Below are 41,981 nucleotides of genomic sequence, written 5' to 3'. Positions count from 1 at the left end.
TATTAGAAACAATAATCAACTAATTTGGGATGATTTAAAAATACAAATCACAAAAAACAACAAATATATAATTGTTGTTGATGATGCTAATAAACTCAAAAGTAATTTAACATCAATTATAAATTTTAAAAATGAATTCAATTCTGGTGACATTAAAATTATAATGACTGTTAGAAATTATTTGAAACAAGAAATTGAATATCAGCTCAAAGAAAATGGTTTAATTGAATTAGCAAATTTTGAGAAATCTGAATTAGCAAAAATCTTGCAATCCCCTGAATTTAATATTAATGATTATTATACTGATAGAATACATTCAATTTCAAAAGGAAATCCAAGAATTGCCCTAATGGGAGCCATCGCTGGATTAAATAAAGAAATCGAAAAACTTACTAAAGCATCATTAATATTAGAAGAATATTTTTCTTCTGCTAATAATAGTATAAAAGACGATTTAGTTTTATTAAAGACTGCTGGAATACTAACACTATTTAGATCTATTGATATTTCTAATTCAGGTGTTATCAATGAAATTTCAAATCATTTTGACATTAACAAAAATGAATTAGTAGAAAAATTAAGCTTACTAGTAAAAAATGAAATTGCTGACGAATACAAAAACACGTATAAAATTGCTGACCAAATTCTTGGAGAATATATTTTCTATTTGATTTTCATTAAAGAGCAACATATTTCATTTAAACAACTATTGAATTTACACTTTGATGACCGCAAAATTTCATTGATGTCTCTTTTAAATCCAATAATTAGCAATTATGGTTTTCATGAAATAAAAGATTTGATATTGTATGATGTTAACCAAAAATGGAATTCTATTCAAGAAGACCGAGATAAATCAATAAAATTTTTAGAAAGCTTTTGGTTTTATTTAGAAACAGAAACAATAGTATTTATAAACAAAATTATAAGTTCAGAAACGGATTTTGAAATAGATACTCTCAAGTTTGAAATTTACAAAGACAATTCTATTGAATCGTATGATGATAAAATAATCAATCTTTTAGTAAATTTCCAAAACCTACCGGATAAGTTTGAAGTGGCTTTGACTTTATTATTAAAGTACGGACTATCAAGTCAACTGCTCTTTACAAAAGTACTAAAAGTTTTTACACAATCATTTACCTATAAAAGGTTTAGCTATGAATATGGTTATAAAATTCAAATAAAACTTTTTGAGTTTTTATATTCAAAGGTTAATGAAAATAGTGTTTTTTATTCTAAAATTATTCTCTTTATAGCGAATAAATATTTAATTGATAGTTACGAGTGTAATTATAGTGGAAACGGAAGACAATTCTACTTTAATCAAGAATATATTGTACTAACTGTAGAACAAAATAATTTTAGAACTAAACTTTTTAAGTTCATTTTTGAGTGTTATAAAAATGCCGAATTAAAAAATAGTGTATATGACTTCTTTGATAAACATAGGTATTCACATCGCCATCAAAATGAAAAAAGAATAATCAATTTTGATAAAAAAATAATACTTCCGTTTTTTGAAGAAAATTTCAATAGTGGAGAATTTAGAGAATCTTCAATTGTACATAATTATATAAGGAAACTTGGTTATTTAAAAATTAAGGTGAAAAAAGAAGTGAAAAATCTTATTAGTTCGAAAGAATTCAAATTATGGTTATTGTTAGATGAAAAATTTGAAAGAAATGAAAAGATAATTAATAATTTTTCAGATTATACTTTTGATGATTATATAGATTTAATGCAGTCCGTGAATGTAATTTTCGAGAATAAGAGTGGGAATTATTCTTGTTTTGAGACAATAACTAGTCCCGTTTCGGACATACTTAAAAATCTCGCTAAGAAAGATTTTAATCTATTTATTAAGGTATTGGAAAATGTGTTTGTGTATGAATATTCAAAAAATTTATATTTTAGAGTAATAATATCAAACATAAATTTTGATAAAGATAAAGTCGAAAAATTAAAATTAGTATTTAAAAACAGTACATATAGTGATATTAATTTAATGGAACTATTTACAAGAATTCCAAAAGAATATTTAGAAATAGAGGACTATAATTCAATTGTGGATATAATACAAAAAGATGATTTCAAAAATATTTGGTTTATAGATCATCTTATAAAAAGGATTTCTGATTTAGAATTGAATGTTGAAATTGAAATTGAGAAGTTACTCGATATAATAATTCTAAAAACTGAATTAAATGATAATCTGTTTATGTATGGTGATTTTTTCGAAATCGTTAATGACCAGTATCAATCATCTTTCATAAGAAACTTAAAAAAACTTGAAAAGATTTATTTGTATTTAGATAATGCAGGAAGGCATTTTGATTATGATTTGAAAGTATTAAAGATGATTTTATCACAAAACCCAAATTTTATAATTGATTTATTGAAATATAATTTTGATGATAAAGACTATTTATCTAGAAGAGATTTTAATGAAAATGATTTCCAGAAACTGTGGGATTTGGACAATTATGAAATTGTTTTTAAAAATATGATTAATTATTTAGTGAATTTTAAAAGTATTTTTCTTCATCGCGCTTCAGAATTTTCAAGTGCATTTAGAAGGGATAGCCAAAAAGAAATTGATTTTTTGCATAATCAATTGTTGAATACTGAAAACAAAAAAATGATTGAATTAATATTCAATATTATTACAAGCATATACAGAGATAAAATGTTAGATTTTCTCAAAATAATTTTAGATAAAGGTTGTGATGCAGAACTTTTCAAAAGACTCGATTTTTATACTTCTGCTGGAATTACAATGGGTAGTAGGTTACCAAATATGCAATTTGAATTATCTCAATTAGAAAAAGTAAGAGATTTTCTTGTAGAACAAAATAACATAAACTACTACGAATTTATAGAAATCATTAATCGAAATATTATGTATTCTAAAATGAGTATTGAAAGCGAAAGAAAAAGTGAATTTGTTAGTGAATGGGATTAATTGTAGGTTTGTTAAATAGATTAAACCCATAAAGTAAAAACATAAGACATTCTCAATTATGAAAATCCAATATTGTTCTGACCTACATCTCGAATTCCCTGATAACAAACAATACATTCTGGATAATCCAATTGAGTCAATTGCTGACATACTTATTTTAGCTGGAGACATTGTACCTTTTAAAATAATGGAAGACCATCAAGATTTCTTCAACTACATTTCAAGAAATTTCGAAACGACTTTTTGGATACCAGGAAATCACGAGTATTACTATGACAGGATTGATAATGATGTAGTTTTAGATACAAAAATTAGGGAGAATATCTTTTTAGTAAACAATTGCATTAAAGAAGTTCCCGGAGTTAATTTGATTTTTTCAACATTATGGTCAAATATTTCTCAAGTCAAGCATTGGACAATTCAACAAGCAATATCCGATTTTAAAGTAATCAAGTATAATGATCGATTATTCAATGTTGATGATTACAACCTGCTACACCAAGAGAGTCTCGAATTTATACAAAAAGCATTTGCAATAAAATCAGATAATAAAACAATTGTTGTAACACACCACGCGCCAACTTTCGTAAATTATCCAGAAAAATATGCTAATAGTAAAATCAATGAGGCCTTTGCAACCAACCTAACAGACTTAATTGAAGAGAACGATATTGATTATTGGATTTATGGCCATCATCATTCTAACGTTGGTAATTTCCAAATCGGAAATACTAAATTAGTAACTAACCAATTGGGATATATAAAGTACAATGAGAATATTGGTTTCAATTCCAAAACTTATCTTAAAGTATAAATAAGTTTATTTTTATACATAGTTCAATGCATTATATACATTAATAAATTGATATTTAACATAATAAACCTATATTTGCACAATAAACCTATCTAGTTTATTATAACAATTATTAGTTTATTATGGAAAAATTAAAAGAATATATCCATCAAATACTAGGGAAAGACCTTGAAATAAAAGAGTTATCAAAAGAGTACACTAATAAATTACCGTTCCTTTTCAGGAACAATTTTAATTTTTATGTAACTCATTTACATAATCACGAATTAATTTTAGTAAAGGTAAATAAAGAAGATGCTTTTAATGCTGCACAATTAAGACAACAAGTGATAGCAATCCAAAAGGTATTAGACAAAAGAATTATTATTGTTACCGAAGACATCACGGCTATAAATCGAAAAAGACTTATTGACCAAAAAATTAGTTTCATCGTTCCCGGAAAACAAATGTTTCTCGCAGAATTACTTATAGATATTCAAGATTTCAATAAGGAGAAAGCATATCAAAAAGAATTTCTGTTGCTACCTTCCGCTCAATTAATTTTGCTATATCAAATACTGCACAGAGAAGATAATTTAAGTCAATATACCTTCAAAGAATTAGCAGAAAAATTCCAGTACACTCAAATGGGGATAACAAAAGCGATAGAAAATTTAAAACGATTAGCTATTGTTGAGGTTGTTGGAACCAAAGAAAAAAATATTGTATTCGAAACTGATATCCCAAAACTTTGGAAAAGCATTGAAAAACATATTATAAATCCAGTGCTAAAAACAGTTTATGTAGATGAAAAACCATCAATAAAAATGTATTGTTCTAACGCTACGGCATTGGAAGAATATAGCGATATGAACCCAAGTAGATTGGATTACTTTGCCATAGAAAAAAACAAATTCTATGAGTTGGAAAAAACAACCCCATTAGTAAATATGAATAATGAAAGCGGAAACTACGCTTTAGAAGTTTGGAAATACAATCCAGAATTAATCACAAAAGGAATAACAAAGAAAAATAATGTAGATCCATTATCTCTATACATAAGTTTGAAAGATGGATTTATTGACGAAAGAACGGATATGGCATTAGACCAAATAATAGAAAAATACATATGGTAAGAGGTTTAGAAATATTTAGACAACATTTTAAAGATTTCACAGATAATTATATCATCATAGGAGGAACTGCTTGTGACATCATCATTGACAGTGTTGGTTTAACGCCGAGAGCAACAAAAGACATTGATATTATTTTAGTAATCGAAGCATTAAGTCCGAAATTTGTAGCACATTTTTGGGAATTTGTAAAACAAGGAAATTACGAAGTCAAAGAAAAAAGTGAAGAAGACCGCAAATACTATCGTTTCCTAAAACCACAAGTAGAAGAATTTCCTTTTCAAATTGAATTATTTTCAAGAATACCCGATTTGTTAGATTTGGATGAAGGCACACATTTAACTCCAATTCCAGTTGATACAGAAATTCCGAGTTTATCAGCGATATTAATGGATGATGATTATTACAATTTTACCATCCAACACAGCCAATTAGATAACGGAATACATTTGGCAAATACAGAAGCTTTGATAGGTTTAAAAGCGAAAGCATTTCTAGACTATAAAACCCGAAAAGAAAACGGAGAAAAAATTGATGAAAAGCAATTGCGTAAGCATAAAATGGATGTTTTCAGATTGTTATTATTACTAACTCCCGAAGATAGTTTTATCATTGCAGATAGCATTAAATCGGACATAATAATTTTTGCAGAAACCGTAAAGGATGACTTACCTGATAAACAAATTTTTAAAGAAATGGGGGCAGGAAATATTGATGTAAAAGAGTTATTTGGGGTGTTAGTTAGGGCTTTTGATATTTAATAAAATAAACGAAGTAAAATAAAAGCATTTATCAAAAATGCATATAAAGAATTTCAGACGCATTGAAAACTTAACAGTCAATTTAATGACAAAATAAATATTAACATAGTAGAAAATGGAAGTTGCAAGTCAGCACAAAAGATTTGTTAAGTTCAAAAAATAACATTTTAGACATATCAATAATGCGAATCGTTTTAAATAATAGCACTAGAAATAATTGTGAAAATATTATTGAAGGTTGTATTGCGTTCTGTATAATTACTGTTTGTTCATATTGTTCACGTTATATTTATGTTCACGAAAACGTGAACGCTTGATATTCGTGAACAGGTACATAATTATTTAGCTGTATGAACAACATTTGTACAACTATTTATTTTATACTGATTATGAAATTCTTCTATTGTTAAATTTCCAAGAGCGGAATGTCTTCTACAGCTATTATAGAAATTTTGGATGTAGTCAATGATTGATTTTTTTGCTTTTTTTATCGTCGTGTACTTGTTTTGATAAATTAATTCTGTTTTTAATGTCTTGAAAAAACTCTCAGCGACTGCATTGTCATAGCAGTTGCCTTTTCTGCTCATGCTTTGGACTATCTGCTCTCTTTTTGTCAATAAGTAAACAAAGTCTTTGCAGGCATATTGGATTCCTCGGTCTGAATGAAATATCAATTTCTGGTCACGAACTAAAGGACGATTGATCAGGGCTTGTTTGAATGCGGGAATTGTGGTGTCGCTTGTTTTCATGGTTTTGCTTAACGACCAACCTATTACTTTGCGGTCGAATAGATCCATGACAGCGGTAAGGTATGTCCAGCCTTCTTTAGTCTGGATATAGGTGATGTCCGATACCCATACCTGGTTTTGGTTGCTCACCTTGAAATCCTGGTTTAACAGATTCTCTACTGCAGAATATTTGGGAGAAGAAATTGTGGTTCTTTTAAATTTTAGTTTTGGAATCTTTTGTAAATGATTCTCCAGCATTATCTTTCCAACAAAAGACCGGGATGCTTTTATGCCCAATGTTGACAATTCTTTGGTGATTCTAACGCTTCCATACCTGCCCAGGCTCCAATGGTAAATTCTTGAAATCTCCGATGTTACAAAAACTCTGCGTTCCGCTCTGCTGGTAAGTAGACCTTTTAGCCATTTATAGTAACAGCTAGGATCAACTTTGAAAATTTTGCACATCTTGACAATGGGAAACATGTCTGTGTTGTCTTTGATAAATTGATATTGTGCCCGTCTTTTCTGCAAAAGATGCCCAGCACCTTTTTCCAGAATATCGCGCTCCAGCTTGATATTCTTGATTTCCTTTTTTAACCTTAATAATTCCTTTCGGTTTGTGTATGAATCAGATGTTTTTTGCAGGGCAAGTTTTCCATCCTTGTAAAGCTTTTTCCAATGATTCAGGCTGTGTTTACTGATGCCGAGCTCTTGGGCTACTCGAAGCACGCTCCCGTACTCTCTGCTGATGGTGACGGCACAAATTTTAAATTCCAATGGCCAGCGTTTTCTTGTTTCCTGCATTTTTTCAAATTTAGATGCTGTTCAATTTATTGAAGAGTATTGTCTCCTAAATTATCTAACTCAAAGCTTGCAGAAAAATTCTAAAAAAACAGCCTTAAGTTTTTGTGGTAAAAAAGGTATCCACTCCAATAACAAAATGCCACAATACTGCCACATAAATTTGGAGCACTTTTGAAAATTTTGATAGTTACAGGAAAAATAAAAAAGCCTGCAAATTCAAAAAATTGCAGGCTTTTAAGGGATTTCGAGACATTTTGTGCGTTTTTGACAACTTTGAAAAGTTGGCTTTAAACGGTCCCAGTGGAATCGCCGGGAATCGAACCCGGGTCCAAACAAGCAACTAAAGAGCTTTCTACACGCTTATTTCCTGAATAGATTTTCGACTTGGAGTTGGGTCAGGAACAACCGCTCTTTGCTTAGCTTCTTTAATTTCGAAATCCACCCGAAGCTTGTGGAAATCTAGGTTTAAATTTACGATTCACCTTAATCGACCGCTATAAACCAAAGCTTTCGAGATGAATCCTGCTTTCCTACCTGGTAGGACGAGGCTAATCTTACTATAATTCAGATTATGCAGCAAGAGCGTAGTTTCCTTCGCCGTGTAAAATGTTTGAGACCTTTTATTTACGAGAATTATCCCAGTTCTCGGCGTGCTTACTTTTCAATTCGACTTGCTGTCAAAACCAGTCGACCCCATGTTTTTTTGAATTTTGAATATTTCAAATCAAAATTCGAATAATGTTTGGCAAAAGTACTAGTTATATAATTGAAATAAAAATAAAATCGTATAACCTTTTGTTAAGTGTAAAATAAAAAATGGACAAACAAATTTTGTAAAGAAACTTTTCTGCGCTATATTCTACAATTTAAGGCTTTTAATCTAAAATATAATTTAGTCTTGTAAGTAAAAAAAGGTAGTTTGCCAAATTAATGAGTAAAAGGAAAATGAGTTAAAAACGTCCTTTGTAAAACTAAGTAGCTTTGCCTTAATGAACTAACAATTTTTCTAGATTTTATTCAAATTGAAACTGACATCACTTGTATGTTTAACAGTAGATTTGATAAAATGCGGTTATTTGTATAATTAAGCGCTTTTTCGTAATATTACTATACAAATTATTTTATGAGAAAGATTAAGTACAAGAAAGGAAAACGATTACAGCCATATAGTTTAGAGTACACCGGTTTACATAAAGATAAGGAAATTGAAATGCAGTTGTTTGTTTATGACGATTGTATGGTAAATGAATATGAGAATGGTACTATCAATCATTTGGAAAAACATATCGATTTGACAAAAATAAATTGGTTAAATATCCACGGATTGAATGACATTGATTTGCTTAAAGAAGTAGCGAGCCATTTTAAAATTGATAATTTTATGTTGGCTGATATTTTGAATACCTCCAAAAGAACTAAACTTGAAGAAGAAAAGGACGTTTTGTTTTTTAATATAAAATCGATGCTTCCTGCCGAAAACTCAGATGATATTAGGGTAGAGCAGATAAGTTTTTTGTTGAAAAAAGGAATCCTAATTTCTTTTCAGGAAAAAAGGAGTGATTTTTTTACCCACATACGTGAACGTATTCGAACCAATTCAGGAATTGTTCGCACCAAGAATGCAGACTATTTATTGTATATTCTGTTGGATGCGATTATTGGTAACTTTTACATAACTCTTGAAAATGAGGAGGACAAAATAGAAGATTTAATTAATATGACCAAAAATAGCACCGACCCTATTATTTTGGAAAAAATTGAAAAACACAGAGATAATTTTAATTTCTTGAAGCGTTCTATCATTCCGCTTCGTGATTCTTTATATGATATAAAAAGTATACAAGAAGATGATGTGTTTAATGAAATAGAGTCGGAAAATTTCAGCTTTTTTACCCGTTTGCATCAAAAATGTTTAGAACTTTTGGAACAAATTGAATCGGATATGGGGTCTTTGGAAAGTGCATCCAATTTCTTTTTTGCGGCACAAACTCATAAGATGAATGAGATCATGAAAACACTGACTATTATTTCGGTGATATTCATTCCGCTTACTTTTATTGTTGGGGTTTATGGAATGAATTTTGACAATATGCCCGAGTTGAGATATCACAATGGCTATTATCTTGTTGTAGGTTTTATGTTTTTGGTTGGCATTGGGATGATTTTTTATTTTAAAAGACGAAGATGGTTTTGATTATGTTAACAAATTGTAGTTTATTATTTAAACCTGATTTTGGTCATATTTAGAAGGAAATTAAAGATATAATTTTGCATAAAGCGTTTAAATGGATTAAATTTTAAAAGTAAGAATATGAAAAAAGCTATATATATCGCAACGATTGAGGAGAATTGCGGTAAGACGATAATTACCTTGGGGTTATTGAGAATGCTGTTGGGAAAGACTGCAAAAGTGGGTTATTTCAGGCCTGTGATTGAAGATTATGAAGAGGGAAAAAAGGATACTCATATCGAGATGGTTATTTCGTATTTTGACTTAGATATTCAATATGAAGATGCTTATGCTATTACAAAAAGCAAGTTAATCAAGAAAAAAAACAATGGAAAATTAGGCGAAGTTGTTGATTTGATTATTGAAAAATACAAAAAACTGGAAGACCGTTTTGATTTTATTTTGGTTGAAGGAACGAGTTTTACGGGAGAAGGTACGGTTATTGAACTGGATATGAATGTGCTGATTGCCAAGAATCTTGGGATTCCTACGATTATTGTTGGTTCTGGAGAAGACAAAACGCTTGAGGAACTAATAGATAATTTAAGTCTAGCTTATAATTCATTTAAAGTAAAAGAAGTTGAAGTACTGGCAATAATTGCCAATAAAGTACAACCTGAAAATTTAGAATTAGTAACAACAGGATTGCAGAAAAATATGCCGGAATCTGTTCTTATCAATTCGATTCCATTAATTAGCAGTTTGAACAATCCAACAATACATGAAATTGTAGAGGCTTTGGGTGCCAAAATATTATTTGGACATGAATATTTAAACAATCAAATTGGTAGTTATAGTATCGGTGCCATGCAATTGTGTAACTATTTACTGCATCTTAAGGAAAATGGCCTTATTATCACTCCAGGAGATAGAGCTGATATTATTCTTGGGGCGTTACAGGCAAATGAATCCGCAAATTATCCATCGGTTTCCGGGATTGTTTTGACTGGTAATATCATTCCAGAAGACAGTATTTTGAAATTAATAGAAGGACTTTCTTCCATAGTTCCAATCCTTACAGTAGAAGGAGGTACTTACCATATTGCCAATCAGATTGGAAATATTAAGTCAAAAATATATGCCGATAATATTCAAAAAATTGAAACCTCGATAAATACGTTTGACAAATACGTTGATTTGGATGTGTTAATTGACAAATTTAATGCATTTAAAGCAGAGGGAATGACTCCTAAAATGTTTCAATACAATATGGTAAAAAGAGCCAAAGCTCATAGAAAACATATTGTTTTGCCGGAAGGAAGTGATGAAAGGATTATTATTGCGGCCTCTCGTTTACTAGCGATGGATGTTGTCGATATTTCTATTATTGGAAATAAAAAACAAATAGAAAGTAAAGTAGCCGAATTAGGTTTAGATTTTGATTTTTCTAAAGTGCCAATCATCAATCCGATAGAATCTGAAAATTATGATGATTATGTAAATACCTATTATGAGTTGCGAAAAGCCAAAAATGTAACTCTTGGAATGGCAAGAGACTTAATGGAAGACGTTTCTTATTTTGGGACTATGATGGTGTACAAAGGACATGCAGACGGTATGGTTTCGGGTGCTGCGCATACAACGCAACACACTATTTTACCTGCTTTACAGTTCATTAAAACTAAACCGAACTCCTCAGTGGTGTCCTCAGTATTCTTCATGTGTTTGGAAGACCGTGTTTCTGTTTTCGGGGATTGTGCTATCAATCCGAATCCGACTGCGGAGCAATTGGCAGAAATTGCCATTTCATCTGCGGATTCAAGTATTTCTTTTGGAATTGAACCAAAGATTGCTATGTTGTCCTATTCGTCAGGTACATCTGGAAAAGGGGACGAAGTAGAAAAAGTTAGACTTGCAACCGAAATAGTGAAACAAAAACGCCCAGACCTTAAAATCGAGGGGCCAATACAATACGATGCCGCAGTTGACTTGGAAGTAGGGCAAAGCAAAATGCCAAATTCTGAAGTTGCCGGTCGTGCGAGTGTATTGATTTTTCCCGATTTGAACACTGGAAATAATACATACAAAGCGGTTCAAAGAGAAACGGGAGCATTGGCAATTGGCCCAATGTTGCAAGGTTTAAACAAACCAGTAAACGACTTGAGTCGTGGTTGTACCGTAGACGATATCATAAATACAGTAGTAATTACAGCTATACAAGCACAGGATTTATAGCTTTTTAATTAAATAAATTTTAAATGAAAATAATAATTATAAACTCGGGAAGTTCTTCTATTAAATATCAAATGATTGATATGCCTGCCAATGAGGTAATTTGCAGTGGAATGATTGACAGAATAGGTTTAGAATCATCAAATTTTAGTTATGTAACCAATACTGTAAAAGTAGAGGAAACGTTGCCAATTGCAAATCATAAAATAGGATTACAGAAGATTTCCCAATTGTTAATGGATGATAAAGTTGGGGTTATCAAAAGTACTTCGGAGATTGAGGCCGTTGGTCATCGTGTGGTGCACGGAGGAAGTAATTTTTCGAATACAGTAACGATTACAAAAGAGGTTAAGGAGAAGATAAGACAACTTTCAGACTTGGCACCTTTGCATAATCCCGCCAATTTGGAAGGGATAAATGTTGCTGAAGAAATTTTCAGTGATGCAAAACAAGTAGCTGTTTTTGATACTGCTTTTCATCAAACCATTCCTGTTGTAGCTCACAAATATGCATTACCTAATTATCTTTTGACGGAGAATAAGATACGTGTCTATGGTTTTCATGGAACGAGCCACAAATATGTTTCAGAAAAGGCAATTCGTTATTTAAATGAAAATAATTCTGGAAAATCATCTAAAATCATTACGATACATCTAGGAAACGGATGTAGTATGACTGCCATAAAAGACGGAAAAAGTATTGATCATACCCTCGGATTTGCACCTATGAACGGTTTGATTATGGGAACGCGAAGTGGTGATGTAGATCAGTCTATAATTTTTCACATGGTTAATTCGTTAGGTTATTCATTGGATGCCGTGAATAATTTGCTGCAAAAACAAAGCGGAATGCTTGGTCTTACTGGATTCAGTGACTTGAGAGATATCGAATCCAATGCCGAAAAAGGGAATTTGGATTGTCAATTGGCTTTGGATATGAATGCCTATAGAATTAAGAAATTTATAGGTTCTTATGCAGCCGTTTTGAATGGGTTGGATGCCATTATTTTTACTGCCGGTATTGGAGAGAATTCATCCTACATCAGAAAACTCGTTTGTACCGATATGGATTATTTTGGATTAGAATTAGATTCAGCCAAAAACGAAATTCGTTCCAAAGAAATTCGAGAAATCAATACTCCAGATTCAAAAACAAAAATTTTAGTTATTCCTACTAATGAAGAAATAGAAATAGCAAATCAGGTTTATGAACTATTGTTAGGTTAAAATAAAATCACTTCATCAAAAAGCTTCTGTATTCAGAGGCTTTTTTTTGTAAATTTTATTGAGGAAATGTAATTATATTTGATAAAAAATCTTCGCGTTTTGAAAACTAAACTACTCTACATACTCTTTTTTGGTTTTATGTCATCGCATCTTTTTGCTCAAGAGTTGCTCCCTTTTGTGGAAAATTATAATAAATCAAATTATCAAGGCGACAACCAGATTTGGAATGTGGTACAGGGTAATGATAATGCCATGTATTTTGCCAATAATTATTATTTGTTGCGATATGATGGTGTAAAATGGGAGAAATATACACTACCCAATAAAACAATTATTCGTTCCATAATGGTGGATGGAGACCGTATTTATTCAGGTTCTTATCAAGAATTCGGTTATTGGTATCGAAAAGACACCAAGATGCATTATGTTTCTATTACGAAAGGGAAAAAGGTTTTTGATGCCAATAATAATGAAGAAATATGGAAAATATTCAAGTTTAATAACAAAATTTACTTTCAGTCTTTCAATGGTATTTTTGTATTTGATGGTAAGGTTATAAAGGAAAAGCCATTTCCTTTTTTGATTTCATATTGTTTTGTTGTCGACAATCAAATATTGATTGCGTCAGTTGAAAAAGGAATCTTTCGATTGGCTAATGGAAAAATCGAAAAAGTAAATGGATTGTCTCTTTTGGAAAACAATGTCATTCATAGTATTCAAAAGTATCAAAATAAAATTTATTTTTTCACCAAAAAGAGTGGTGTTTATGTTTTTGAGAATAATGTTTTAAGCCCTTGGAAGAATGCTTTAAACAATATATTGAAAACGGCCAATATTAATGTGGCCCAATTCATCAAAAACAATAAGTTGGTTATTGGGACTGCAAATAATGGCGTTTATATTCTGGATTTAAATGATGAATCCTATAAAAATATCAATAGAAATAACGTCTTGATGAACAATTCAATTTTGAGTATTGGTCAGGATAAAGAGAATGATTTGTGGTTAGGTCTTGATAATGGAATAGCCCATATTGAAGTCAATTCTCCAATTTCAATATTCTATGACAGTTCAGGGATTTTAGGGTCAGTGTATTCAGTGGCAAGTATTCCAAAAGGCTACTTGATGGCTTCCAATCATGGTGTTTTCAAATATGAAGATAAACAGCTTTCATTAATCCCCAACACGCAAGGGCAAGCTTGGAATATCAGTAAAATTAATGATCAATACCTCATTGGTCACAACGAAGGAACTTATACTTATAAAAATGGATTGTTCAGTAAATTGAACAACATTAACGGAGGTTGGAATTTGACCAAAAGCAGTATTAATAATTCGTATTTGCAGGCGACTTACAGTGGAGTTGTTATTTATAATGATGCTGATGATTTAAATCAAAAAATAGTAATAAAAGAAATATTGAAGCCTATTAAATATCTAGCACAGAACAGAAAAAATGAAATTTGGGCTGCGGATAATAACAGGGGTTTATATCGTATTTTATATAATGATGATTATGTGACCACCAAAGTCGATAATGTTACCCAACGGAGTAAAATCAACAATGACTTCGGGGTTAAGATATTTGAATTCCGAAATGAAATTCTTTTTTTGATAGACAATTCCTGGTATACTTTTAATTCCATTACTAACCAATTGGAAACCAATGAACTGTTTAATGCTAATTTTAAAAATGCCTCTGATATTGTGGCTATTGATGAAAATCATTTTATGGTACTACAGGATGGGCTTTTGTACCATATATATGCACAGGGCACTAAATTTATAAGAAATAGCATTCAAGATAAATATTATAAAGGAAAAATCATCAATGATAATTTGAAAGTGTTTAAGGATAATAATAATTATCTATTGAATCTGGATGATGGTTTTATTTCACTTGATTTAAAGTATGATGAAAAGAAGAAAACCACTGTTAAGATTGAAGCATTCAATGATGATATTTTGGTTGAAAATAATTCAAAAATTAATCATAATTCAGAGCTTAGAATAAATGTAATATCTGGAATTTATGGAGCAACAAAACCAGATTTGTTTTATAAAATTAATGGAACAAAAGATTTTTTCCCAATCAAGGAGGGTTTGATTCTTTTGAATAACCTAAGTAGTGGTTCCCACGATGTCACCATTTATAGTAATGATGGGTTAAATTATAATAAAATAGCCAATTTTGAATTTGTTGTGGCCAAAGCATGGTATTTTTCAGCTTGGATGATTTTCGTTTATATTATTTTGATTGGGCTCATTCTGTATCTTTATTATAAATGGAATAAGATGAAATACATTCAGAAGCTTAAATTGCAAAAAGAAGAGTTAAAGCATCAGAAAGAAATTTTGGAAATGGAATTGAAAGCCGAAAATGAATTAAATAGCCAGGAATATGAAAAACATATTTTGGAATTGGAATTGCAATCAAAATCTTCGGAAGTGGCAGGTAAATCACTTTCAATTGCCAAACAAAGTGAAATGATTGAAAACATTCAGAATATCTTGGATACAGAATCAGATTTCAATAAATTAAAAAGTGAGATTAAAAAAGCTATAAAAATCAATGCTGTCAATAAGCATGAGTGGGAAATTTTTGAAACTAATCTTAATCAAATTAATAATGAATTCATTATTGCCCTTTCGAAGAAATACCCACACCTGACTTCAAAGGATATTAAGTTGTGTGTGTACCTAAAAATGAATCTTTCATCCAAGGAAATAGCTCCGATGATGAATATTTCATTTAGAGGAGTAGAACTACATCGCTATCGTCTAAGAAAAAAATTAGGGCTTGCACAGGACGAAATACTTTCTAAATTTCTATTATCTATATAAAAAAGTGTATTTTTTTGTTAATATTATGTTTTTTTTATACTTTTTTTATGGAATTGTAGTACATCATCACTACATCATCACCTTTCGATGTAGTACTTCATGTTCTTTGTAAGTGTCTGTAAAATAAGGGTTTCTACTCTCGTTGTTTAGGTTTGATGTATTCGTGTAGTAGTGCCGTTTCGGCTACTACAACGTTGTAATTGTTTAAATTAGCTAAACTAACTTAAACGTTTAACAAACTTATGAGAAATTTTATTTTTAGCTTTTTAGCACTCATTCTACTGCCAGCTTACATGTCTGGTCAAGTAATCAAAGGAAAAGTATTGGATCAGACTGGGCTTGGGATACCTGGAGCATTTGTTGTTGCAGGAAATGTTTCCGCTGACACTGATATCGATGGTAATTTTAGTATTAGTGCCAAAGAGGGCGATATATTAAAAATCAGCTTAGTCGGTTTTGATGCAGTTGAAGTTCCTGCAACTTTGACACCAATGACGATAACATTGAAAGAATCTGCAGATACCGCACTAAAAGAAGTAGTAGTAATTGGGTATGGTACTGCTAAGAAAAGAGACTTAACAGGTTCCATTGTTAAGGTACAAGCAAAAGAAATTGCTGATAAACCAAATCCTAACCCTATAGTTTCTGTTCAGGGTAAAGTAGCGGGTCTATCAATTGTCAATTCTGGAAAACCTGGAGAAGATCCTGATGTTAGAATTCGTGGAACGGTGAGTAGATATCAAACAAAGCCTTTGTATGTTGTTGATGGGATTTTTGCCGATGACATTAAGTTTATGAATGCTTCGGATATCGAATCTATGGAAGTATTGAAAGACGCATCATCATTGGCTATCTTCGGTGTTCGAGGTGCAAATGGAGTTATAATCGTTACTTCGAAAAGAGCGAAAGAAGGTAAAACCACAGTTAACTTTAACAGCTCTATTGGTTTTAAAACTTTAGTGGATACACCGTCAATTACCAATGGTGCACAATTCAAGACCTTATATGATGAACAGAGAAGCAATCAAGGGCTAGCGCCTTATTCTCATTATGATAAATTTAATGCCAATACAGATTGGATTGAAGAAATTAGTAATGATAATGCTTTGGTAATAACCAACAATTTAAGTTTCTCTAACGGGACAGATAAAAATAAATTTTATTTTGGACTAGGACATATAGAAGATGATGGTTTGATTGACAATGAGAAATACAAAAAATTTACTTTTAATGTCAATAATGAAACACAAATAACAGAGTCAATTAAAATAGGTGTATCCATGAATGGTTACAACTCCTCACTTCCACAGTTGCGTAATTTTGAGAGTTCATTGAGAGCCACTCCAATAGTTTCCTCTCGAAATGCAGATGGAATGTTCAATCAATTGCCTTTGGAAATTGGTGCTGCCCAAATTGGGAACCCGCTTGCAGAAGTTCAAGGGAAAAGATTCACACAACTGAATGAAGAGTCAAAATACATTATAAATGCTTTCACCGAGATAAAACTTATTGAAGGATTAAAATTTAGAGGCTCTTTTCAGTCTGAAACAAGTTACAGTAAAGGAAGGGGATACACTCCTGTTTTTGATGTCTATGTAAGTGAAACCGACGAAACAACTCCATACGGTGGGAATATGTTGACCAATGTTAATCAATTTAAAAATGATTTCAATAAAAAACAACAGGACTATAATTTTACTTATAACAAAGAATTCGGAAATCATGATTTTACGCTTTTAGCAGGTTACACACGCTTAGAAGAAACTTTTGAAGGAGTTAACGGTACAGTTACACAATATATTAATGGAGATCAAATCCCATATGACAAAAGATGGTGGTATCTGAATGTTTATCCTTATGGGGATCCAACCACTCGTTTTGCTAATTCAGACCAATGGGACAGGGCTACCGTTTCATATTTAACCCGTCTTTTATACAATTATGATGGAAAATATATACTGAATGCTTCTTTCCGTCGTGATGGTTCATCAGAGCTTAGTGATTCTAATCGTTGGCAAAATTTCTGGTCTATAGGGGCAGCTTGGGACATAACTAAAGAAGGTTTTATGGAAGACCAAAAGTTTTTTGATTTATTGAAAATTAAAGGTTCTTACGGTGTTTTAGGAAATCAATATTCATCAATACATTATCCAGCATATCCAGCTTATACCACAGGAAGTTCAGCTGTTTTTGGAGAATCAATAGTTCCAGCTTATGTGTTGGCGTATAGAAATAATCCAGATCTGCAATGGGAGACAGTAACTTCGTATGAAGCAGGAATAGAAATGAAACTTTTTGAAAACCGAATGAGTCTTGAGGCTGCTTATTTCAACAAAACAACAGAAGATTTATTGACTTTTGTTGACCTTGGAAGTGAAAAGTTTTATACCAATGCTGGAGAAATCGAAAATAGAGGATTTGAGGTTGCAGTTTCTTGGAATGATGATATAAATGATAATTTTAGTTATTCTATCAGTGGTAATGCCACTACATTGGATAATGAAGTAAAATCGGTTTATGAACCAGGATTTCAGGTTTTTGAAGGGCCTTCGATTCTTACAGCCGGCGCACCTATCGGTTCATTCTACGGTTATGTTGTAGAAGGTCTATACCAATCATACGCAGATATATTAAATTCTCCTCCAAGCTCATTGGGAGATTATGCGCCTGGGGATTTTAAATATAAAGATGTAAATGGTGACGGAAAAATTACTACAGATGACCGAGAAATAATAGGTAATCCAACGCCAGATGTTTCATATGGTTTCTCTTTGAGTGGAACGTATAAACAAATAACATTGTCATTCGATTTTCAAGGTGTTTACGGAAATGAGATTTATAGAGATTGGGGTAACGGTTCAACATTTGCACAATTCAATTACAGAACAGAAAGATTGGACAGATGGACTGGGGCAGGAACTTCAAATTGGGAGCCAAGACTCAATGACGGTTCAGGTTATAATAAATTGCCATCGACTTACATGATAGAAGACGGCAGTTATCTTAGACTTAGAAACATTCAGTTAGCGTATGATTTTGATAAAGACTTTTTGGATAAAACATTTCTCCAAAGTTTAAGAGTTTATTTAAATGCACAAAACCCATTTACTTGGGCCAATAATTCAGGATTCACACCAGAAGCGGGGGGAACACCAATTTCATTCGGTAAAGACACAGGAGGATATCCTCTGCCTGCGATTACATCTTTTGGATTGAATCTGACTTTTTAACATTAAAACTTGAATAAAAATGAGAAATTTTAAATCTATATTATATATATCGCTACTGGCCGTAGTTTCACTGTCTACCTTAAACTCATGCAATGATGAGGAATTTTTGGATAGAAAACCATTAGGAACAGCAGCAGAAGGGGATTTACAGGCAGGAGGTTTTGAAGAAAAAGCCTTTGGATTGTACGGAAAAATGAGAACACAGGCAGGAATTGCCGATTGGGACAGATACTGGTTTCAAAATATTCGCTCAGATGATGCCATGAAGGGAAGTGATCCCGGAGATGCAGCAAACAGAGGTAACATAATGGACGGATTTATTTATTCTCCAACTGAATTTTCGTCAAATTGGGACGGACATTATAGTTTAATCTATGCTTGCAATGATTTAATTTATGATGTTGACAATTCCGGAAAAACAGACGCAGGTACTTTGACTAACAAAGCAGAAGCTATGGCCATCAGAGGGCTGGCATTTTTTGAACTGCGCAGGGATTATGGTGAGGTGCCAATAGTTTTGAATAAAATAATCACACCGAGTGATGCTATTAAGGCAAAATCTCCCATCGCTGATGTAGATGCTCAAATCATAAAAGACTTAGAATTTGCAGCGGCAAATTTACCACTTAGCTGGCCTGCCTATCCTGGTAGAGCAACTAGTGGTTTTGCTAATTCGATTTTAGCTAAATTGTATTTATATCAAGGGAATTGGGCAAAAGCACTTGAAACAGCGGAGGTTGTTATCAATTCAGGGCAATATACCCTTTTTAATTCGTATGAGATTTTGTTCAAAGAGCAAGGTGATAATTGTAGTGAAGCTATTTTTGAAGTGCAATTCCTTAGACAGGATGGAGTTAATTATTCAAACAATTATTTTGAATCACAAGGTATTCGTGGTTCAGGAGTTTGGGATTTAGGATGGGGATTCAATGTTCCTACCCAAAATTTAGTTGATGCCTATGAAACAGGTGACCCACGTAAAAATTCCACAATTCTTTTCGAGGGTAAGGATGATGGATATGGTACTACAATTCCAACAGGATTGTCTCAGCCATATTGGAACAAAAAAGCCTATTCTACACCAAGTTACAGAGCCGCACAGGGTACAGGTAAAAATCAGTGGTTCAACGTTAAAATTATTCGCTATGGTGATGTGATTTTAATGGCTGCTGAAGCGGCAAATGAATTAGGCAATGCAGCTAAAGCCGCAGATTATGTAAATCAAATTCGTAAAAGAGCAAGAGGAAATAATGCAGCTCTACTTCCGGATGTACCAGCAGATGGCAACCTGAAAAATGCAATCAAGCGTGAAAGAAGAATTGAGTTGGCAATGGAAGGGGAGAGATTCTATGACTTAGTACGTTGGGGAGATGCATCAACAGTATTGGGGCCTTTAGGATATCAAGCTAAAAACAAGTACTATCCAATTCCACAAACTGCTATTGATCAATCAAATGGAGTTTTGATTCAGAACCCTAATTATTAATAACCATTCGATTTATAAAATTAAATAAGATATGAAAATCAATATATCAATGATTAAGAAAGCTTTCGGAATAGTATTTATTTTGATGGCAATTATAGGATGTCAAGAAATGGACAGACCTGAATTGGGGGATTATCCAGCGGATGAAAATCCTGTTGGCGGACCTTTAAAATTCTATGTCCCCTTTGATGACAATACAAGCGATCCCTTGCGTTTTGCAGTAGACAATATCCGCGCAAAATTTCCTAGTGACAACCCTCTTGCTCAAACCGATGGGATAAATGGGAAAGGAGTACAAGGAGGAGAACCTAAAAAATTTATAGCTTATTCCTCTGCTAATGATTTTGCTTCTACAGCTGCTAGCTTTACTGTTGCATTTTGGGCAAAACATAAAGCTCCAACTCAAACAGAATTTATATTTGCCTTGACAAGTGATAACTGGGCAAAAGCAGCAATGTTTGTAATGGTGGAAGGTACAGCCGCAAACCCAATTGTTAAGCTTTTTGTTGATGAACAGCCTAGTACAGGAGGTTCTGATAAATGGTTTGAATGGGTAAATACGAAAGCGGTTCCAGGTTTATTTGATGATCAATGGCATCATTATGCTTTTGTTTATGATGGAACAATTTCTAAAATGGTGTTGTATAGAGATGGTGTGGTATATGAACCTGTTAGCCAATGGACAAATCATGGAAATGTAAAATTTAATACATCAAAAGTTGGTAGTTTCAGAATTGGAGGTTCAGGAAATCCTGAAGAAGGTTGGATGAATTCTTGGACAGGAGGATTGGATCAATTCAGGATGTATGCTTCTGCATTAACAGCAGGAGAGGTAAATGAATTATTTACAGGAAAACTATAAATTGAAGTTGAATAGGGATTTGCCAAAGTAAATTTTATTTTGGCAAGTTTTTTATAGCGTAAAGTATGAAGAAAATTAAACTTTTGATAGTCCCTACTTTTGTATTTCTTTTATGTTGTAGTAACAGTACAAAAGTTGATAAAACTATAGAAGAATCGGTTCAATTGACTGATGAGCAAGCTATGGATCAAGTTCAAAAAGATGCCATAAAATATTTTTGGGATTACGCCGAACCTAATTCAAAATTGGGAAGAGAAAGGTATCACACAGATGATCCTAGTTTCGAAGCTAACAAAGTAACCACGGGAGGTTCTGGTTTTGGGCTAATGTCTTTGATTGTTGGAGTAGAAAGAGGTTTTATTCCAAGAGCCGAAGCCGTTACCCGAATGACCACTGCAATGGATTTTCTGGGAAAAGCAGATCGTTTTCACGGAGCTTGGTCACACTGGATGGATGGAACTACAGGAAAGGCTATTTCATTTGGCAATAAGGATGACGGAGGTGATATAGTAGAGACTGCTTTCTTGTGCCAAGGATTGATTGCCGTGAGAGAATATTTCAAAAACGGTAATGACCAAGAAAAAGCATTGTCTGCGAAAGCAGATAATCTATGGAAAGGAGTCGAATGGAGTTGGTACACCAATGGTGAAAACGCCATGTATTGGCATTGGTCTCCTACCTATCAATGGGAGATGAAATTCAAATTGGAAGGATACAACGAGTGTTTGATTGCCTATATTTTGGGAGCTGCTTCCACAACTCATCCAATTCCCTCAGCTGCTTATCACGAAGCATGGACACGAAACGGAATGATTGGCACTGATAAAAAACAATACGGAATTCCATTAGTATTCAAGTACAATACCGTTAGCGGAAATGCTGGACCTTTATTCTGGGCTCAATATTCTTACTTAGGATTGGATCCAACCAAACTTACCGACAAGTATGCAAACTACTGGGAATTAACCCAAAATCAGGCTAAAATCATATACAGCTATTGTGTTGATAATCCAAAAAAATGGAAAGGCTATTCTGAAAAATGTTGGGGTCTTACGGCTAGTTACACTCGAAACAAAGATGGATCAACAGGGTATTCTGCTCATGATACCGACAATGATTTAGGGGTTATCACTCCAACTGCCGCATTATCTTCTTTTCCTTACACTCCAAAAGAAAGCATGAAGTTTTTGCATTATTTGTATGATGAAAAGAAAAGTACTCACATAGGAATTGCAGGACCTTATGATGCTTTTTCACCGCATTATAATTGGATTACTCCCCGATATTTGGCAATTGATCAAGGAACAATTGCACCAATGATTGAAAACTATCGAACTGGTTTAATTTGGAAATTGTTTATGAATGCGCCAGAGGTAAAACAAGGTTTACTGAATCTTGGTTTTCATTCTGGAAAATATGGTTTTTAAATAAGGCTGTAGGCTTAGTTGAAGTAAATAAAATAAACAGATAAAAAATGAAAAAGACATTAATCATTCTATTCTTAAGCTTCGCTTTTTTGGGCTATAGCCAAAAGAAAGAAAATAAAAAAACCGTTGCAATTAAACCTAAAGCTGAATTCGTAGCTGAGTTGTTATCAAAAATGACTTTGGACGAGAAATTGGGGCAGTTGAATTTACCAACATCGGGAGATATAACCACCGGTCAAGCCAAAACCTCTGATGTTGCAAAGAAAATCGAAGAAGGCAAGGTCGGTGGATTATTTAATATAAAATCAGTTCAAAAAATAAAAGAAGTTCAGCGAATTGCAGTCGAAAAAAGCCGTTTGAAAATCCCTTTGATTTTTGGAATGGACGTGATTCATGGGTACGAGACGACCTTTCCTATCCCGCTTGGACTGTCATGTACATGGGATATGAAATTGATCGAAAGAAGTGCTCAAATTGCTGCTCAAGAGGCAAGTGCCGATGGAATCAATTGGACATTTTCGCCTATGGTCGATATTTCTCGTGACCCACGTTGGGGAAGAGTTTCAGAAGGTTCTGGTGAAGATCCATTTTTGGGAAGCCAAATAGCCAAAGCAATGGTAAACGGTTACCAACAAAACGATCTTTCCAAAAACAACAGCATTTTGGCATGTGTCAAGCATTTCGCTTTGTATGGTGCACCAGAAGGAGGGCGTGATTACAATACGGTTGATATGAGCCACATCAGAATGTATAATGACTATTTCCCACCTTACAAAGCCGCTGTTGATGCAGGAGCAGGATCGGTTATGGCTTCTTTCAATGAAGTAGATGGAATTCCTGCTACTGGAAGTAAATGGTTGATGACTGAAGTTTTGAGAAAACAGTGGGGCTTTAAAGGTTTTGTAGTTACCGATTTTACAGGAATTCCAGAAATGATTGCGCACGGAATGGGCGATTTGCAAGCAGTATCTGCTTTGGCTTTAAATGCAGGAGTTGAAATGGATATGGTTGGTGAAGGATTTTTGAACACTTTGAAAAAATCATTGGAAGAAAAGAAAGTTACTATTGAACAAATCAACAATGCGGTAACACTTATTCTGAATGCCAAATACGATTTAGGATTATTTGCAGACCCTTATAAATATTGTGACGAGAATAGAGCCAAAACCGAAATATTTACTGCTGCCAGCAGAGAGGAATGTCGAAAAATTTCGGCTCAATCTTTGGTTTTGTTAAAAAATAATAATCAGTTGTTGCCTTTGAAAAAATCAGGAACAATTGCGCTTATCGGACCATTGGCAGATGCCAAAAACAATATGTCAGGAACTTGGAGCGTGGCTACCAAAGGAGAAAATTGTATTTCATTATTGGCAGGAATTCAGGAAGTAGCTGGAAAATCTACTAAAGTGCTTTACGCCAAAGGTAGTAATTTAGACTACGATGAAACTTTCGAAACCAATGCTACTATGTTTGGTAAAACCTTAAACAGAGACAGTCGTTCAAAAGAAGAAATGATAGCAGAGGCTGTAAAAGTTGCCAATCAATCCGATGTTATTGTGGCAGCACTGGGAGAATCTGCCGAAATGAGTGGAGAGAGCAGCAGCCGTACAAATTTGGAAATCCCTCAAGCTCAAAAAGATTTATTGAATGCTTTATTAAAAACTGGAAAACCCGTAGTATTAGTTCTATTTGATGGCCGTCCATTGGTAATAAATGACGAGAATGCTACAGTACCAGCCATTTTGAATGTTTGGTTTGCCGGTAGTGAAGCGGGTTATGCTATTGCCGATGTCTTGTTTGGAGATGTAAATCCATCAGGAAAATTGACTTCTACATTTCCAAGAAGCGTAGGTCAAATCCCAATTTATTATGCTCATAAAAATACTGGAAGACCTCTTGTTAACACTGAAGGGAAATTCGAGAAATTCAGATCCAATTATATAGATGAAAGAAACGAACCATTATTTCCTTTTGGTTATGGGTTGAGTTATACCAAATTTGAGTATTCAAACCTCAAAATTTCAGCGGATAAGATGAATTCCAATGGTAAAATAACTGTAAGTGTTGAGGTTGCAAATACTGGAAATTTTGACGGAAAAGAAGTAGTGCAATTGTATATAAAAGATGTAATAGGTTCAGTAACCAGACCGGTTAGGGAACTAAAAGGCTTTCAAAAAATAACCCTTAAAAAAGGAGAAAGACAAACAGTGACTTTCGAAATTAGAGAAGATGATTTGAAATTTTACAATACTGATTTGCAGTTTGTTGCTGAGCCTGGACAGTTTGAAGTTTTCGTAGGTGGAAATTCAAACGCAGACAATAAGGTAAGTTTTAATTTGGTTAATTAAGCTTGGTTAGTTTATTTGGTTGCCCTCCGTTTTGGTTAGACGGAGGGCTTTTTTTATAAACAATCTTAAATTTATAAAGTATGAATGCTATTAAGATATTTGGAGTATTCCTTTTTATGCTGATAATAGTTGTTTTTTCTTCTTGTAATGCGAAGAAAAACGCTGTTGTAGCACATCGGGGAGCTTGGAAAGAAAATAATTTTCCTGAAAATTCTATTGCAGCGTTAAGGCACGCGATCGATCTAAAACTGCCTGGATCTGAATTTGACGTTTGGAGAACTGCTGATGATTCTCTTGTGATCAATCATGATGCACATTATAATAAATTGCTTATCGAAGAAACAAATTATGCGGACTTAATAAAGTTTAAGCTTTCTAATGGAGAGAAGCTGCCAACTTTGAGTGAGTATATTATAGAAGGCAAAAAAAACAACAAGCATACTCTTTTGGTTTGCGAAATAAAACCTTCGGAAATTAGTAAAGAAAGAGGAAAAAAGACAGCCTTAAAAACTGTTGAGAACGTTAAGAAACTTAAAGCTGAAAAAATAACCTCCTACATTAGTTTTGATTACGAAATTTTAAAACAAATCAGGCTAGTAGACAATAAAACTTCTTTACAATATCTTGAGGGAAATAAATCTCCAAAGGAAGTAAAACTGGATCAAATATCTGGTATTGATTACCATTATTCTGTTTTTAAAAAACATCCTGAATGGATTAAAGAAGCAAAAGAGAATAATGTTACGCTAAACGCCTGGACTGTTAATGATGTTGAGGATATGGATTGGATCATTGAAAATAATTTTAATTATATCACGACCAATGAACCTGAATTATTAAATCAAAGAATAAAGGATAAAAAATAGTTTTCAATTAAGTTCTAATTGAAAAGGCAAACAATTTCTTTTTAAAACCTTAAAACTGTACCAATGAAAAAAATAGATAAAGTGCTTTCAAGAGCATTCTTGTTGCTTTTAATAATCAGTAGCACTAATAGTAGCGCCCAGAGCTCAAATATTCCCGGAAAAACGAAATGGTTTGATCCCAATAAACCAGCATCGACCTATTGTAATCCCATCAATATTGGTTACAATTATACTACAGAAAATCATAATAGAATTCCGGATTCCCGACGCTCAAGTGCCGATCCTGTAATCATTCCCTACAAAGGTGATTATTATCTTTTTGCAACCAACCAAGCCGGTTTCTTTTGGAGTAGTGATATGGCGGACTGGAAATTTGTTTACGGAAGTTTTCAACGTAATCCTGGTGATGACGATCAATGTGCGCCAGCTGCTTGGGTTGTAAATGATACTTTGTTTTATGTAGGTTCAACATGGAAAAAAGACCACCCAATTTGGAAAACTGCCGATCCAAAATCGGGTCGCTGGGTTCGTCATGTCAATACTGCGATGTTGCCCACTTGGGATCCTGCTATTTTTCAGGATGATGACAAAAAAGTGTATATGTACTATGGTTCAAGTGGGAAATTACCGCTTTGTGGAGTAGAAGTTGATTATAAAACATGGCTTCCAAAAGGGAATCAGGCCGATTACGAAAAGCTATATTCAGCAACTGAAGTGGAGGATATTCAGCGTCCTTATGGCGAAATAAAAGCAGTTGTAGGTTTGGATCCCGCTGAACATGGTTGGGAACGCTTTGGGCCTAATAACGACATGGAACCGGCTCCTTGGGGCAATTTTATTGAAGGAGCATGGATGACCAAGCACAATGGTAAATATTATATGCAATATGGGGCTCCTGCCACCGAATTTAAGGGCTACGCCAATGGTGTTCATGTAGGAAATAGTCCTTTGGGGCCGTTTACATACCAAAAGCACAATCCAATGTCGTACAAACCGGGAGGATTTGTGATAGGGGCCGGACATGGTAACACTTTTGCCGATAATTATGGCAATTATTGGAATACGGGAACCTGTAAAATTTCGGTTAAGGATCGCTTTGAACGTCGTATCGATATGTTTCCTTCTGGATTTGACAAAGATGATGTCATGTATTCGATTACTACTTATGGAGATTATCCAACTTTGCTGCCAAATAGTAAAAGGGATCAAACCAATGGAGCATTTACAGGATGGATGTTACTTTCGTACAAAAAAAATGCAACAGTTTCTTCATCCGAAGAATGCATGGATGTACAAACCCACAGAGTAGACACAGGCGGGAAAAAAGTATTTGAAAAAATATGTTACAATGCCCAGAATTTGACAGATGAAGATATTCAATCCTATTGGTCTGCCAAAACGGACAAGCCAGGCGAATGGTTGCAAATTGATTTGGGTAGAAAAATGAGAATTAACGCTTTACAGATTAATTATGCCGATCATAAAGCTACACAGTACAACAAGGCAATGGATATTTATTATCAGTACCAAATATTTATGTCTGATGACAATCAAAATTGGACTTTGGTCGTTGATAAATCCAAAAGTGACAAAGATGCACCTCATGATTATTTAGAATTAACAAATTCAATTGAAGCACGTTATATAAAAATGGTGAATATTCACAATGCATCAGGATTATTTGCCGTTTCAGATTTTCGTGTTTTCGGAAATGGATTGTCAGACAAACCTAAAAAGGTTGCAGGTTTTAAAGTAGATAGAAATTCTGCTGATTCTCGTAATGCTATGATTACTTGGAAGGTACAGCCAGACGCCATAGGCTATACTATTTACTACGGAATTGCACCTGATAAATTATACAACAGTATAATGGTTTACGAAGGCAGTTTGTATGATTTTAGAGGACTGGACAAAGGAACAGAATATTACTTCGCTATTGAAGCGTTTAATGAAAATGGAATTGGGCCAAGAATGAATACTGCTAAATTTAAATAGATAATAATAGTGCTAATAGTATTTATCAAGTTAATTCTTAGCAATAGGAGGACTTATTATAACTACAAGGTTGTAGTAGTTTTAAAATAAAATGGTATTAGATTAATAATTATTTTTGATTTAAGAAATCAATAAGTAACCAAATGAAACATTTATTTTCAATTATCTTCGTTTTTGCCTTGAATTCGCTTCATGCGCAAAGCGTAAAATCGCCATCCAAAGCTATTGAAGTCAATTTCAAGTTAGTAAATAATGGACAGCCATCTTATACTGTAAATTACAACGGAAAACCCGTTATTGCGGAAAGTAATCTAGGAATAAAACTCAAAGAAAAACAGGCTCTTGATGCTAATTTTGAAATTCAGTCTTCAAAAGAGACAACTTTCAATGAATCTTGGAAACCGGTTTTAGGACAAAAAGCATCCATTCAAAATCATTATAATGAACTTACCGTTTCTTTGGTACAAAAAGAAACCAATGTGAAAATGAATATCATTTTCAAGGTTTATGATGAAGGCGTAGCTTTTAGATATGAATTTCCAAAACAAGAGAAACTAAATTATTTCATAATTTCTGATGAGGTTTCTCAATTTAATTTAACCGAAGATTACAAAGCCTTTTGGATTCCAGGTGATTTTGATACTAATGAATACCCTTATAATGAATCAAAACTTTCTGAAATTGATAATACTAAATTGGATAAAAATAATGGAATAGGGGTGACGACAGCTCTTGGCAAGAGCAGGGTTCAAGCACCTTTGATGATGAAATCTCCTTCGGGTTTGTATGTCAATATATTTGAAGCTGCTGTTATCAATTACCCAATTATGCATTTGGATGTTGATGTTGCAAATTATAAACTTACTTCGCAATTGGTGCCAAATGCAATTGGTGATAAAGCCTACTTGCAAGCGGCTTGTGTATCGCCTTGGAGAACAATTATGATCAGCAAAGATGCTCGTGATATTGTGGGTTCGCAAATGATTTTGAATTTAAACGAGCCATGTAAACTAGATGATGTTTCGTATATAAAACCAATGAAGTATGTTGGGATTTGGTGGGAAATGCACGTTGGAGTATCCACTTGGGATTATGCAGGTTCACAAGTTGCTCAAAATGAATTAACCAAAAATTTAACGCCTACAGGCAAACACGGTGCAACCACCGAAAACACCAAAAGATATATTGATTTTGCTGCCAAAAATGGATTTGATGGTGTATTAGTAGAAGGTTGGAATGTAGGTTGGGAAGATTGGAACGGTAATTGGAAAGAAGAAGTCTTTGATTTCACAACTCCTTACCCAGATTTCAATTTGGCTGAAGTTGCGGCTTACGCCAAAGAAAAAAACATCAAAATGATTATGCATCATGAAACATCAGGATCGGTTGCTAATTATGAGCGTCATTTGGATAGAGCTTTCGATTTGATGAAAAAATACGATTATCCAGCAGTAAAAACAGGATATGTGGGTAAAATTATTCCTCGTGGTGAATTTCATGACGGACAAACTATGGTGAATCATTTCAACTTTGTGGCTAGACGCGCTGCCGATTATAAAATAATGCTTAATTCTCATGAATCGTCTCGACCTACAGGTTACAGTCGTACCTACCCTAACTACATTGCAGCTGAAGCAGCTCGCGGTAATGAATTCAATGGTTGGAGTGTTGGAAACCCACCAAGCCATGAAACCATTTTGCCGTTTACTAGACTTCTAGGTGGGGCAATGGATTATACTCCGGGTATTTTTGAAATCAAGATGAGCTATTATGATAAAAGCAAGACGGAGCAAGTTCATACTACATTGACCAAACAACTCGCATTGTATGTAACGATGTATTCGCCTTTGCAAATGGCTGCCGATTTACCTCAAAACTATGAAAAACGCATGGATGCCTTTCAATTTATCAAAGATGTTGCTTTGGATTGGGATGACACGAAAATTCTTGAAGCAGAACCTGGAGATTATTTGACTATTGCCAGAAAAACCAAAGGAAAAGAGACTTGGTTCTTGGGAGCAATCACAGATGAAAATGCCAGAAAATCTGAAGTTTCATTAGATTTTTTAAACAAAGGCCAAAAGTATAAAGCCATAATTTATGAAGATGCAAAAGATGCTGATTGGAAAAATAACCCAATGGGCTACAAAATAAGAACAGTTGAGGTTACTAGTAAGTCAAAATTAAATTTAGTTTTGGCTCCTGGTGGAGGAACAGCTGTAAGTTTTGAGCCAATTAAATAAAAAGTCAACTTCGAAAATAAACCGTATTTAATTTTAAACATTTAAGTCATGTAAGTTTTTTTAAAAGTTAGTTGTCAAATTAGTGGTTTAAAAGGGAATATAAGTTTAAAATATTTTTTGCATAAAGGCTTTGCTTAAATGAACTATTGGTTTTACTACATATTATTCAAATTAAAAACTTATATGACTTATATGTTAAACAATGTAATTAGTAAAATGTTGTTGTCTGGAGAATTAAGCTGATTAAACTAAATCCTGTAAACTTTTAAAGTGAGCAGGATTTTTTTTTGATTTTAACATCAATTTTATTTTAGAATTTCGAAATTGCACAACGATTAATTAAAACTATAAATTAAGAATAACCCAAAATGAAAAAAAGCCTACTTCTTTCTTTACTTTTTGTAAATAGTGTTGCTTTGTTTGCCCAAAACAAAGACGAACAATTTTTTAAGGAAATTTACAACTCAGTATTAACAAAATCACAATGCTATTCTTGGTTGGATCATCTGTCAAATAAGGTAGGTTCTCGCTTATCGGGTTCTGAGGGAGCCGAAAAAGGGGTTCAATACACCAAAAGTCAAATGGAAAAGTTAGGTTTTGATAAAGTGTATTTGCAAGAGGTTATGGTACCTCATTGGGTTCGTGGAGAAAAAGAAACAGCCTATATTCAAGACAATAAAACCAAAATCAAAGTGCCAATTTGCGCTTTGGGAGGTTCAATTGCAACTCCTAAAAATGGTGTAATTGCTGAAGTGGTTGAAGTTCATAATTTTGATGAATTGAAAGCTTTGGGTGAAGATAAAATAAAAGGAAAAATTGTATTTTATAACAGACCTATGAATAATGGAGCTATTGATGCTTTTGATGCCTATTCTGGAGCTGGAGATCAAAGATATAGTGGGGCAAAAGAGGCCTCTAAGTATGGGGCTGTAGGGACAATTGTTCGTTCTTTAAATTTGCGTTTAGATGATTTTCCACATGCTGGAGGACAAAGTTATGGTGATTTACCGAAGGAAAAATACATACCAACGGCTGCCATTAGTACCAACGGAGCCGAATTGTTAAGCAAGAGTTTAAAAAGTAATCCCAATTTAAAATTCTATTTTAAACAATCTTGTCAGCAATTTGAGGATGTGCTTTCATACAACGTTGTTGGCGAAATTAAGGGAACAGAGCATCCAGAAAATATTATGGTTGTAGGTGGTCATCTTGATTCTTGGGACTTGGCTGATGGTTCACATGATGATGGAGCAGGAGTAGTGCAAAGTATGGAAGTGGTAAATATTTTTAAAAATTTAAATTACAAGCCTAAAAATACACTTCGAGTAGTTCTTTTTATGAATGAAGAAAATGGATTAAGGGGAGGAAGGAAGTATCAAGAATTGTCATTGGCAAACAAAGAAAACCACATTTTTGCTTTAGAGAGTGACGAAGGAGGTTTTACTCCAAGAGGCTTTTCATTAGAATGTGATGATGCTAATTTATCGAAGATTACAAACTGGAAACCATTATTTGAACCGTATTTAATTCACAGTTTTGTAAAAGGACATTCAGGATCGGATATAGGGCCATTAACTGGGAAAACAATTGTAAAAGCAGGATTGAAGCCTGATTCTCAACGCTATTTTGATTACCATCACGCAGCAAACGATAAATTTGATGCAATCAATAAAAGAGAATTAGAACTTGGAGCAGGAACTATGGCTGCTTTGATCTATATGATTGATCAAAATGGTGTTGAATAATTAGTTGTCAAAACCAAAATAATGGAAATAGGAAACCTGTAAGTAACTCGAATGCTTACAGGTTTTCTTTTTAAAAACAATCCTGTTTTATAACTCTCTTGACGATTTAGTAATTGAAGAGATAAATAGTTATATGTAAATGTGAAATTCAAAATTTTTCAAACGAACTTACTTTTTAATACACAAAATAAATCCTACTTTAGCATTCCATTAAAAGAATGAAAAAATGATTAGTGAAGCGGAGTTTCAAAACGAATTAAATAGCTTAATTGCAAATGCTATCAGAGAGGATGTTGGATCTGGAGATTACAGTTCATTGGCCTGTATTCCTGAAAATGCTCAAGGAAAAGCAAAGTTATTGGTAAAGGAAGAGGGGATAATTGCAGGAGTTGCATTAGCCAAAATGATATTTGAATATGTAGATCCTAAAATGCAAATCGAAACCTTTATTGAAGATGGCACTCCAGTAAAAAAAGGAGATGTTGTTTTTCATGTCTCGGGCAGTTCTCAATCTATTTTAAAATCCGAAAGAGTAGTATTGAACACAATGCAACGCATGAGTGCCATTGCAACTAAAACGAATAGTTTTGTACAATTGTTGAAAGGTACAAATACAAAAATATTAGATACCCGAAAAACTACCCCAGGATTTCGTGTAGCCGAAAAATGGGCAGTTAAAATTGGTGGGGGAGAAAATCACCGTTTTGCATTGTATGATATGATAATGTTGAAAGATAATCACATTGATTTTGCAGGCGGAATTACATTGGCAATAGCCAAAACACAAGCCTATCTCAAGGAAAATAATTTAGACTTAAAAATAATTGTTGAAGCGAGAGACCTCGCTGAAATTGAAGAAATTTTAAAAAGTGAAGGAGTTCACAGAATTTTAATTGATAATTTTAATTATGATGATACTCGCACGGCAGTAGCTTTAATAGGCGACAAATGCCAAACAGAATCTTCGGGAAATATCAATGAAGAAACCATGAGGTTTTATGCTGAATGCGGTGTCGATTATATTTCATCGGGAGCTTTGACACATTCTGTTTACAATATGGATTTAAGTTTAAAAGCAATTTAATAGTATGAGCTTACTAATTGAAGCTAAACTCGAAAAAATTCCAATAGTCAGAAATTTGATGCGTGTCTTAAAAAAGGTGAAAGTGCCTGGTTTAGGAGGGTTTTCGTTATATGATTTATTGGAATTGTATTTTGAGGGAATCATTGATGGGGCATTTTCCTATCATGCCAGTGCGGTTGCTTTTAGTTTTTTTATGGCTCTCTTTCCTTTTGCATTATTTATTTTAAACTTAATTCCCTATATACCTATTGAAGGATTTCAGGACGATTTTCTGGAGTTTGTGAGGGAAGGCGTGCCGCCAAACACCTATGATGCTATTGCTAATATTGTAAACGACATTCTTAATAATAGTCACACAGGATTGGTTTCTTCGGGATTTTTACTTTCTATTTTCTTGATGGCAAATGGTATAAATGGAATTCTTGGCGGATTTGAATCTTCCCGACATGTTTTGGAAAAAAGAGGCTTTTTGAATCAATATTTTGTTGCTTTGGGAATTTCATTACTGCTTTCTGTTCTTTTGCTTCTTACAGTTGCAATTATTGTAGTTTTTGAGGTTTTGATTCAGAGTACAGCGATACAAGATGTATTAAGTGACCGCATTCCGTTAATTATTATGGGAAGATATATTTTTGTAATATTAATGATTTTAATTACATCTGCTATCTTATTGCGATATGGAACTAAACAGTCACACAAACCGCCATTTATTAGTGTGGGTTCGGTTTTTACAACGGTTCTTATAATTATTTCCTCCTATTTTTTTGGAATTTGGGTGATACGATTTTCAAAATACAACGAATTGTACGGCTCGATTGGAACATTGTTAATCATGATGTTTTACATCTGGATTAACTGCATGATTTTGTTGCTTGGATTCGAGTTGAATGCTACAATTCATAAGTTAAAAAAGACAAAAGACAATATTAAAGTTTAACAATATAATGAGATTGTTTAAATGGAATTTTGTATTCTTGTCGAAAGAAATCCAAGGGTTGATGGTTACAGCCATTTGGAATAATAAAAAGTGAGACAATAATTAAAGAAAAATGAAAAAAAGTATCGTGTTTAGTTTAGTTGCGTTTTTTGCAATGATTTTCAATGCCCAAAGCCAGAACGTTTTAGGAAAATGGAAAACCATTGATGATGAGACAGGACAAGCAAAATCAATTGTGGAAATTTATGAGAAATCAGGTAAAGTCTACGGGAAAATTATTGATATATTAAATCCAGAAAAAAGAAAATCTCTTTGTACAAAATGTTCTGGGGAAGATAAAAATGCACCAGTTTTGGGATTACTAATCATCAAAGGTCTTGTAAAGGATGGAGATGAGTATAACGGAGGTAAAATTTTGGATCCATTAAAAGGGGAAGAGTATAAATGTCTTATTGCACTTGAAGGAAAAGACAAACTAAAAGTCAGAGGTTTTGTTGGAGTTTCTTTGTTTGGAAGAACGCAATATTGGTACCGAGTGAAATAAGAATGATTTTAGATTTTAGTAAATTAATCTAAAATCTAAAACCTAAAATCTAAAATTATTTAATGCATTTTGTAGAAGTTGTTTTACCGCTTTCACTTGCCAAAACTTTTACATACAGAGTTTCGGAAGCTGAGTTTCTTTTTATAAAAAAAGGAATGAGGGTGACCGTGCCTTTTGGGAAAAGTAAAATCTATACTGCTTTGGTTATTGAAATTCACAATAGCAAACCAACTTTATACGAAGCAAAAGAAATACATCAAATTCTAGACAATTTCCCTATAGTAACCGAGTTTCAAATCAATCATTGGATTTGGATTGCCGATTATTATATGTGTGCCATTGGTGATGTTTACCGAGGCGCAATGCCCAGTGCTTTGTTACTGGAAAGCGAAACGTTAATTACTAGAAAAAATGATTTATTTGTTGATGAAAGTTTACTTTCAGATGATGAATATTTGGTTTACGAAGCTTTGCAACAACAAAGTTCTTTGAAAGTACAGGATATAATTTCAATTCTGAATAAAAAAAATATTTTTCCTGTAATTCAAAAATTGATAGACAAAAACATTCTGGTACTTCAAGAAGAAATTCAGGAAAGTTATAAACCAAAGTTGGTGCGATACGTTCGTTTGTATTCAAAATATGATTCCAATGAGGGTTTAAAAGATTTACTTGAAGTTTTAAAAAACGCCAATAAACAAAAAGAAGTAGTTTTAAATTATTTCCAATTAAGTGCTTCTGAGAAAAAACCTATTACAGTAAAAAAACTCGTTGAAACAGCTCAGTCTTCTACGGCAATTGTTAAAGCATTGGTCGAAAAAGAAATTTTTGAAGAGTATTTTTTGCAAGAAGACCGAATTAATTTTGCTGGAAATGGAAGGGATGGAGAACTTAAATTAAGTACCGACCAACAGGTAGCTTTTGAATTGATAAAAGAAAATTTTGAGCAAAAATCAGTATGTCTTTTGCATGGAATCACTTCAAGTGGTAAGACTGAAATTTACATCAAAATTATAGAAGAGTATTTAATCACAGGGAAACAAGTATTGTATTTGTTGCCAGAAATTGCTTTGACCGCTCAATTGGTTTCAAGATTACGAGTTCATTTCGGAAATAAAGTAGCTGTTTATCATTCGAAGTACAGTAATAATGAAAGGGTCGAAGTTTGGAACCAGGTTTTATTAAATGCGGAAAAAGCCCAAATTGTAATTGGAGCCAGATCGGCTTTGTTTTTACCTTATCAAGATCTGGGGTTTGTTGTTATTGATGAAGAGCATGAACAAACTTTTAAACAATCTGATCCTGCACCTCGATATCATGCCCGTGATGCGGCCATTGTTTTAGCAAATGCACATCAGGCCAAAGTGCTTTTAGGTTCTGCTACCCCAAGTATTGAAACTTATTATAATGCAGTATCAGGTAAATTTGGTTTTGTTGAAATTATGAAGCGTTTTGGGAATGTAAGCTTGCCTGAAGTTGAATTGGTCGATTTGAAAGATAAGTACTTTAGGAAAAAAATGAACGGTCATTTTAGTGATGTTTTAATAGAAGAAATAACAACAGCTTTGTCATTGGGAGAACAAGTGATTTTATTTCAAAACAGAAGGGGTTATTCTCCAATTATTGAATGTATTACCTGCGGACATGTTCCGCATTGTCAGTCGTGTGATGTGAGTTTGACCTTTCATAAGCACAAAAATCAATTACGCTGTCATTACTGCGGTTATGCTATTGCAAATCCAACTCATTGTCATTCTTGCCATAGTGTAGATTTGACCACAAAAGGTCTAGGAACAGAACAGATTGAACAGGAGTTGATAACCATTTTTCCAAATGCTAAAATTGGCAGGATGGATCAGGATACAACCCGAGGTAAATTTGGTTTTGAGAAAATTATTGATAGTTTCAAGAATAGGGAATTTGATATTTTGGTGGGAACCCAAATGCTTGCCAAAGGATTGGATTTTGATAATGTCAATTTGGTTGGTATTATGAATGCAGATACAATGTTGTATCATCCCGATTTTAGGGCATTCGAAAGAAGTTTTCAAATGATGACTCAAGTGGCTGGACGTGCAGGAAGATCTGAGAAAAAAGGAAAGGTAATTATTCAGACTTATAACCCAAATCACAATACCATACAGCAAGTTACTAATAACAATTATACAGGTATGTATAAAGAGCAGTTGTATGACAGGCAAATTTATAAATATCCGCCATATTTTAGGATTGTAAAATTAACATTGAAGCAACGTGATTTTGATAAGGTAAAGGAAGGTGCTATGTGGTTGTATCAGGTGCTGAGCCAAAATTTGGCTATGCCTGTTTTAGGTCCAGAAGAACCTGCAATCAGTAGAATCCGAAATGAGTATATTAGAACTATAATTATTAAAATACCTCAAAATACTTCTATTGTAAATACAAAAAAAACTATTCAGAAGATACTGAATAGTTTTGAGGCTGTCCCGCAATACAGAGCTATAAAAGTTACTGTAAATGTAGATTTCTATTAAGGTAAAGTTTTATGAATAGGCAAGTGCTTTTACTAAATCTTCTTTTTTGTTTCGGCTCAAAGGAATTTTTGTTACTCCGATTTCAGCAAACTTACTGTTGAAGCGGTCAATCTTATCTATATTTACAATATAAGATTTGTGTACCCTTATGAATTTATCTTTTGACAAATCATTTTCAAAAGATTTCATTGTCGAAAGTACAAGATTGCTGTCGTCTTCCGTAACTACTTTTACATAATCACCAAAAGCTTCAATCCATTTGATTTTGGACGTGAATATCTTTAGTTTTTTCAGATTGCTTTTAATAAATATGTGTTCACCTTCGTCTTCTTTGTTTTCTTTCTTCAGAAGGAAATGGTCAATAGCTCTACGGACTGATGCATTAAATCGCTCAATAGAAATTGGCTTTTGTAGATAATCCGTTGCGTCATAATCAAAAGCTTTCATGGCATATTCGGCTTTTGAGGTGATGAAGATAATCTGGGGCTTGGTTTTTAAACCATCAAGGAAATCAAAACCACTAATAACAGGCATCTCAATATCAAGAAATATTAAGTCTACCGTGTGAACAGTCATACAACTTTTGGCTTCTATTGCGTTAGAAAAATCACCAATCAAGTTTAAATTGGTGTGGTTATTAACTAACTTTGCAATAATCATTCTTTGTATTGAACTGTCATCTACGACTACACAGTTTAGTTTCATAATATCAAATTTTTGATTTGGTCAAGTAAAAATAGTTTATTTTTTTAATAAATCTAAAAAAATCAAATCTTTTTTAGTCATTCATCGATTATAGTATTTTTGTACTTGCATGTTCGAAAAAAAAGATTACTTTTGCACCCAATTTAACAAATAAATAAATTTTTTATGAATCATTATGAAACTGTTTTCATTTTAAATCCCGTTTTATCTGAAGTTCAGGTAAAGGAAACAGTAAGCAAATTTGAAGATTTTCTTACTAGTAGAGGAGCAGAAATGGTATCTAAAGAAGACTGGGGTCTTAAAAAGATGGCTTACGAAATCCAAAACAAGAAAAGTGGTTTTTACCATTTGTTCGAATTTAAAGTATCAGGAGAAGTTCTTATTGCTTTTGAAACTGAATTCAGACGTGACGAAAGAGTTATGCGTTTCTTAACTGTAAGTCTTGACAAACATGCTATTTCTTGGGCTGAAAGAAGAAGAGCAAAACTTAAATCTCAAAAAGCTTAATTATCATGGCAACATTACAACAATCTGCTTCAGGAAAAAAAGACGGGGATATCAGATATCTTACGCCTTTGAACATAGAAACTAACAAAACTAAAAAGTATTGTCGTTTCAAAAAATCAGGTATCAAATATATCGATTATAAAGATGCTGATTTCTTATTGAAATTCGTTAATGAGCAAGGAAAAATTCTTCCTCGTCGTTTAACAGGAACTTCATTGAAATACCAAAGAAAAGTGTCTGTAGCTGTTAAGAGAGCTCGTCACTTAGCTTTAATGCCATACGTGGCCGATTTATTAAAATAATTAAAAATTAATAGTTGTTGGTTTTCGGTAAAATGAAACCTAACTTCTCAAATAAAGGACAACAACATGGAACTTATTTTAAGAAAAGATGTTCAAAATTTAGGATTTAAAGATGATGTAGTAACTGTGAAAAACGGATACGGTCGTAACTTTTTAATTCCACAAGGATTCGCTCATTTAGCTACTTCTTCTGCAAAGAAAGTATTGGCTGAAAACCTAAAACAAAGAGCTCACAAAGAAGCTAAAGTTGTTGCTGATGCAAAAGCGTTAGCTGAAACTTTGAAAGCTATTGAAATTAAAATTTCTGCAAAAGCAGGTGGTGAAAAATTATTCGGTTCAATTACAAACATTGATATCGCTGAAGCTTTAGCTAAAGGTGGTCAAGTAATTGACAGAAAATTTATCACTTCTGGTATTGTTAAACGTACTGGTAAATATACTGCTTCAGTTAGATTGCACAGAGATGTAATCGTTGAATTAGCATATGAAATTATCGCTGAAAAAGCATAATTTTTAAATGTATATATTGAAATCCCGATGAAAGTCGGGATTTTTTTGTTTAAGTAATTATCAAAAGATATAAAAATGAAATATTCTAGGTTAACCAAAGAACAGTTTGAGGAATTAACGCAGGAGTTCACTAATTTTTTAGCGACTCAAGCAATTGACAAAGCGGAATGGGATCAGATCAAAGCCAATAAACCAGAAGTAGCCGAACAGGAATTGGATGTTTTTTCAGATTTGATTTGGGAAGGCGTGCTTACAAAAGCATCTTATTTAGAATTTTTTTCCAAAAACCACATTTTTCTTTTTCATTGTTTTGATACACATATAAAATCGATTGTTTTGAAATCGTTAGTTTCAGAAATTGATTTTTTGACAAAAGAGGGTTTAGAATGGCTAAGTGATAATTTGTTTACAGATACAATCGAAATGAAGATTGGGAAAAAAGAATTTACCGAAGAGCGTAATCTTTCTATTTTTCAATTGATACAGCAAGGTTCAATTTTGAGTGATGGTCAATTATACAATCAAATTAATTCGATTATCGAGGGATAAATTTGAATTTTAAAGTTTAAATTGGTTATTTTAGTAGATTATTTAATACACTAAAATAGCCAATTTTTTGTTTTATGGATATACTGCAAACCATTCAAACGCTTAGGGAAGAACTTAATCTTCACAATCATAATTATTATGTTTTGGATAAGCCAACATTATCTGATTATGAGTTTGATATGAAATTAAAGGAGCTTCAGGATTTAGAAAATAAACATCCTGAATTTTTTGATTCCAATTCTCCAACGCAAAGAGTGGGTGGAACGGTGACTAAGAATTTTGAAACTGTTCCTCATGAATATCGCATGTATTCTTTAGATAATTCCTATTCCAAAGAAGATCTGATTGATTGGGAAAATCGAATCCAGAAAGTTTTAGGGAATGTTTCATTAGAATATACTTGTGAATTAAAATATGATGGTGCTTCTATTAGTATTACCTACGAAAACGGAAAATTAAAACGAGCGGTAACTCGTGGAGATGGTTTTCAAGGAGATGACGTCACCAATAATATAAAAACAATCAAATCAATTCCTTTGCAGTTAAAAGGGAATTATCCAGAACAGTTTGCTATTCGAGGTGAGATTATCTTGCCTTTTGCCGGATTTGAAAAAATGAATCAGGAATTGATTGAAATTGGTGAAACTCCCTATTCAAATCCTAGAAATACAGCTTCTGGAAGTTTAAAATTGCAAGACAGTGCCGAAGTCGCCAAGCGTCCTTTGGATTGTTTACTTTACTTTTTAATTGGCCCCAACTTACCTTTTAATTCCCAATTTGAAGGACTCGAAGTCGCCAGGAATTGGGGCTTTAAAGCTCCTGTTGAAGCGAAATTGGCAAAAAACCTGGATGAAGTTTTTAAGTTTATTGAGTATTGGGATGTTCATCGTCATGAATTGCCTTATGAAACGGATGGAGTTGTAATAAAAGTAAATGATTTTCGCCATCAAGAGGAGTTGGGCTATACGGCAAAATCGCCAAGATGGGCTATTGCTTATAAATTTAAATCAGAGCAGGTTTCTACAAAACTAAATTCAATTTCATATCAAGTAGGAAGAACAGGTTCTATTACGCCAGTTGCCAATCTTGAACCAGTGCAATTGGCAGGTACTATTGTCAAAAGAGCTTCTTTGCACAATGCCGATCAAATTGAAAAATTAGATATTAGAATAAACGATACTGTTTTTGTAGAAAAAGGAGGGGAGATTATTCCTAAAATTATTGCTGTAGATTTAGAGAAGCGTCCTGAAAATTCAGTAGTAACAAAATACATCACCCATTGCCCGGAATGTCAATCTGAGTTAGTTCGTAACGATGGCGAGGCCAATCATTATTGCCCGAATTTTTATGGTTGTCCTCCACAAATTATCGGAAGAATTCAGCATTATATTTCGAGAAAAGCAATGGATATTGAGGGGCTTGGAGGAGAAACGGTTGCGTTGCTTTTTAATAACGGATTAGTACATAATTACGCAGATTTGTATGAATTAACGGTTGAGCAGATTTTACCTTTGGAACGGATGGCTCAAAAATCAGCGGAGAATTTAGTAAAGGGAGTTGAAAATTCAAAAAGTATTCCTTTCGAAAGTGTTTTGTTTGCTTTAGGAATTCGATTTGTTGGAGAAACTGTTGCCAAAAAATTAGCCAAGCATTATAAAAATATTGATGCGTTACAACAGGCAACTCTTATGGATTTGATTTTGGTGGATGAAATTGGGGAAAGAATTGCTCAAAGCGTGATTGATTTTTTTGAAAATAATGAAAACAAAATCATTGTCGAGAGATTAAAAAGTTATGGTGTGCAATTTGAAATTATAGAAAAAGTTAATCCAAACGCAACAGATAAATTCTTAGGGAAAACATTTGTTGTGTCTGGTGTTTTTTCTACTTTTTCTAGAGATGAATTAAAAAAAGCCATTGAAGATAACGGAGGAAAAGTAGGTAGTTCTATATCGGCCAAGACAGATTTTGTTGTGGCCGGAGATAATATGGGGCCTGCTAAATTGGAAAAAGCCAGCAAGCTCAACATTGAAATAATTTCTGAAGATCAATTTATAACTATGTTAAATGAAAGCTAGTACACCTTCACTTATATTGTTTTTTGTAACATCAGCATTAGTAGTGTTGTTTAAGTTATTGGATTATGAAGGTTTAGTGCTATGTGGTAAATCAATTTTAATTCCCTCTTTGTTTATTTTTTATTTTGTATCGAATAATTACAAGATTACTTTTTTAAAAGGATTGATTTTCTTGTTGCTTTTCATTAGAGATATTTTTACCACATTAAATATAAGTGAATCTGCAATGGGGTCTTTTTTGTGTATATTGGCAGTTTATGTTTTGCTTTTGTATTTAGCCCAAAAAGATTTTAAATTCTTGAAATTTAGTTATAAAGACAGCCTTTCTATTTTTATTCTAATTCTTGGAATTGGGGCTATTTGTTATTCCGTTTTAAATTTAGAACTCGAAAAC

Annotated in this window: 28 protein-coding genes, 1 other RNA gene and 1 pseudogene; 27 read left to right on the top strand and 3 right to left on the bottom strand. The window is 33.1% G+C overall.

Annotation, left to right across the window (positions count from 1 at the left end; translation table 11 throughout):
* The 4 genes from B0E44_RS18705 to B0E44_RS01335 form a co-directional block, all read left to right on the top strand.
* Positions 1–2,965: hypothetical protein (locus tag B0E44_RS18705; protein WP_077370404.1), on the top strand; the 2,965-nt coding region annotated here is incomplete at its 5' end.
* Between the two features lie 58 nt (positions 2,966–3,023).
* Positions 3,024–3,779: a metallophosphoesterase gene (locus B0E44_RS01345; protein ID WP_077370403.1), complete on the top strand. Its 756-nt coding sequence runs from the start codon at positions 3,024–3,026 to the stop codon at positions 3,777–3,779.
* Between the two features lie 122 nt (positions 3,780–3,901).
* A complete protein-coding gene (locus B0E44_RS01340) occupies positions 3,902–4,894 on the top strand; it encodes a hypothetical protein (protein ID WP_077370402.1) in 993 nt (330 codons plus the stop codon).
* Positions 4,888–5,652 (top strand): hypothetical protein, encoded by a 765-nt coding sequence (locus B0E44_RS01335; RefSeq protein ID WP_077370401.1) that lies wholly within the window; start codon positions 4,888–4,890, stop codon positions 5,650–5,652. Before B0E44_RS01340 ends, B0E44_RS01335 begins: the two co-directional genes overlap by 7 nt.
* Positions 5,653–5,990: 338 nt before the next feature.
* Here B0E44_RS01335 and B0E44_RS01330 read toward each other — a convergent pair whose 3' ends face one another.
* Positions 5,991–7,184, bottom strand: coding sequence for an IS3 family transposase (locus tag B0E44_RS01330; protein ID WP_077370400.1), 1,194 nt, complete (start codon positions 7,182–7,184; stop codon positions 5,991–5,993).
* Between the two features lie 298 nt (positions 7,185–7,482).
* Positions 7,483–7,879, bottom strand: a transfer-messenger RNA (tmRNA) gene (gene ssrA, locus B0E44_RS01325).
* A 428-nt stretch (positions 7,880–8,307) separates the two neighbouring features.
* On the opposite strand from ssrA, the gene corA reads away from it, so the two are divergent.
* From corA to priA, 17 genes are all read left to right on the top strand, one after another.
* Positions 8,308–9,378 carry a magnesium/cobalt transporter CorA gene (corA, locus tag B0E44_RS01320; RefSeq protein ID WP_077370399.1) on the top strand — a complete coding sequence of 357 codons (1,071 nt, stop codon included), beginning with the start codon at positions 8,308–8,310 and terminating at the stop codon, positions 9,376–9,378.
* A gap of 117 nt (positions 9,379–9,495) precedes the next feature.
* Complete coding sequence (gene pta, locus B0E44_RS01315) at positions 9,496–11,589, top strand: phosphate acetyltransferase (protein WP_077370398.1); 2,094 nt, start codon at positions 9,496–9,498, stop codon at positions 11,587–11,589.
* A 23-nt stretch (positions 11,590–11,612) separates the two neighbouring features.
* Positions 11,613–12,812: an acetate/propionate family kinase gene (locus B0E44_RS01310; RefSeq protein WP_077370397.1), complete on the top strand. Its 1,200-nt coding sequence runs from the start codon at positions 11,613–11,615 to the stop codon at positions 12,810–12,812.
* A gap of 99 nt (positions 12,813–12,911) precedes the next feature.
* Positions 12,912–15,656 (top strand): histidine kinase, encoded by a 2,745-nt coding sequence (locus B0E44_RS01305; protein WP_077370405.1) that lies wholly within the window; start codon positions 12,912–12,914, stop codon positions 15,654–15,656.
* A 242-nt stretch (positions 15,657–15,898) separates the two neighbouring features.
* Entirely contained in the window at positions 15,899–18,886 is a 2,988-nt protein-coding gene (locus B0E44_RS01300) for a TonB-dependent receptor (protein WP_077370396.1), read from the top strand.
* A gap of 19 nt (positions 18,887–18,905) precedes the next feature.
* The gene (locus B0E44_RS01295) at positions 18,906–20,372 is read left to right on the top strand and encodes a RagB/SusD family nutrient uptake outer membrane protein (protein ID WP_077370395.1); all 1,467 of its coding nucleotides are present in this window, start codon (positions 18,906–18,908) and stop codon (positions 20,370–20,372) included.
* 31 nt (positions 20,373–20,403) lie between these two features.
* The gene (locus B0E44_RS01290) at positions 20,404–21,234 is read left to right on the top strand and encodes a LamG domain-containing protein (protein WP_077370394.1); all 831 of its coding nucleotides are present in this window, start codon (positions 20,404–20,406) and stop codon (positions 21,232–21,234) included.
* A gap of 65 nt (positions 21,235–21,299) precedes the next feature.
* Positions 21,300–22,661, top strand: coding sequence for a glucoamylase family protein (locus B0E44_RS01285; RefSeq protein ID WP_077370393.1), 1,362 nt, complete (start codon positions 21,300–21,302; stop codon positions 22,659–22,661).
* 47 nt (positions 22,662–22,708) lie between these two features.
* Positions 22,709–25,009, top strand: a complete 2,301-nt coding sequence (bglX, locus tag B0E44_RS01280; RefSeq protein WP_077370392.1) for a beta-glucosidase BglX — start codon at positions 22,709–22,711, stop codon at positions 25,007–25,009.
* An 80-nt stretch (positions 25,010–25,089) separates the two neighbouring features.
* Positions 25,090–25,875 (top strand): glycerophosphodiester phosphodiesterase family protein, encoded by a 786-nt coding sequence (locus B0E44_RS01275; protein WP_077370391.1) that lies wholly within the window; start codon positions 25,090–25,092, stop codon positions 25,873–25,875.
* Between the two features lie 63 nt (positions 25,876–25,938).
* Entirely contained in the window at positions 25,939–27,870 is a 1,932-nt protein-coding gene (locus B0E44_RS01270) for a discoidin domain-containing protein (protein ID WP_077370390.1), read from the top strand.
* Between the two features lie 143 nt (positions 27,871–28,013).
* Positions 28,014–30,113, top strand: a complete 2,100-nt coding sequence (locus tag B0E44_RS01265) for a glycoside hydrolase family 97 protein (RefSeq protein ID WP_077370389.1) — start codon at positions 28,014–28,016, stop codon at positions 30,111–30,113.
* A 368-nt stretch (positions 30,114–30,481) separates the two neighbouring features.
* Positions 30,482–31,858: a M28 family peptidase gene (locus B0E44_RS01260; RefSeq protein WP_077370388.1), complete on the top strand. Its 1,377-nt coding sequence runs from the start codon at positions 30,482–30,484 to the stop codon at positions 31,856–31,858.
* A gap of 226 nt (positions 31,859–32,084) precedes the next feature.
* Positions 32,085–32,942 carry a carboxylating nicotinate-nucleotide diphosphorylase gene (nadC, locus tag B0E44_RS01255; RefSeq protein WP_077370387.1) on the top strand — a complete coding sequence of 286 codons (858 nt, stop codon included), beginning with the start codon at positions 32,085–32,087 and terminating at the stop codon, positions 32,940–32,942.
* A 4-nt stretch (positions 32,943–32,946) separates the two neighbouring features.
* The gene (locus B0E44_RS01250) at positions 32,947–33,879 is read left to right on the top strand and encodes a YihY/virulence factor BrkB family protein (protein ID WP_077370386.1); all 933 of its coding nucleotides are present in this window, start codon (positions 32,947–32,949) and stop codon (positions 33,877–33,879) included.
* Positions 33,880–33,991: 112 nt separating this feature from the next.
* A complete protein-coding gene (locus tag B0E44_RS01245; protein ID WP_077370385.1) occupies positions 33,992–34,423 on the top strand; it encodes a DUF2147 domain-containing protein in 432 nt (143 codons plus the stop codon).
* Between the two features lie 62 nt (positions 34,424–34,485).
* Entirely contained in the window at positions 34,486–36,936 is a 2,451-nt protein-coding gene (priA, locus tag B0E44_RS01240; RefSeq protein ID WP_077370384.1) for a primosomal protein N', read from the top strand.
* A 9-nt stretch (positions 36,937–36,945) separates the two neighbouring features.
* Here the strand turns inward: priA and B0E44_RS01235 are convergent, their stop codons facing one another.
* Positions 36,946–37,641, bottom strand: coding sequence for a LytTR family DNA-binding domain-containing protein (locus B0E44_RS01235; protein WP_077370383.1), 696 nt, complete (start codon positions 37,639–37,641; stop codon positions 36,946–36,948).
* 165 nt (positions 37,642–37,806) lie between these two features.
* Between B0E44_RS01235 and rpsF the strand changes: the two genes are divergently transcribed.
* The 6 genes and pseudogenes from rpsF to B0E44_RS01205 all read left to right on the top strand — a co-directional run.
* Positions 37,807–38,148 carry a 30S ribosomal protein S6 gene (gene rpsF / locus B0E44_RS01230; RefSeq protein WP_077370382.1) on the top strand — a complete coding sequence of 114 codons (342 nt, stop codon included), beginning with the start codon at positions 37,807–37,809 and terminating at the stop codon, positions 38,146–38,148.
* Positions 38,149–38,153: 5 nt separating this feature from the next.
* Positions 38,154–38,450 carry a 30S ribosomal protein S18 gene (gene rpsR, locus B0E44_RS01225; protein WP_007138295.1) on the top strand — a complete coding sequence of 99 codons (297 nt, stop codon included), beginning with the start codon at positions 38,154–38,156 and terminating at the stop codon, positions 38,448–38,450.
* A gap of 66 nt (positions 38,451–38,516) precedes the next feature.
* The gene (rplI, locus tag B0E44_RS01220; protein ID WP_077370381.1) at positions 38,517–38,960 is read left to right on the top strand and encodes a 50S ribosomal protein L9; all 444 of its coding nucleotides are present in this window, start codon (positions 38,517–38,519) and stop codon (positions 38,958–38,960) included.
* A gap of 75 nt (positions 38,961–39,035) precedes the next feature.
* Positions 39,036–39,509, top strand: a complete 474-nt coding sequence (locus tag B0E44_RS01215; RefSeq protein WP_077370380.1) for a DUF6495 family protein — start codon at positions 39,036–39,038, stop codon at positions 39,507–39,509.
* A 74-nt stretch (positions 39,510–39,583) separates the two neighbouring features.
* Complete coding sequence (gene ligA / locus B0E44_RS01210) at positions 39,584–41,587, top strand: NAD-dependent DNA ligase LigA (protein ID WP_077370379.1); 2,004 nt, start codon at positions 39,584–39,586, stop codon at positions 41,585–41,587.
* Positions 41,577–41,981, top strand: a pseudogene (locus B0E44_RS01205) (hypothetical protein); the annotation flags it as partial. The gene ligA and the pseudogene B0E44_RS01205, both read left to right, overlap by 11 nt.

Source organism: Flavobacterium sp. A45 (genome assembly GCF_002001005.1).
Taxonomy (GTDB): Bacteria; Bacteroidota; Bacteroidia; order Flavobacteriales; family Flavobacteriaceae; genus Flavobacterium.
Note: the sequence above shows the minus strand (reverse complement) of the source record. Positions and strands in the feature narration are given on the sequence as shown.

Coding starts and splice junctions, on each gene's coding strand:
- B0E44_RS01345 (WP_077370403.1), top strand. CDS start 3,024: ATGAAAATCCAATATTGTTCTGACCTACATCTCGAATTCCCTGATAAC.
- B0E44_RS01340 (WP_077370402.1), top strand. CDS start 3,902: ATGGAAAAATTAAAAGAATATATCCATCAAATACTAGGGAAAGACCTT.
- B0E44_RS01335 (WP_077370401.1), top strand. CDS start 4,888: ATGGTAAGAGGTTTAGAAATATTTAGACAACATTTTAAAGATTTCACA.
- B0E44_RS01330 (WP_077370400.1), bottom strand. CDS start 7,184: ATGCAGGAAACAAGAAAACGCTGGCCATTGGAATTTAAAATTTGTGCC.
- corA (WP_077370399.1), top strand. CDS start 8,308: ATGAGAAAGATTAAGTACAAGAAAGGAAAACGATTACAGCCATATAGT.
- pta (WP_077370398.1), top strand. CDS start 9,496: ATGAAAAAAGCTATATATATCGCAACGATTGAGGAGAATTGCGGTAAG.
- B0E44_RS01310 (WP_077370397.1), top strand. CDS start 11,613: ATGAAAATAATAATTATAAACTCGGGAAGTTCTTCTATTAAATATCAA.
- B0E44_RS01300 (WP_077370396.1), top strand. CDS start 15,899: ATGAGAAATTTTATTTTTAGCTTTTTAGCACTCATTCTACTGCCAGCT.
- B0E44_RS01295 (WP_077370395.1), top strand. CDS start 18,906: ATGAGAAATTTTAAATCTATATTATATATATCGCTACTGGCCGTAGTT.
- B0E44_RS01290 (WP_077370394.1), top strand. CDS start 20,404: ATGAAAATCAATATATCAATGATTAAGAAAGCTTTCGGAATAGTATTT.
- B0E44_RS01285 (WP_077370393.1), top strand. CDS start 21,300: ATGAAGAAAATTAAACTTTTGATAGTCCCTACTTTTGTATTTCTTTTA.
- bglX (WP_077370392.1), top strand. CDS start 22,709: ATGAAAAAGACATTAATCATTCTATTCTTAAGCTTCGCTTTTTTGGGC.
- B0E44_RS01275 (WP_077370391.1), top strand. CDS start 25,090: ATGAATGCTATTAAGATATTTGGAGTATTCCTTTTTATGCTGATAATA.
- B0E44_RS01270 (WP_077370390.1), top strand. CDS start 25,939: ATGAAAAAAATAGATAAAGTGCTTTCAAGAGCATTCTTGTTGCTTTTA.
- B0E44_RS01265 (WP_077370389.1), top strand. CDS start 28,014: ATGAAACATTTATTTTCAATTATCTTCGTTTTTGCCTTGAATTCGCTT.
- B0E44_RS01260 (WP_077370388.1), top strand. CDS start 30,482: ATGAAAAAAAGCCTACTTCTTTCTTTACTTTTTGTAAATAGTGTTGCT.
- nadC (WP_077370387.1), top strand. CDS start 32,085: ATGATTAGTGAAGCGGAGTTTCAAAACGAATTAAATAGCTTAATTGCA.
- B0E44_RS01250 (WP_077370386.1), top strand. CDS start 32,947: ATGAGCTTACTAATTGAAGCTAAACTCGAAAAAATTCCAATAGTCAGA.
- B0E44_RS01245 (WP_077370385.1), top strand. CDS start 33,992: ATGAAAAAAAGTATCGTGTTTAGTTTAGTTGCGTTTTTTGCAATGATT.
- priA (WP_077370384.1), top strand. CDS start 34,486: ATGCATTTTGTAGAAGTTGTTTTACCGCTTTCACTTGCCAAAACTTTT.
- B0E44_RS01235 (WP_077370383.1), bottom strand. CDS start 37,641: ATGAAACTAAACTGTGTAGTCGTAGATGACAGTTCAATACAAAGAATG.
- rpsF (WP_077370382.1), top strand. CDS start 37,807: ATGAATCATTATGAAACTGTTTTCATTTTAAATCCCGTTTTATCTGAA.
- rpsR (WP_007138295.1), top strand. CDS start 38,154: ATGGCAACATTACAACAATCTGCTTCAGGAAAAAAAGACGGGGATATC.
- rplI (WP_077370381.1), top strand. CDS start 38,517: ATGGAACTTATTTTAAGAAAAGATGTTCAAAATTTAGGATTTAAAGAT.
- B0E44_RS01215 (WP_077370380.1), top strand. CDS start 39,036: ATGAAATATTCTAGGTTAACCAAAGAACAGTTTGAGGAATTAACGCAG.
- ligA (WP_077370379.1), top strand. CDS start 39,584: ATGGATATACTGCAAACCATTCAAACGCTTAGGGAAGAACTTAATCTT.